This window comes from Pseudoalteromonas sp. 1CM17D (genome assembly GCF_023161805.1).
Taxonomy (GTDB): Bacteria; Pseudomonadota; Gammaproteobacteria; order Enterobacterales; family Alteromonadaceae; genus Pseudoalteromonas; species Pseudoalteromonas atlantica.
The window spans coordinates 57,672-115,342 of record NZ_JALNTP010000002.1 but is presented as its reverse complement, the minus strand read 5'-3'; the positions used below and the strand labels follow the sequence as shown (position 1 = coordinate 115,342).

Here is a 57,671-nt window from a genome sequence, read left to right as displayed (position 1 = left end):
GCCATAAAGGCCTTTTTAAACCAATTCACTTAATTAAGTGATCTATTTTGAGGCTGGAAAAATGTGTTGATAGCTAGGCAATAAATTCGCTATTTAGTTGTTCTCGGCAATTGCTCCTGCATTGCTCTACCTTTTGCATCCATGCAGTCGTAAATAAGCATTTTTTAACGCTTGTAGCAACACGTTTAGCCCCGCAAAATGATTAAGTATTATCGCGGATTGGTATTAAACAGGTACTCAGATTTTTAATTAACCTGCTTTGTTCGCCTCAAGCGCTGCACTTAATGCGGCGGCTGGCTGGTAGCCTGGGATCATTGTACCGTCTTCTAAAATAATGGCTGGCGTGCCGCTAATACCAAAGCTTTGGCCTAGCTGGTAATGCTCAGCTACTGGTGCGCTACAACCGGCAACTACTTTAGTGTCTTCGCCTGATTTAGCTTCTGTTAGTGCTTCTTGTTGGTCGCGTGCACACCATACATTCATTAAATCGGCGTAGCCCGAACCTTGCAGTCCACCACGCGGAAACGCTAAATAACGAACAGTAATGCCTGCATCAAGCAAGTCGTCTAGTTCGCGGTGTAATTTACGACAATAGCCACAGCTAATATCGGTAAATACCGTAATTTGGTGTTTTTCGTTAGGCGCTTTATAAACAATCATTGAATCTTGGTATTCTTTAATACCTTCAACACGTACACCATTTAACGCTTGCTCGGTTAAGTTGCTGCGGTTGTTTAAATCAATTAGCGTGCCTTGCATTAAAAACTGGCCGTCTGGGCTGGCGTAAAGTACACCTTTATTTGTAATAAGCTCTTTTAAACCGGCAACAGGGCTTGGGTTTATTTGCTTAACTGTTACACCTAACGTGGCAAATTTAGTAACAATAGGATCATTAGCATCTGGCGTTGTGGCTACGCCATTTGCAAATGCACTAATACTTGTGCACAACATTGCACCTGCTAACATTAATTTTTTCATAATTTTCTCTATCTAATAATACGTACTAAATTGACCGCTAAGCTGATATTAAATTTCATATTACGCGCGCGGATGATGCTCTGAGTGTACCGATTTTAATCGCTCATTGGCAACATGGGTATAAATTTGTGTAGTCGATAAGTCGCTGTGCCCTAACATCATCTGCACCACTCTTAAGTCGGCACCATGATTAAGTAAATGTGTTGCAAAGGCATGACGCAATGTATGCGGCGATAAATCTGACTCAATAGACGCCAAAATAGCATAGTGTTTAATACGATGCCAAAAGGTTTGTCGGGTCATACCTACACCACGTTTTGAAGGAAACACAAAATCGGTGGCGTGTTTTATCATTTGTGCACGCCCCCCTTTTAAAAACTGCTCAAGCCAGTACATGGCTTCTTCGCCTAAAGGTACTAAGCGCTCTTTGTTGCCTTTACCTTTTACAAACACAACCGACTGGCGCAAGTTAATTTGCTCCATACGCAGCCCTACAAGCTCAGTTACACGCAAGCCCGTAGCATAAAGTAGCTCTAGCATGGCTTTATCGCGCAGCCCCATTGGTTCTTCAATATTGGGCGCACTTAATAATGCCTCTACTTCGGCTTCTGAGAGCGTTTTAGGTAACGATTGGCCCGCTTTTGGTTGCGCAATGTTTTCAAGCGGTGAGCTTGCAATACGTTTTTCACGTACAAAATACTGATAAAACCGCTTTAACGCACTTATGCTGCGTGCCGTGCTACGTGGTTTTAACCCTAAATCTACGCGATACGCTAGGTAGCTTTCTATATCTAAGCTGGTTACCGTCATTAAGCTTTCGCCTTTTAAAAACTGACAAAACTTATCTAGGTCACTGCGATACGCGCTAAGGGTGTTTTCGCTTACACCTTGCTCTAAGTACAAGCTATCTAAAAAGGTTTCTAAAAAGTCGCTGTTGCTGTTTAGCTCGGTATTTGGTTCAGGTAAATCGTCAGGTAGCGTTGTCACGTTGTGATCTCATGTTGGTAATACCCACGGTAGAAGGTATCAATTAAAAATACCTTACGGTAAACTGCGCCCTATCATAACAGGCAATTACACAGTGATAAATACGATGCAGATTGGTTTATTTTTTGGCTCTACTACATGCTACACAGAGATGGCAGCAGAAAAAATTCGCGACCTTATTGGCGCCGATGTAGTGACCTTACACAATATTAAAGACGAACCACTTAAAAATGCAGAGCAGTACGACTTTATCATCTTTGGTATTTCAACATGGGATTTTGGAGAAATACAAGAAGACTGGGAGTCTAAGTGGGACGACATTAAAGATGTAAACCTAAATGGTAAAACCATTGCTTTATTTGGCATGGGCGACCAACAAGGTTACGGACAATGGTTTCAAGACGCCCTTGGTATGCTTCACGATGAAATAAATACCCAGTCGTTTACGCAACTTGGTTTTTGGCCAAACGATGAAAACTACGAGTTTGAAGCGTCAAAAGCACTTACCCCCGATGGCAAACACTTTGTGGGCCTAGCGCTTGATGAAGACAGCCAATACGAGCTAAGCGATGAGCGCATAGCCAGCTGGGTTGAACAAATAATGACAGAGTATAGCGAAACGCTATAACGAGTTTGGCCTAAACCATGTTTAGGCCAATACATTACAAATAACTAAGTTTTTTAGCGCACTTTTTTTCACATATTTTTGCTTGCCTTTGCAATAGCCAATTAGGCGCAAAGGTATTAATAATACATGCCAGTACAATAAGCGCTGAGCCTATTACTTGCGATAAACTTAATGTTGTATCGTAAAAAATTAGCTGAAATAACAACGCAAATAATAAGTTAGAATAAATAAGCGGCGCTAACTGCGAGTTAGAACTGGCTAATCGGTACGCCTTTCCTCTAAAAAACTGCGTTGCAGCAGTCGAAAAACCAATTAATGCCACCATCAGTAATAAACTGTAATTACTTATATCGATTGCAAAACCTTGGTAAAATAGCTCACCTTCGCTGGTAAACATTAATACTGGCACCATAAAAATGGCAGCCAGCGTAAAGCTCCAACCGTTAATAACCATCATCGGAAGCTTAATTTTACTGGCTCTAAATAAGGTGATTTGCGAGCAGGCATTAAAAATACCAGCCCCTAAACCAATTAATAAGCTCCAGCGCCATTGTATGCCGTCGCTATGAATATTTTGAATAATCACACCCACAAACATCAGCGCCATTGTAGGTAGCAATAACCAATTTAATTTAGTTTTAAAAAGCACCCGTTCTATTAGCGGTATAAATAACGGCCCAGTGCTAAATAAAATAACCGCCTCCACCAGCGTTAAAGTATTTAGCGCCACTAAAAAGCAGTTTTGGCACAGCACTATAAAAATTGCGCGAATAGCAAAGGTTCGCCATGCTGATTTATTAGGTAGCTGCCATTTAATACCTGCCGCCAATGCCAGCATAATAATCGCGGGTAAAAACACCCGTAAAAAAACCACTTCGCTGGTGCTAAAGTAATCGGTAAGTAACTTGGCTATAAAGCTATTTAACGCCAAGGTAAATGTAGAGAGCAGCATAAACACACTAGCACGAGAATTTAACGTCACCGCAGTTATCCTTTGAATAAAAAATGAATGTAAAAAGCAAAATTAAAGGCTTAATTTTTTTAATCTATTTATTATTTTTCAAAAAATTGGCATTGGCTTTTATGGCGCTAATTTTACGTGTACTTTATAAATTTAAAAGCGAATAATATTAAACTAACCTGTAAGTAAAACTTAACTGTTAATAAGTAACCTATGATTAAATCAGCGCCGTTAAAATCTCTCTATACGTTTATAGCTGTTGCCGAAACTGGCAGCATGGTGCTCGCGGCTGAGCAGCTAAGTATTAGTCACTCGGCGGTAAGTCAGTCTATTAAAGCTTTAGAGTTACAACTTAATACACCGCTTTTTAATCGCATTGGTCGCCGCGTTGAGCTCAACCCTGTGGGTGAGCGCTATTACAAACGCATAGCCCCAGCCATGGCTGAAATTTTAGCAGCCAGCCAAGAGGCAAGTAACACAGCGAATGAGCCAACTTATTTAACACTCAATATGGTTAACTCACTAGCTCTGCACTGGTGGATCCCTAGGGTGGCTGATTTTCAGCGCATTTCGCCAAATAGTGACATTCGTATTTCTAACTTGGTGGGAGAATTTGATTTAGAGCGCGAAGGGATTGATGCAGCGATTATTCATGGCCAGCCCGATAAGTGGCAAAAATATCACTGTGAAAAACTAGCCGACGATCAGTTAATTTTAGTCTGTAACCCACAGCTTTTAGTTGGCTTAAATAAAGATGAGTTAACCGCGCAAAATTTGCTGCAGCGTTTTAAAGCAATCTACGTTACCAACCCACGTAGGCAAAACGATTGGCAAACGTGGTGCGAGGCTAATAATTTAGCGCAGCCTAAGCAGCATAATAACTTAACCTTTAATATTTCAGTGCAAGCAACGCAAGCCGCGATGCGCCAGCTTGGCGTTTTGGTCACCCACAAACAGTTTGTACGCGACGATATAAAGCACGGCATGCTCACGCAAATTGGCCGAAGCATTGTAAATCCGCATCAGCAGTTTTATTTTGCAACGAGCCACGCCATGCTTAATCACCCACAGGTAAGCGCATTACGAGCGTGGCTAAAGCGCGAATTTTTAAAAACAGCAAACGAGTAGTGCTACTCCACACGTTGCCAATATTGGTTACGGTAAAAAAAGCCTATATAGCCACGTACTTCTAATGTTTTACCGTCGTTTTGTGGCGTTAGTTGCACGGTATAAGTTTTACCATTTGTAGGGTCAAGTATTTCACCATCGCCCCACACGCCATCATCTTCTGGTTTTACATCAGTGATTATGGTCATCCCTAAAATAGGCTGATTTTTTAATGCCCCATCACACTCTTTACAAATACCGGTTTGTTTAGCTGGGTCTAAAATAGCCTCAACTTTACCACTGAGCACCTTATCGTTTTGAGTAATGCGTACGTACGATTTAGCCTCGTTGGTGTCTTCATCTATGGTTTTCCAAAGCCCAACAGGAGTCATGTTTGCAAGCGCACCTTGGCTTATAAATAAAGCCGCAGCGAGTGTTGTTAGTAACGGTAATTTGTTTAACTTTTTCATTGTGTTGCCTAAATTAAAAATGGCGAATAAAACGATAATACCAGCTGATTTATAAACGCACTATGAAATTAAACTGCTATTTAGGTACTTATAAAAGTAAAAAACCAAGTACGCGTTAACCCACTTGGTTTTAAATTGGCTGATAGTTTTTTAACGTACGCGTTTTAAAGTACGTATTTAAAAGTTACGTACCTCTACATTTGAGCTGTTAAATTCAAACATATTAATTTTGCCACACTGTGCCATATGGTTAGTACTTGTATAGGGGGTATTTGCTTGGCTTATATCGCCTTCCCACTCTTGGCCATTTTTTATAAATGCTTTTAATTCAAACCATCCGTTAACAGCTTTACTGCAATCCATATCAACATCCAGCATCCAATAGTGTTCGCCCCATATATTAAGGGGTGTAACACCAAAGCCATCTACTGTTACCGATTTTTGGGCGCCATATTCACTTGGCCAAACATTTGTAGTCCAATCCATGGCAGTACCTTGCGCTTCACTGTTTTGGCCTTGTTCAATTCCATACCAATCTAGGTAGTTATCGTTTGCTTTCCAAGGTGTTGTGGTGTTGTTTTTTAGATTGTTATGGCGAATTGGCATAGCACATTCAACATTTGTTGTTTGGCAGTTTCTAGCAAGGTTTGTATTTGCATAGTTGTGATCTATACCACCGCGTACAAACATGTCTTGTCCGCTTTGTGTTTGAGCATTAATAAAAATAACGGTTCTTTTCCAGTCGCTATTATTAGGCACTGTTCCTTGAGTTAATTTAGCATTTTTATGAATTGCTATTGCATCCCATGGCGCTACATTTAAATTGATGGTGCCGTTGCTATTAACTGTTATTACTTCACCGCTACAACTAGTAGCATTACCCAAAAGCTCGCCTTTTAACACATTACAGTACTGTCCAGGCGCCATATCTGTTTGAATTGTTGTATTAAGCGTTGAGTCTTCTTTATTAATTGCCATATGACCAGAGCTACCACGTCCAAATGCAATCTGGTTATGGGTGTTATCCCACCAATTTGTTACTACCCAGTTGTCGGCTGTGTTATTTCTAAAATCGACACCACCCGCAATATAAGACCAGCGATGCTCGCACTTCCAGTTACTTGCAAAACATTCTAAATTGCCATTATTGTGCACCGGTACACTTGGCCCACCCGCATCTGTATCGCCGTGAAAATCATAACTCGACATTACTTTTGGATACCCATACGGGTATGCCAACATAAATACGTTGGCTAGGTCGTATAAACGGCCATCTTCAAAGGTAATTACATTACCCGCGCCACCATGGCCGCGTTGATTGTCGTGGTTATCTACAAATACCACAGCTGATGAACTTGGCATAAAGCCCCAGCCTTCACCAAAATTACTTAACCATGCAAGCGAGCCATTTCTAAAGGTATTACCAAGCTGCGTACTGTATTTAAACTCGGTAACTAGCCCTGTACTTAAATACTCTGAGGCTGCAACCGCTTCAGTACCTTGGTCTATCACCTCATGAAACACCACTGGCGAGCCATTTATTTTTGCCATTAAACTTTGAATATCACTTGCAGCAACATGCTTAGCAGCATCAAACCTAAAACCTTTAACACCCATAGCTTGAAGGTCATTAATATATGCCGCTAATGTATTTTGCACATAATTTGAAGAAGTGTTTAAATCGGCCAGCCCTACTAGCTCACAGTTTTGCACGCGATAACGGTTATTACCGTAATCTTCTGGGTTAATAGAGCAACTTTCGTGAAAATCTTGTGGGCTAAAAATAGGGTATTGTTTATTACCAAAAGTGTTACCAGCAGTGCCCGTACCACTGCCGGCTGCCATATGGTTTATTAATGTATCAACATATATATCGACGCCTGCGGTGTTACAGCGATTAACCATATCTATAAATTGCGAACGGTTACCGCCTCGGCTTTGTAGTTGGTAGCTCACAGGTTGATAGCGAGTCCACCATTGGCTACCTGTAATATGCTCGTTAGGCGGAGACACCTGTACCGCAGCATACCCTTTTGGTCCTAAAAACTGCTCACATTCTTGGGCTACATCTTGCCAATTCCATTCAAATAAATGCACAAATGTTGTAGGCGCAGCCGATACTAAACTTGGTAAGGTTAAACCTAAGCTAAAACCTACAGTGGTGATCATTTTATTCAGTTTCATAGTGTGTGTTTCCAGTGTTGGGCGAGTTAAACAACATACTCGACGTTATTTACAAGTGGTTAACACTAGTTTGAGAGTTGCTCAAATAAAAACTGAATACGTATGCATAATGGGTAAACTATCCTTTATTACTAGATAATTACCTGCCTTAAAACTTACATTTTCAAGTAAAACGCTTTACATAACGCAATATAATCATCGCTGTAGCGGTTGTTGTCATCTTTTATGCATAGGGAGGTAAGCTCTGGCAAAGTGTTTACTAAGCTAAAGCGCATCAAACTGCGGCTAAATGCTTTACTTGGTGTGGTTTTTACTTGGCAATGCGCGTTTAAATAAAGCCCGCTTTGTTTTGCCAATTCAACGAATAAGCCCACCTCTGTGGTGGGTAAAATTACGTTAAAGCACGAATGCTCATGACTTAAACGCATATAGGCATGTATTAGTTCGTCAAAACTTAAACCATCGGTATGGCGTGCGGTGTTACGGGCATCGCTTAGCCCTTTTAAACTACGGTTAAAATAAGGGGGGTTAGAAATCACAACATCAAATGGCGCCGCCTGTTTAAACGCTTGTATAGTGGTGTGCTTTACTGTGATATTTGGCCACGGGCTAGAGGCTATATTTTGCTGCGCTTGCTTGTAAGCAGCTTCATCAATTTCAACAGCGGTTATGCTAAGTGCTGGTTGGCGCTGTTTACACATAAGCGCAAGTAAACCGGTACCTGTGCCTATATCGAGTAATGTGTTGGCACCTTTTAAATACGCCCATGCGCCAAGTAAAATGCCATCGGTTGAAACCTTCATAGCACAGCTATCGTGCTCAACCTTAAATTGTTTAAACGTAAACCCTGACATTTTTTCACCTTTTCATTCACCAACTGGCGTATAGCGCGTATAATTGCAGGTAATTGTCCCTTATTTTAGACACTCTATGCAATTTTCTGAATTTGATCTTGATACTAAACTACTCAACGCCATTGATAAAATGGGCTACGAGACACCAACCAGCATTCAACAACAAGCTATTCCTGAAGCGCTGCAAGGTCGCGATATTTTAGCATCAGCACCTACTGGCACAGGTAAAACGGCGGCATTTTTAATTCCGGCTATTCAATACTTAATGGATTTTCCGCGTCGCGACCCAGGTTTTGCACGTGTGTTAATAATGACCCCAACCCGTGAACTGGCTTATCAAATTCATGAGCAGTGTGAACTGCTTGCTAAAGGCACTCACCTTAAAATTGGTGTAGTAACAGGTGGTATAAACTACGGCACCCACAAAGAAATTTTTGAAAACAATAACGATATTTTAATCGCCACACCAGGGCGTTTAATGGAATACCTTGAAACCGAAAATTTCCATGCTGAAAACGTAGAAATGCTTATTCTTGATGAAGCCGACCGCATGTTAGACATGGGCTTTAGAAAAGAAATGCTGCGCATATGTGACGAAGCTAAAAACCGTCGTCAGTGCTTTTTATTCTCTGCAACGTTAGAAGGCGATAGCGTTGAGTTATTTGCTGAGCGTATTTTAAACGACCCTGCTTTACTTGAAGCCGAATCGTCACGCAAAGAAAAAGCAAAAATTCATCAATGGGTTCACCTTGCTGATGACTACCACCACAAGCTTGAGCTGTTGGTTAATACCCTAAACGGCCCAGATGTAAGTAAAGCCATTGTGTTTGTAAAAACCCGTGAGCGCCTAGAAACGCTAATTGGTGAGCTAACTAACAATGGCGTAAAAGCCGCGTGGCTGCGTGGCGAAATGCCGCAAGATAAGCGCATGAAAGCGATGGAAAATTTCCACAGTGGCAAAACGCGCATATTAATAGCAACCGATGTTGCGGCTCGCGGTATTGATGTTTCTGACATTAGCCACGTAATTAACTTTGATATGCCGCGCACTGCCGATGTCTATGTACACCGTATAGGCCGTACTGGCCGTGCAGGTAAAAAAGGGATTGCTATATCATTAGTTGAAGCACACGACATTGGCATTTTATACAAGGTTGAGCGATACACAGAGCAAAAGCTTAAGCGCCGTATAATTAAAGGGCTTGAGCCACAGCATAAAGAAGCTAAGCCACCCGCTAAAAAGCGTAAAGACCCTGTAAAAATGAAAGCTAAGAAAAAAGCCAAAGCTAAAAATAAAAAGAAATAGCACACCATAAATAAACAAGCCGGCAGTTGCCGGCTTTTTTGTACCCGTTACAAATGTAACCCAAGCATGTAACTCATTCCCATTAAAATGTAATTATTGCCCACCTGAATTCCCACTTAATAAAATAACCTTATATTTCAACAAATTAAAACTGGCATCGAAATTGTAACTGAGAAAGTAACTCAGCTAAGAATAGCTGCACGATTAACCGTAATGTAAGGATGAAGTTATGAACCGCTTTAAGTTAACTATCGCTTTAGTATCATTTTGTTGTTTATTTTTATTAGCTTGCGCTACAAAAGTAAGTGCAGCAACTAACTTAGCCGTAGTAAGCAGTGTGGCTACTCAACCTAACTTACAACAAACAATCACCAATACGTTACGTACTAACCCAAACTTAGCATTAAGCGATATTCGCGTGCAGGTCGAAGACGGTGAAGTTGACCTATACGGTGAAGCGCAAACAGGTTTTCAGCGTGCACTTGCGCAAAAGTTTTTAGAAAATATGGATGGCGTTAAAATTATCCGTAATAAAATTAGTGTTATCTAATACCGCATTACAATTTTTGTTTATATAACTTATTCCTCTGCGTGGCTTGTTTCTCCAACACAAGCCGCGCTTTTTTATGCTTAACAGCACACTTTAGTATCTAAACTTCTAGCTTTAGCTCCCCTATTAAAAATAGAGCAAACACTTAGCCGCCCTTTCCCACTCTTTTAAATTAGTGACTTACTACAGCTTTGATAAAAGAATGCTATAACAAGGCTGTAAAGTTCATCTAATCAGCGCATTTTTAATACCGTTGGCAACCTACAAGTGTTTGCTAATCAACCTCACCATAAATAACAGATAATATATGACTTAATGCATGCAAATGCCCCATCACTTACACAAAGAAGCTAATACATGAAACGATTTATTTACTACTGCTAATCCCTCTTATTGGCCATGCAGAGGAAGCTATATTTGGCTTTGCTGCAGATGTGTCTGTATCCGGCTTTTTTTAGCCCAGAAATTAGTGAAATAGATATTATAAAAGTCTATGCAGATTCTGTTGCTGATCTGGCAGAATTAAAAGTAGGCGACAAGGTAATAGAGTTAGATAGCTGCGCTATTCCAGATTGCCCTGCTAAAGTTGCAAAAACTTGATGACAGGGAAAAACACATAAGTATTAACTTAAATTAAATTTATTAAAAGTATAGTTAAATTTAACCCGACTTAGCGCTTTGAAATTACTAGCAGCGCACTTTTTATGTAAAAATGCGCTGCTAGTGGGTAACTATTACTGGGCTAGTTTAAACCTGTATTAGTCGCTCATTCGCTTTGATTTGAACCCGTATTACTCCCACCTTGTTGTTTGGGTGACTGTTGGTTTATTTTATCGCTTATCATGGCATCGAGCTTTTCACCGCCTTTAATGCCAAAATCTAACGTACGTATTGGGAATGGAATACTTATATCTGCAGCATCAAGCGCTTGTTTAACAGCGACTACGCCTTTATGGCGTACTGTCATAAAGTCTGGCTCGCCTGGGTATTTTATCCAAAACCACACCAGTAAATTAATACTACTGTCGCCAAAACCTTCTGCGTACACAGCGGTTTCATCTTTACGTATTACAAAGTCAAACTCGTTAATTTTATCAACGATAACTTCTTTGGCTTTTTCAATGTCGTCGCCGTATGAAATACCCACAGGTACCTCTATGCGCCTAACGCCTAACGTGGTGTAGTTTTTTAACACATTTCTAAATAATACCTTGTTAGGTACCAGTATTAACTGCCCGTAAAAGCTCTCTATTAGCGTGTTACGCAGGTTTATAGAATGTACCGAGCCAAATACGTCGTCGGTTTCAATTACATCACCCGCTTTAAATGGCTTGCGTATTCCCATAGCAATACCGGCAATTAAGTTCTCGGTCATGTCTTGAAAAGCAAAGCCAATGGCTAAACCCACAATACCCGCACCCGCTAGTAACGATGTGACTGTGCCTTTTAACCCCATAAAATCTAAAGCGATAAATAGGCCCACACATAACACAATAACCTTAAAAATAGACGCCATTAAATCTGCAATTTGCTTAGAGTCGAGTGAGCGCCTTAATAGGTTTTTCATTAGCCGGCCGGCAAAGCGCGCTATTATTGAAAATACAATGGCTATTACCACTGCCACAATAAAGTTTGGGATGTGGCTTATTACTACATCAAACCACCCTCCGAGTTTTTCTTCGATGAGTTTTTCGGCTTCGGCTACTGAAGGTATGCTGATCATATTTTTACACCTATCTATTTTTTATCTCATTAATAGTAGGTGAAGTTAGCAAGTTTAGCGCCAGCATAAAAAAAAACCATGCAATGCATGGCTTTTTAACTCATTGTTTGCTGAGTATAAACGCTTAGTTTTGCTCGTCGCGCATAAATACAGGCTCAAGCTCTTTAGTGGTTGCTTCAGGGCTAAAGTAATAACCCGCCACAGTAAACTCTTTTAATTGGCTAAGCTGTGTTACCTGGTTTTCTATAATGTAACGGGCCATCATGCCGCGCGCTTTTTTAGCGTAAAAGCTAATTACCTTATATTGACCATTTTTGCAGTCTTTAAAATGCGGGGTAATAATTTGCGCATTGAGTGCTTTTTTATCTACTGCTTTAAAGTACTCGTTTGAAGCAAGATTAACGAGGTATTGTGCGTCTTGCGCTTTTAATTCCTCGTTTAATTTATTAGCAATAATGCTACCCCAAAATTCATACAAATTTTTCCCGCGAGGGTTATCAAGCTTAGTACCCATTTCTAGGCGGTAGGCTTGCATTAAATCAAGCGGCTTTAATAAGCCGTATAAACCCGAAAGTATACGTAAATGGTTTTGCGCATAATCGAGGTTAGCGGCAGTGAGTGTTGCGGCATCTAAACCACCGTACACATCGCCGTTAAAGGCTAGTACCGCTTGTTTGGCATTACTTTGTGTAAATGGTTGCGACCATTCGCTAAAGCGCGCAGCGTTAAGCCCTGCAAGCTTATCGCTAATTTTCATTAGGCTGCCAATTTGCGCTGGAGTTAGTTCACGGCATACTTTCATGAGCTCTTCGCTGTGCTCTAGTAATTCAGGTTGAGTGAACTTATCTGTTGCGGGTGGCGTTTCGTAATCAAGATTTTTTGCTGGTGAAATAACAGTGATCATAGTTAGCTATTGACTTGTAATTTATTTAATGTCAATTTCAACATTAAATGAGACGAAAAGCACGTTTTGTTTATAAAATACCATTGAAAATTAATCGCAATGGCCTAAATCCTACCTTAATAAATCATGCATCGTCGTTTTTCTATTGATAAGGACATAAGACCTATCAAGCATTGTCACACTGTTGCAGTATTGAATACTTATATTAAGGTAGTTTAGATTTTCTTTTAACTTGCTTGGAATGAGGAAGGCAAATGACTAGCGCTCTACAAAGGCTAAAACAACATTCATCTATCGTAGCCGACACTGGCGATATTGAAGCGATCAAAAAGCATCAACCAGAAGATGCAACCACAAACCCGTCGCTTTTATTAAAAGCGAGCGAGATTGAAGCTTACAAGCCTTATTTAGATAAAGCTTGGAGCTATGCAAAAGAAACAGAGCAAGACGCAGCTAAACAGCTTGAACTTGCATGTGACTACTTTGCCGTATTACTTGGTAAAGAAATTAGCGAAATTGTACCTGGTTATATTTCTACTGAAGTAGATGCTCGTTTATCATTCGACACCCAAGCAACTATTGATAAAGCACATACCCTGCTTAGCCTTTATGAAAAAGAAGGTGTAAGCAAAGACAAAATTTTAATTAAAGTTGCGTCTACATGGGAAGGCATTAAAGCGGCCGAACAGCTAGAAAAAGAAGGGACTAAATGTAACCTAACTTTATTATTTAGCGATGCTCAAGCACGTGCGTGTGCTGATGCAAATGTATTTTTAATCTCACCATTTGTTGGCCGTATTTTAGATTGGCACGTAGCAAATGGTATGGAAAAACCAACCGATCCGCTACAAGATCCAGGTGTTCAATCTGTACGTAGCATTTTTGAGTTTTATAAACGCCATGATTACAAAACCGTCGTTATGGGCGCAAGCTTCCGTAACACTGGCGAAATTATTGCGCTTACAGGTTGTGACAAGCTAACGATTAGCCCTAACCTACTAGAAGACTTAGGCAATTTAGAAGGCGCAGAAGAATACTTACTACAAAGTGATATTCCTAAAGAGCCAAAGCCTGCTCCACTTACTGAGTCGCAGTTCCGTTGGTTACATAACCAAGATGCAATGGCCACTGAAAAACTAGCTGAAGGTATCCGCTCATTCGCAGATGCACAAGAGCAGCTAGAAGCACGTTTTAAAGCAATGTAATACGCGCTAATTATGTATTAAACGCTGCACCTGCGGCGTTTTTTTATGCCCTTAATATAATCCGCACTGCTTTATACTAACCTGCCACAGCATGTACCATTGCCTACACAGCTAAATAGCTCACTTTTAGTGTTTTTTTATTTATTTTTTCTATCTAAAAATAGCGCGCTCAATAAAGCTAGTTAGTATTAAACTTCATCAACGCATCACATACCTGTAACAAATTCGTCACTTTTTTATTCTATTTTAGCTAGGCCTGTGGTATAGGTATTCTCGAGGTTCACTAAAATCAATAGGAGATAGTCATGGATAGCCTAAACGATATATTAGAGATATTAGAAGGTCCTGATACAACAAGAAAAACCTCTCAAAAGAATAAAAAAAGAAAGTGGCGCGAGATTGAGGCCATAAAAGACAAACAACGGTTACGTAAAGAACTACAGGAGTTAGACTTTTTTACAGACAGCATTGAAATTGATGAGCTAGATTTTTAATTTCAAACTCATTGCGCTCAATTAGGCAATTTATTTTGCGGCAGGAAAACCGTATCGATAGTAAAGCTAACGCCAGGTTTTACCCCTTCAAAGTAATTGATAATTATTGCGCATGGGCATTAATACACAATAACTAAGCAAAAGGCTTTCATGATACGAAAGCCTTTTTTAATATATCAATTAAACCTGCCAGTTAATGGGCGTATCGCCTTGGGTTTGTAACAATTCATTTGTGTGTGAAAAGTGCTTACAGCCAAAAAAACCACGATGCGCAGAAAGCGGCGACGGGTGAGGCCCTTTTAAAATATGATGGCGAGCGCTGTTAATATTTTTACCTTTTTTTTGCGCATGAGCGCCCCATAAAATAAACACCACTCCTTTGCAGTGTGCATTTATATGGGCTATCACGTTATCGGTAAATTGCTCCCACCCTAAATGCTTATGCGAGTGCGCTTGGCCTTGCTCAACCGTGAGTACCGTATTGAGTAAAAACACGCCCTGCTCTGCCCAGCTTTGTAAGTAGCCATGGTCTGGTATTTCAAAACCGGGAATATCCGTTGCCAATTCTTTGTACATATTTTTTAGCGACGGCGGTAACTTTTTAACCTCTGGCAACACAGAAAAACATAAGCCATGGGCTTGGCCTTCTCCGTGGTATGGGTCTTGGCCTAAAATAACCACGCGAATATTGTTAAGGGCTGTCGCTTCAAAGGCGCTAAATACTTGCTCTTTGGGTGGGTACACAGCAACACCTTCGACACGGCGTTTTGCCACATAATCTAATGTTTGCTGCATATAAGGTTGCTGTAATTCATATTCTAAAAAGGCTGGCCAATCGCTCATTGTATACTCTTAATTTGTTTGCGTGATGCGTCTATTTTATCACACATATTTGCCAGTCCATCTAGCATGCGCGGTGTAAAACGATGTAATAAATCGGCATTTACACGTATAAATTGGTTATGTTTTACAGCGGGGACTTCTGGCCATTTTTGCCAATTAATTTTAGGTTGTGGCTTATCGGCTTGTTCATCAGGAATAATAATAATCTGTGGTTTTTTAATCACCACGTTTTCAATACTTATTTGCGGGTAGTCGGTTGGGCTGTGTGCAAATACATTGCTTACATGACATGTTTCAATAAGCTGGTTTATCCATGTGTTTTCACTTACCGTCATCATTGGCTCTGGCCATAATTGATAAAAACCAGTTAATATTTTTTTGCTTTGCTGCTGCTTTTTAATTTTTTTGAGCTTAGTAATAAATGCGTTTGCTACTTGCTTGCTTTGCTCAATACGCCCTGTAAATTTTCCAAAAACAATCAGCTCGTTTGCAACTTCTTCTATTTTTTTTGGATCACTTAAATGTACTTTTATACCAAGGCGTTTAATTTGTTCTAAATCTTCACTTTGATTACCGCTTTTCCAACCAATCACTAAATCGGGTTTTAGCGCTAATAATTTTTCAAGGGAAATACCATAGTAACCACCAATGCGCTCAATACTTTTAGCTTCATTTGGGTAATCGGCGTAATCAACAGTGCCAACAATATTACTTCCCGCACCTATAGCAAATAAGTTTTCTACTATATGCGGTGCAAGTGCTACAACGCGCAGTTTATCTGGCGCAGCTGTATCACTGGCCACGGCACTGCCCCCTAAACATAATAACAGCAGTGCAGTAAAAAACGCTTTATACATTAGTAATCAAACCCTTCTAGTGCTTTTATACCCGAGTCGAAGGCGTGTTTAACATTGCGCACTTCGCTTACAGTATCGGCAAGGTCTGTTAACGTGCGGTGCGCTGCGCGACCTGTAATAATAACCGACTGCATGGGTGGGCGATTATTTAGCGCGTTTACTACCTCATCTAAATCAATATAACCGTAAGTCACCATGTAGGTAAGCTCATCTAGTAATACTAAATCAATACTGCTATCTGCAAGCATACGCTTTGACTCTTGCCACGTTGCTTGCGCGGCTGCGGTGTCGGCTTCTTTGTTTTGCGTATCCCATGTAAAACCGGTATTCATAACGGCAAATTCAACCCCTGCGCCTTGTAATAAGTTACGCTCTCCACACTCCCATGTGCCTTTAATGAACTGACAAACAGCGGCTTTTTTACCATGCCCTACGCAGCGAGCAACCACACCAAAGCCTGAGGTGGATTTACCTTTACCATTACCCGTAATTACCTGAAATATCCCTTTAACATCTTGCGCAGCAGCCACGCGTGCATCTACCTGCTCTTTTACTTTTTGTTGGCGCTGCTGGTGCTTATCGTTATTTGTATCCGTCATTATTATCTCCTTCATAAATCGATATAATCTGTTGCATGTTCAAATGCGCCTCGCACATAGTGGCCAAGCGCTCTAGTTGTTGCTCGCGGTGCGCTACAATACTCACAGGTTGTATGGTTGCATCGCTTTTGACCCACTTTAAAATTTGCAGTGTGGCAGCGGGTTCATCAAACAAGCCGTGTAAATAAGTACCAGCAATGGCATTGTCGTCACTAATAAAGCCATCGTTTTCAAACCCATGATGGTGCGCGTTAAAGATTAAAAATGGCTTATTAAGTGCTGCGCCTTCACTAATGCCTGCATGAATTTCGTAGCCGCTACACGGTGTTTGCAAATCATTTAACTGCATAGCCGCCGTTACTTTAGTGAGTACTTTTTGCGTGCTTAGAGTGGTTTCAAAATCGCATAGGGCAAGCCCCGTTACTTGCTTTAATGACGACTCGACTCCGTTGGGATCATTTATGGTATACCCCAACATTTGCATACCGCCACACACCCCCAATACTTTGCCACCATAGCGTAAGTGCCGCTTTATTTGCGTATCCCAGCCTTCATTTTTTACAAAACTTAAATCACCCAGCACGTTTTTACTGCCAGGAATAATAATCAGATCAACCGGTGGGATCGCGTGTGTGTGGCGTACATAATTTATATTAATATTTGGGTGCAGCCGCAATGCATCAAAATCGGTATGGTTACTAATATGCGGCAATAAAAGCACGGCTATATTAATGGTGGCAGTCGTCACCGTGTTATCTATTGCTACAGCATCTTCGGCATCAAGTGCTAAATCATGCAAATAAGGCAGCACTCCAAGCACTGGTTTTTTTGTGTAGCGCTCAAGCCAATCTAGCCCACTTTGTAGCAAGCTTATATCGCCTCTAAAGCGGTTTATAACAAAGCCTTTTACGCGCGCTTGCTCGGATTCGCTTAATAGCGCAAGTGTGCCCACTAAATGCGCAAACACACCGCCTTTGTCTATATCGGCAATAATAATGACGGGGCAATCTACCGCTTCTGCGTAACCCATATTGGCAATATCGTTCTCGCGTAGGTTTATTTCTGCGGGGCTGCCTGCGCCCTCAACCAATAATAAATCAAACTGCTTTGCTAGGCGTTTATGCGAGGCAAGCACTGCATCCATCGCAACTTGTTTATAGTTATGATACGCCCCTGCCTCCATATTACTAATGGCTTTTCCATGTATAATGACTTGTGCCCCCGTATCACTATTTGGTTTGAGCAATATGGGGTTAAAGTCGTTTTGAGGCTCTACTTTAGCGGCTATAGCTTGCAAAGCTTGCGCACGGCCTATTTCTCCACCCTCTTTTGTAACCGCGCTATTAAGCGCCATATTCTGCGGTTTAAAAGGCGCGACCTTTACACCTTGCTTTGCAAACACTCTACAAAGCGCAGCGACTAAGGTGCTTTTTCCGGCATCTGACGTAGTGCCTTGAATCATTAAGGTTTTCATCAGCACTATGCCTTTGTTTTTCTAAAAAAGAGTAAGCTTAAAAAAAATACGCTACCCATAGCTGCTGTAATCACCCCAACAGGGAGTTCTTGGTTTTTAAGTAATGAGCGCGAAAGCACGTCAACCCACACCATAAACGTGCCGCCCACTAAACTGGTAATTAGTAAGCCAGCAGTACTGCCCTGAGATATAAAAAAGCGCACTATGTGCGGCACCATTAAACCTACAAAACCAATACCGCCACATAAGGCCACCAGCACGGCCGTTATTAACGAGCTCAATACCAACATTAAAATTCTAAAACGGTGCACACGGACCCCAAGCGTTATCGCGCTTTCATCGCCAAGTAGCAGCGCATTTAACTGCCTTTTAAAGCTCAGCATAAAGCTAATACACACCACTATAACCACGCATGGCAACCATAACGTGGCCCATTGTGCGCGGGCAAAGCTGCCTAACGTCCAAAACAAAATACCAGCCACTGCTTGCGGGTCACTCCAATACAGCAATAAACTTGTAAATGCGCTAAATAAAAACGACAGTGCCACCCCCGCTAGCAACATAGACTCTACTTGCGACCTTTTTTGCCGCCCAGCAATAAGTATCAATAAGCCCATTGCTAAAAAGCTCCCTAATAAGGCAGCAGCTGATAACATAAACCCTGCACTAATACCCGCAACGGCCATAAGCAGTACTACCCCAAACGATGCGCCTGACGATATGCCAAATAAATACGGATCAGCAAGCGGGTTACGGGTAACCGTTTGTAAAATAAGCCCTGCAATAGCCAAACCTGCGCCCGCCATAAAGGCAAGTAAGGTACGAGGTAACCTAAGCTCATAAACAATACGCGCGTTAAACGAGCCCTCCCCTGCTGATAAAACCCCTGTGAGCACATCACTTAACGGCGTATCTGCGGCGCCAAAACTCAGTGCGCTAAAAAGGCTACCCAGTGCAATTAACACGGCTGCTATAAATATTGTCCACTGGTTTATTTTTGTTATATCCATTTAATTAATAGCCATAAAAGTAAGTAATATGAGGAATAGTTTGGCCATTTTCTGTGCGCTGAGGGTGGCTAGTTACGCGCGCACATACCCCAAAAACATCCGCTAGCATGTCCTCACTAAGTACCTGCGTAGGCGAACCTGTATGTGTTATTTTACCTTTATTAATAACCACCAGCTCATCGCACATAGCGGCTGCTAAATTTAAATCATGAAATGAGGCAAACACAGTGACCCCTAGCGATTTTGCCAGTTCCATCACTTGTATTTGGTATTTAACATCTAAATGGCTGGTTGGCTCATCCATGATGAGTAATTGCGGTTGCTGCACTATAGCGCGGGCAATCAATGCACGTTGCTTTTCGCCCCCCGAAAGCGATTCAAAATTTTGCTTACACTGTTGCTCAAGCCCTACGGTTTTTATTGCCTGTGTAATTTTTTGTTTGTCGCTGTGGGTGGTGGCGCTAAATAATGATTTATGAGGTGTAAGCCCAAGGGCAACCACATCAAATAATGTTAGGTTAAATTGCGCAGGCGTTTCTTGGAGAACTACAGCAACATATTTTGCATAGTCTTCACTTTTAAGCTGCCAAATATCCTGCTGATTAAAGGTAACGTTACCAGCGGTGGGTTTATTAAAGCGATACAAACAGCGCAATAAGCTCGACTTACCCGCCCCATTTGGGCCAATTAACCCAATAAACTTACCCTTAGCTATGTGTAAATTAATATTGTTTAAAATGGCATGATCATCAACGTCCCACGACACATTTTGAACGTTTAATAAGGGTGTATTTGGCGCTAATGTAGTTTGCAAAAGTGAGTCCTTGGAAAGCGTGCACTCACTAACACACAGCTAAAAGACTAGTGCATCAATAAAAATGAGTTTACCCGCTCGTTAAAAAAGTATACCAATCTAGAACTTCTCATGCTGATTGATATGTCTCATTTGTATCTGACTTAAAGCGTGGTGCTAATTACAGTTACGGGAATAGTTGAGGAATTTCACCCCATTCCAAATGAGGGTCTATTATGGGCGGGTAAGCAAATAATTTAAAGCAAAAAAAACCGCGCTCATTAGAGCGCGGTTAATAAAGGGAGTGTTTAAGCAGCGCTTAAAACTTGTATTCCATACCTAGGCCAACGTAGTCTTGGTCAACATTGTTGTCCATATCAAAGCTTGAGTAAAAACCAAATACTTTAATGTTTTTATTAAACTTATGATCAACACCTACAGAAACTGCCGTTTTGTCGTCGCTGTCATCAAAGTCCATTGCTTGGTATTGCACTTTAAACGTGTTTTTACCCATGCTGTAGGCTGCGTTTAATAAATAGCCGTCAGCTTCTGCGCTACCGTCTACTTTTTCTTGAGTTTGGTACATAGCGCCTAATTTAAAGCTCTCTACTTTACCTTGAATTGACGCACGCACTACATCGTAGCCATTTACTTCGCTATCGGCTGCAACCGAGGCGTAAACCGCACTCTTTTTAAGTGCAGAGTCACCGTAGGTAACCGCCATTGAATAACCGTTATCTGCATCTACGTCATCTTCGGCAATAAATGTAGCAAGTACTTTAAAGCCTTCGTAGCTTTTAGATGTATAAGTGATTGAATCACCTAAGCGGTTTTCGCCTTTAAAGACATTTTTAATATCGCCTTCAAGGTCATTAAATAAATCTAACTTACCTTGCGATTGTTTAAGCGCTGTATCGTTACGACCCACAACAACTTGACCATATGCACCTTTTAAACCTACATACTGGTTACGTGCAGAAATATTGTCGTCGTTATCACCTTTAGAGTCAGCATCAGATACATCAACTTGAAACTCAAACTTATAAACCGCTTCTAATCCATCAGTAATCTTTTCAGACCCTTTTAGTCCAAAGCGAGATGCATTACTTTTAATTTCAGTGAAAGACCCTTCGCCATCATCAGACGATTGCACAGTAACATTCGCTTTACCGTATACATCAACGTCTGCAAACGCGCTAAAAGATAAACCACTTACTAGTGCAACACATAAGCTCGATTTTACAAAATTCATGTTATTTCCTCGATAATCACAAGACTAATTTTTAAAACAGCTGCAGTTTGTCACCGTTAAATGACAGATATATTACAAAGGAAACATTTTTGTCTTTTTATTTTAATAAAAGTGTCTAAATTCTGAAAACAAACCGACATGAATATTTAATAAACAAAATTGTACCTATTCAACCTCATTAAAAATCATAGTCGGTATTTAGTGTTCATCAACAGGCTGATAAGCATTTATTTTAGGTAATAAGTTAATCAGGGTTTCTATTAACTCTTTTTGTTCGTTGTCTCTGTGGTAGGCCACAAAAATATCACGCGAAGTATGTTCTACGTCTTTTACATGAAACAGCTCACCCTTTTCTAGGTGAGATTCAACAAGTACCTCGGGGATAAACGCACTGCCGCCACACTGAAGAATTAAATCAAGGGCAATACGCCCCGTACTGGTTCTAAAATAAGGCGGCGTTTTACCGGTAAATTGGCGCGCATGCCATAGTGAAAACGTAGTACCCCAATCAACATATACATATTGGTTATCAAAAAAGTTCTCGTTAGTGGCCGTGTCATAGCCACTAACCGGAATAATTGGCAGCTCGCAAATTCGCTCAACCACAAGCTCGTCTACTTTAGGGGGGTCAAATAAAATGGCTAAATCAAGCGTACGCTCTAATAATAACCGCGTGCTTTCTTGTTGGGCTTTAACCTCTGCGACCAACGAGACCCCAGGCATAGCCGACACAATATTAGTAATGCCAAATTGTAAAAACGCATCCCATATATTAGGTGTACCCGCTAAACTTATTTGCTTGTGCATGTTATCGGCAAGTGCCACATCGACTTTGGCACGCTGCATGCCAGTGATGATCATTTTAGCGTGCGGAAGCAATCGCTCTCCTGGCGCCGTTAATTGAATATTGTTACGCTGGCGAATAAACAAGTTTACACCCAACCCCTGTTCTAATTGGCGAATTCGAAAGCTTACTGCCGATTGAGTGATATACAGGTTTTCAGCCGCTTTACCAAAGTGACGCGTGCGCACAACCTCTACAAATGTTTTTAATAAATCTATATCCAATTTTTTATCCTCACGATAAAAATAACTTGTTTAATAAATTGTCAAACTTGCATCATACTCCAGCAATAAACAGGGTATGAGGATACAGTTATGAGCAACGATATTTCACTACTTCGCCAAGCGTTTGTTAGCCAACGTCAATTTTATGATGATCAAAACTTTCCTCGCGGGTTTAGCCGCAGCGGAAACTTCACCTTATTAGAAGCCAGCATATTAGAACAACACGGCGTTGTACTAAAAGGGCTTTATAATAAAACTTTAGCACCCCAAAATACGATACAAGAGCAATTTGTTGACGTAGTTTGTGGCAGTAAAGAACCTACAAACCCAATCGAAAAAGCCTGGGTTAAATATTTAAAACTAACAACCTGTAAAACCAAGTTTCATACTCTTTTTGGCCGTTCAAAAATGTCAGGGCCGGTACCAATAAGCCAAGACGATTATAGCGAATCAGATAGCGTATAAGCCTCTAAGATATTTGCTTTTTTGCGTTTTAACAGTTACAACTTGTATAAGCAAATACTTTTGCAAAATATCAAACAAGGTTGTTACGTGACGCGAAAAATACTCATAGTTGAAGATACGCCTACTATAGCGCGTGTGCAAAAGCATATCGCGCTTAAAGCAGGTTACGAAGTAGATATAGCCGAGTCTTTAGCGGCAACAAAAGAGCTAATAAAACACAATAGCTACTTTTGCGCTGTTGTTGATTTTATCCTTCCCGATGCTCCTGCCGGTGAGGCGATTCCGTATACTATTAATGCCGACATTCCCACCATCGTAATGACAGGCAATATAGATAAACAAACTCGCGACACGGTAGAAAAATACCCAATAATTGATTACATAATCAAAGAAAACAAACAAGCTTACCAATACCTAGAAAAACAACTAAGCCGTTTACCACGTAACGAGAACGTAAAAGTGTTGGTCGTCGACGACTCAACCTCTACCCGTAGATACATTTGTAGTTTACTAAAGCGCCATAAGTATCAAATACTCGAAGCTAAGGACGGCAAAGACGCGCTAGAAGTACTTGAAAGCCAAAAAGACGTGTCTGTTATTATTACCGATAACGAAATGCCAAACATGAATGGTGATGAGCTATGCGCCGAAATTCGCCGGCTTTACAGTAATGATGAAAAAGCCATTATCGGTATTTCAGGTGCTGACTCGTCAGCATTATCGAGCCTATTTTTAAAAAATGGTGCCAACGACTACCTCCATAAACCCTTTAACAGCGAAGAGTTTTACTGCCGACTAAGTCAAAACGTCGACATGCTTGAGCAAATAGCAACAATTAAACGCCAAGCAAATACTGACTACTTAACAAACCTGCCTAATCGACGCTACTTTTTTGAAGAGTCGAGCAAGTCTCTAAAGTATTTAAAAAAATCGAATCAAGATGGCGCACTCGCCATGCTTGATATAGACCATTTTAAATCGATTAACGATACATACGGTCACGATTCAGGGGATGAGGTTCTCAAAGGGTTGGCGGTGTGTTTTAAAAAGTACTTTGAAAAGCAGCTAGTCGCTCGTTTAGGCGGTGAAGAATTTGCCGTTTACTTTACTGATGCAACCACAGCGCAAGCGCTAAAACGCCTTGAAGGATTTAGGCAATTTATAGAGCTTAATAGCCAAGAGTTTAGCCAAGAAAAAATTAAATTTACAATTTCTATTGGTTTTGCAAGCGGCCCTATTTATCAAATAGATGAGTTACTTAAACAGGCCGATTTAAAGCTGTATGATGCAAAAGAAACCGGCCGTAATAAAGTAATAAGCTAAACCTTAACGCTGCTTTATAGCAACTTGCTTAAACTATTATTGCGCATAGGTATTAAACTTCGGCGGCGGTTACAGCCGCTTTTTTACGCTTACGCGATTGATGATAAGAGTCCCAGGTAAATATAGCCAGCGCACTCCAAATACAGGCAAACGTAATCACCCGCTCTGCATCAAATACTTCATCGTAAAACACCACAGCAAGCATAAACATTAAACTTGGTCCTATGTACTGAAAAAAGCCCAATGTTGTGTACTGCAAACGCTTGGCCGCTCCGGTAAAGCAAAGCAGCGGCAACGTAGTAATAATACCGGCACTAATTAACAGCGCATTGGTATGCCAATCGTTTAGGGCTAAGTCGGAAGTAGGTGTTGGTGCCATTACCCACCAGTAAATTAATGCAACCGGCAGTAAAATTAGGGCCTCGAGTAAAATGCCTGGCAGCGCTTCAACAGGCAACTTTTTACGCAGTAAGCCATAAATAGCAAAAGACGTGGCAAGCGAAAACGCCACCACCGGAAACGAGCCAAAACTGACCAATTGCAATACTACGCCCGCAAAGGCTAAAAACACTGCAAACCCTTGTAACTTTCGCAGCCGCTCGCCTAAAAATAGCATACCCAACAGCACATTAAGTAATGGGTTTATGTAATACCCTAAACTGGCATCGAGCATATGGTTATTATTAACCGCCCAAATAAATAACCCCCAATTAAAGCCTAATATAGAAGAGGTAAGTACTAACATTAAAATAATTTTTGGCTGGGCAACTATGCGCTTAACCTTATCCCAGTATTTAAGCACACTGACCACAAGCACTAAAAAAACCACAGACCAGACAACACGGTGAGTTAAAATTTCAAAAGCAGAAACATGCTGTATTTGTTTGAAATAAATAGGCGCTAAGCCCCACATTAAAAAAGCTAAACAGGCAAAAATACCGCCTTTACGCTGCTCGTTTGCAATCGACATACATACTACTTATTCATACTAAAAGACCGACAGTTTATACCAATTCGCGCTATTAAGTGATTTATTTTGCGGTAACTAAAGCTCAGCGCAAGGCAAAGCTTTTTATTTTAGCCGTGCGTAATTAGCAGCTTTAACCTACTAAATACGTACCTGTACCAAAGGCGATTTGGATTGCCTTTTCATTGTGTAGATCCATTCTACATACACACACTTTATTACCAGAGCGGATCAAAGTAGCACTGGCTGTAAATGCTTCCCCTTTGCCAGGGCGCAAATAATCTGTGCGCAAATCAATAGTGCCTAAGGTAGCCAGCTTTTGCTGTACGCTAGGGATATCAAGGTCGGTTAATTTATCAATAACACTGGCTGCTGCAAGCATGCCGCCCACATTATCGAGCACCGCCGATATAATACCGCCATGAAGAATTTTTTGTGCAGGATTGCCTATAAATACATCCTGCCAGGGAAAGGTAATTTTACCTTGCTCAGGGCTGAGCGACTCTACCGAGATATTTAAAAACTGATTAAATGGCATGCCATTTACAAACAGTGCGCCAACTTGTTCAATTAACATTTCTTTATTCATTATTATTCTCTATGTTTAAATTAACACTGGTACGATGAGTTAAGCATACCTGAAGCAAAACCACGAGGCACTAATTAAATCATTTACCTCTAAGCTAAAGACATCCTATAAAAAAACCACTAAAATAGCCGCCGATGAATACTCTAACCCCTACACCTAGCACATTGGTCCGCAAGCCCGACACGGTTCTTAAACAAGTGTTTGGCTACAGCGAGTTTCGTGATGGCCAAAAAGCGGTGATCGACGCGGCCATTAATGGCCAAGACTCTTTGGTACTACTGCCTACAGGCGGCGGTAAATCAGTGTGTTACCAAGTACCAGCGTTAGTGCTTGAAGGGGTTACTGTGGTAATTTCACCGCTTATCTCGCTCATGCAAGACCAAGTAACGCAACTGCAAGCATTAGGTGTTAAAGCCGCTTACATTAATAATAGCCTGGCTCGCGAAGAGCAACAATTGGTGTACCAACAATTGCACCAAGGGCTAATAAAATTACTGTATGTTGCCCCTGAAAAAGTGCTTCAGCATGAATTTACCGAGCGACTCAGCCATTTAAATATTAGCTTATTTGCAATTGACGAAGCACATTGTGTATCGCATTGGGGGCATGACTTTAGACCTCATTACTTTAGATTAAATGAGCTTAAGCAGCGCTTTTCCCATGTACCTATGATGGCACTGACCGCCACGGCCGATAAAGCGACCCGTTTTGATATAGTTGAGCAATTAAAATTACAACAGCCCTATATACATACCGGCAGCTTCGACAGACCGAATATTCGTTACACCATCGAAGAAAAGTTCAAGCCAATGGCGCAACTACTGCGCTATTTAAAAGAGCAAAAAAATCAAAGTGGCATTATTTACTGCACTAGCCGTAAACGCGTTGATGACATTGCCGAAAAACTCGCGGATGCAGGTTTAAATGCCGCCGCGTACCATGCCGGCATGAGCAACGAGCAACGCCAATTTGTGCAAACCGGATTTGCCCGCGATGATATTCAAATAGTCGTTGCGACCGTTGCCTTTGGTATGGGCATAAATAAACCAAATGTGCGTTTTGTTCTGCATTACGATATTCCAAAAAGTATTGAAGCCTACTACCAAGAAACTGGCCGCGCTGGGCGTGATGGCTTAGCCGCAGAAGCCATTATGTATTTTGATCCCGCCGATATAGGCCGCGTTAGGCGCTTTTTTGAAGACATAGACGATGAACAACGCCGCCGCGTAGAAGAACAACGCTTTAATGCCATGGCCAGCTTTGCCGAGGCGCAAACATGCCGCCGGCAAATACTATTAAACTACTTTAGCGAGTATAAACGCGAGCAATGTGGCAACTGTGATATTTGCATTAACCCACCAAAAAGCTTTGATGGCACATTAGTAGCGCAACAAGCGCTTTCGTGTGTGTATCGAGCTGGGCAGCGGTTTGGCTTAGGCTATATTGTAGAATTATTACGCGGGGCTAATACCAGCCGCATACGCGACAACAACCACCACGAACTCAGCACCTATGGCATAGGCAAAGACAAAAGCAGTGAATTTTGGCTCAGTATATTACGCCAACTTATACACCAAGGCTTGTTAAGCCAAGATATTACCCAAGGCGCCTCGCTGCGCTTAACCGAAGCAGCACGCGCAGTGCTTAAAAGTGAATACGCTCTACAGCTTGCCGAGCCGCGCTTACAAGCTAAACACGTATACCAAGATAAACTGGCGCAGTTTAACTACGACAAAAAACTATTTGCCCGCTTACGGGCTCTGCGTAAAGAACTCGCTGATGCCGACGATGTACCGCCGTACGTTGTATTTAACGATAAAACCTTAGCCGAAATGGCGCAATTAATGCCCACCAACGACAGCGAATTTTTAAAGGTATCGGGCGTTGGCTTTACCAAACTCAATAAATATGGCGGCGAATTTTTAACGGCCATTCGTAATTACCTTGCTAGCAATTAAGTAAACTATGACCCAAATTGAATACAATCACGCCCATAAATGCATTGTTATAAGCCCGGTAGAAGCCCCACACGATGAAGACTTTGAGCTGTGGAGCACGCTGTTTTTACACGCAGATGAAATAACAATTATTGACTACGCAGGGGGTGCTGACCGTCATCAATTGCGCTTTAGCTATCAACAGCAAACCTTTAATTTAAATTTTGAACACTACAGCGAAAGTATTTGGATTAATGGCGAAGGCCAAGAAGCCGAGCATTTATTAGCAGCCCTTGCTTTTTACTTAAGCTAAAACGCCTCGCATAAGCACTAATTAACAAAGGTGCATAACGGTAACAATTAATTAGTTTCAAAATCCATACCTTTTACTTACATTGTAATAACAATGATGTAAGCTGATATTACGACTCATATTTGCAGTAGTATTGAAGAGGTTGAATGGTGAATAGAAAATGGATTGCACACTGTTGTATAAGCTTAGCCCTTGTAAGCTTTAGTGCGCCTAAGGCCTTTGCACAACAACCACCCAATAAAACTAACACCTGCTCCCCTGTGCAAACTCACTCAGACAAAAGCAATAATTTACGCCGTGAGGTTGAAGATAAAACCACACTGATTAATAGTCGCAGCGACGCCCAAATAACCTCAATTACCCTTAAACAACTTAACGTTTTTAATACCGAGTTGGAGGAGGAAAATAACGCGCTTTTTCGTTTTGCCAACCGCGCGCATATTCAAACCGAGCCAGACGTTATTAGTAATATTTTGTTATTTAAACAAGGTGATAATTACAATGCCAGAAAGCTCGCTGAGTCAGAGCGTTTATTACGCCAACAAAACTATTTATATGATGCGCAAATAAGCGCGGTTGAAAACTGCGACGGCAACGTAGATGTAACGGTGGTAACTCGCGATTTATGGACCTTACTACCCGAAATAAGCTTTAGTCGCAGCGGTGGCGAAAATAAATCGAGCATTGGTTTTCGTGAGTCCAATTTACTGGGTTGGGGTAAGCGTTTGTCGTTTTCACGCACCACCGACAGTGATCGTAATGGTTATTTATTTGTTTATGATGATCCTAATATATTATCTAGCCGGTATCGCGGGCGCTTAGAGTATGCCGACAACAGTGACGGAAAACGCCACTTATTAGAGCTAACCTATCCGTTTTACGCCATAGATACACCTTATAGCTATGGTATTAAAAGCTTTTCTGAACAGCGAGAAGAGTCGTTGTATCGCCGTGGTGATGAATACAGCGAGTTTGATCAAACAACCGATTTTTTTAGCGCTTTTTTAGGCCACTCTAAAGCATTATCTGATAGCTGGACACAGCGCTTAACGCTTGGCTATGTAAACCAAGAAGACAGCTTTGCAGAAATAGAAACAACCTTTGCTCCCTTGGCCAAAAACAGACAACTAAGTTACCCCTATGTGAGTGGTCATTGGTTTGAAGACAGTTATATAAAAGTGCGTAATTTTGACAGTATTTCGCGCACCGAAGATTTAAATTTAGGGTGGAATATTAAAGCCCTATTAGGCTACTCAGATGAGTCACTAAGTAATGATGACAGCAGAGCCGTGTATTCGTTAAAAGCTAAAAAAGCGCACTTTACTACTGACAGAACGCTGTGGCGTTTTAGTGCTCAAGTGGATGGTTATTGGAATAAAGAGCAAAAACAACTAGAAAACTTTTTAGCCACCAGCGAAGTGCAGTACTACTTAAATACCAGCGAAAACCAATCTTGGTTTGTTAAAGCCCGTGCCCAGTATGCTAAAAACCTAACCGCCGATAAGCAGCTAACACTTGGCGGCGAAACGGGCCTTCGTGGCTATCCTATGGATTACCAGCATGGCGACCGAAGCTTTTTAGTCAGCTTAGAAAAACGCTATTACTGGGAGTACGATTTACTGCAGCTATTTAAAGTCGGTGCAGCGGGCTTTGTTGATGTTGGCCGCGCTTGGTTTAACGATGAAGACAACGGCGAAAACGATCATGTTTTAAAAAATGTTGGGGTGGGTTTGCGTTTAGCACCTAGCAGAGCAAACTCCGGCACCATGATCCACCTTGATATTGCCGCCCCGCTTGATAGCTACGGCGATGTTGATTCGGTGCAGTGGCTCGTGAGTGTTAAAAACACCTTTTAAATAGCGAGCAATAAACGAAAGCGTTACACTAGCGCTTTAATTTTCCTAAAAAAAGTACGGGATCACACTTTGGAATTGTTTGCACTTTTAGAGCTAATGGGTACGCAATATAAATTGATTGTTACCCTTATCGCCATTTTACTTTTTCCTCTTTTATTAAAAATCACTAAAAAGTTGCTCGAAAAAGCCATAAAAGGAAAAGTAGATGTTCATCGTAAATTTAGAGCTGAGCTGTTATTAAAAATAATACTCGCGTTTGTCGTGCTGTGCTTAGTGCTTATATTTTGGGGTATAGAGCTGCGCGGGCTATTAGTTTTGGGCTCATCATTATTTGCTATGCTCGGGGTCGCTTTATTTGCCGCTTGGTCGCTGCTTAGTAACCTTACCGCTTTTTTACTCATGTTTATTCAAAATGGTTTTCATGTGGGAAATTGGGTGCGTATTGTTGATGGCGCAAACCATATAGAAGGGCGCATTGTCGAATTAGGTTTAATGAACGTGCTACTTGAGCATGTGGATGGGCACCGAGTTGTTTACCCAAATAACCTGTTTGTGACACGCCCGGTTATGGTATTAAATAAAGAACCTAAGCCTACAAAGGCACCGGCAATAAAACGGATTATTGGCCCTAAAAAGACATAGTTTTAAAAGTCATATCCGCAAAAAAGCCGCAGTAAGGCAAACCTCACTGCGGCTTTTTACTAGCTAACATAATGCTAATTATTTAGCTCAGCTGTTTTAAGCTCTTCATCTAAATCATTTATTTCGTCAATAAAATGCTCTAATTGCTGCTCTACTAAGCTGTTATCATTTGCAAAGTAAGCAAGGTGGAATACCGCATCCCCTTCGTTTACTAATGGCATAGTTTGCTGGCCTATCACAATACCGCCTTTAGGCGCTAAAAGCTCAAGTTCGGCATCACCTAATGGGCTACTTATGTACGCCAGCACTTGGCCTTTTTCTACGTGTTCACCTAGCGATACTTGTGCACGTACAATGCCATCTACCTCAGCGCGTATCCAACTTGTAGACCCTGCAATAATAGGATCGGGCAGCTTTTTAGGACGTTTGCCGCGGATCATTTTTAAATGCCGCATCACATAATCCACACCCTGCACACCTGCTGCAATGGCAATAGGGTCAAAGCGTAAGGCTTCACCGGCTTCGTAAGTAATAACCGGTATACCTAAATTAGCGGCTTCACTACGTAATGAGCCATTACGAAGGGATGCATTTATAACCGCTGGCGTACCGAATGCTTTGGCCATATCAGCGGTTGCTTCATCATCTAAGTTAGCACGTATTTGCGGTAAGTTAGTTCGGTGAATAGCCCCCGTATGTAAATCAATAATGTGGGTACAATGTACCGCCACCTGATTAAAAAACATATGTGCCATACGCCCCGCTAGCGATCCACGCTCAGAGCCTGGAAAGCTGCGGTTCATATCACGTCTATCGGGTAAATAACGTGATTTATGAATAAAGCCAAACACATTAACAATCGGCACAGCAATTATGGTTCCGCGCAGTTGGCTTGCATCTATTTTAGAGAGCAGCTGGCGAACAACTTCTACACCATTTAGCTCATCACCATGAATAGCGGCACACACCATCAGCACTGGGCCTTCCATTACACCATTAACCACTTCAATAGGAATATTGAGCGGTGAATGGGTGTAAAGTTTAGCAGCCTCTAAGGCAAGGGTTTTACGCTCGCCCACGCCTACACTTTCACCTAGTAAGGTAAAAGGACGATTAATTTTAACCTTTGCCACGGGTTGCGGTTCCTTTTATAGCAGCATTTTTTTCGATGAAATCAATCACCATACCGGCAATATCTTTACCTGTTGCCACTTCAATCCCTTCAAGGCCTGGAGAAGAGTTTACTTCCATTACCAACGGCCCACGAGATGAGCGAAGTAAATCAACGCCCGCTACATTTAAGCCCATTGCTTTTGCTGCAGCAACGGCGGTTTTACGCTCTTCTGGGGTTATGCGTACTAATGTAGCGCTACCACCACGGTGAAGGTTTGAGCGAAACTCACCTTCTTGCGCTTGGCGCTTCATGGCCGCTATTACTTTATCGCCTAATACAAAACAACGAATGTCGGCCCCGCCGGCTTCTTTAATGTATTCTTGAACCATAATATTGGCTTTTAAACCCATAAACGCTTCAATAACACTTTCAGCCGCTTTACGTGTTTCAGCAAGTACAACACCAATGCCTTGTGTGCCTTCAAGTAATTTAATAACAACCGGAGCACCGCCTACCATTTCTAGTAAGTCTTTAACGTCATCTGGTTTGCTGGCAAAACCGGTTACCGGCATGCCTACCCCTTTACGTGATAACAGCTGAAGTGAGCGTAATTTATCGCGCGAACGAGAAATAGCCACCGATTCGTTAACAGGATAAACCCCCATCATTTCGAACTGACGTAAAACAGAGCAACCATAAAACGTCACCGATGCACCAATACGCGGAACAATGGCGTCAAAATCTTTTAAATTTTCACCACGGTAGTGAATTTCTGGCTGTTCTGAGTTTATATTCATATAGCAACGAAGCGCATCAATCACCTTTACCTCGTGACCGCGTGCCTCTGCCGCTTCAATTAAGCGACGCGTTGAATATAAATTTCTGTTGCGAGATAAAATACCAATTTTCATAGTTAAAACCTTAACTATCTAATAAATGAGATAAAGCCGGATCAACGACTATACGATTTTCCATGGCTGTACGCCCTAGTAACATTCTAAACTTCATGGTTGCTCTACTCGTTAAAGTAACTTCTATTGGCCAGCTGTGCTGCCCTGCATGCAATGTTGTTTCTATAAAGTAGCGCAACTCTTTTTGCCCACTAGAGCTGGTTACGGCCTTAATTTTTTTAACCTTTGCTTTGCAAGTAATGCGTGTTTGCTCATCGTCTTGCAAAGGCTGGGCTATAAATTTCACCCACTTTTCACCGTCTTCTTCGTACTCTTCAATGTTAATTGCATGAATACATGAAGTGCGGGCGCCAGTATCAACTTTTGCTTTTATCTTTTCGATGCCAAGCTCGGGTAAACTTAACCACTCACGCCAACCAACAGTTAACTTTGCTGTCATAAATGTGCCTTTAATAAAAAAGTGACTTATACGCTACGGCGCAAAAAACACCAGCGAAATAAATTTATCTAGTCGATGAGTAAATTAAATTGATCTTTTATAGGAACTAATCACACAATGCGCGCCTTGCTGTTTAGTGCCTTATTTAGCAATTAAAGCCTGCATATAGGTTTTACCTTAACGCTAACTTATTAAAAGTTAAGGTAAGTTTGTAAAGCACTATGCAGATACACTATAGTTAACTGTATTAAAAATACACTATTATATGAGTTTAAAATATGATTAATGGTTTACTGCATGCACTGGTGCTTGATGAAAAAGGCGGCGCGCACGCCATAGAAAACACCCGCGATTTAAATAACTGGCACCCTAGCCAAGGTAAACTGTGGATACATATGGACTACAGCCAAAGCGAGGCAGTAACGTGGCTTAAAAGCCAGGCTCACCTTACCGACTTTGAGCTTGATTCGCTTATTGCTGATGAAACTCGCCCTCGCTTAACACCTAGTACCAATGGCCATATGCTGTTTTTGCGTGGTGTAAATTTAAACCCAGCGCAAAGCCCTGAGGACATGGTGTCAATTCGTTTATTTATTAGCGAATCTGTGGTTATCACAACGCGCAAACGTCGCTTACTTTCGATTCAAGATATATTAGCAGAGCTTAATGCTGGCCACGGCCCATGCTCAATATCAGAGTTGGTCGGCTCTATTACGCAAAAACTGACATCACGCATGCAAAGTGTCATTGATACGCTTGATGAAACCCTGGATGAATTTGAAGAAGAAATAGACGAGCCAAGTAAAAAGTTTGATAACCAAGGTTTATCTCAACTACGCCGTCAAACTATTGCCTTAAAGCGTTACTTAAAACCGCAAAAAGAAGCGTTGAGTTTAATGGTAAATAACCATTACCCCTGGCTTTTAGATGAAGATAAAGCAAAGCTAAACGAAACCACTAACTTACTTATTCGTTATTTAGAAGAGCTAGATAGCGCCATAGAGCGTGCGCAAATTATTCAGCAAACCATTACTAACCAAGTGTCTGAGCAATTAAATCAACGCATGTATGTAATGTCGGTTGTGGCTGCGCTTTTTTTACCACTGGGCTTTTTAACGGGCCTTTTAGGGGTAAATGTAGGTGGCATACCAGGTACCGAAAACCCTTATGCATTTAGTGCATTTGTGATTTTTTTAATTGTGCTTACTGGCGGTATTGGCGTGTACTTTAAAAATAAAAAATGGTTATAAAATAAAGTTTTTTTATTATGGCCACTCAATTGAGTGGCCATAATAAGTCACTAATTAATTAGTTTCGCGCGTATAACTCACATTGGTCATCGTCACTTTTGACTCTGTAATGCCTAAATCCTCAAAACAGTTTTTAAACGAGTTAGAGTTTCCGGCCTCACCACATTTGTCTAATGTGTATGGGTCTTGCGATTGCAGGTAGTTACCAAACTTAAAGTATGACTGCGAATCATCCTCTACTGGTATACCGAACGAGTTACCGAATGCCGTAACCTCTACATCGCCGTAGTTATTAACTACCCGCAAGTTAAATGTCTCACCGCTGGTCATTGTACCCAAAGCAAATTTTTCTTCATTACCGCTGGTATTACGTAAACGTACGTACACATCAAAAATTCCGTTGTTCGCTACGCTATCATTAAAGCCCGATTCATCAGTATCCGACACATACACTTTAGATATAGTGCCGGTATCGCTAGCATGGTGCTGCGATATAATTGTTTTTCCGCCATCAGACATCTCAACTTTTACCGTAGCTTCGAACACTTCATAGGTTTGAGTCATAGCAACGCGTAAACTTTCTTTAACCTTATACTCATGACGCCAGCCATTACCATTAGGCGTAATATGTTGTGCCTCTAACGGCACAAACACTAAGGTGCTATCGTCAACGAGAGGATTTGGGTTATCACCTTCTAAATCAAAAATGCTACCACTGGTTATGCTGCTAGGAATTGTTGAACCATTTGAGTTATCGCTGCCGCCATCTGAGCCACCATCATTACTGCCGCTGCCCTCAACCAAGGCAAAATTATCAAACCTTACATCGCTGGTGTTGTTGTAATGTTTAGCAAAAACCTGAAGTGAATTGGTGTTTGCTGAGGTAAATGTTTTTGTTACTTTAGTCCACGAAGAAACATTAAAGGTTTGGTTTTTAAATAAACCATTTAAATCGTTTACACCAATTTGCCCTTTACCCAGCACATAAGCACTTAGGGTGTATTCAGTGTTAGGCTGTATATCTACCACTTGATAAACCCGTGCTGGACTGCCCTGAATTTTTAACGATTTTGAGCCACTGTAAGCATCTGAAGAAATAGCGGCTGGGTCGGTTTCGTTCCAGTTACTAAAGCCACTTTCAAAGCCTGCATTATTAATTGTTGCAGCATGAGATAGCGCTGAACTTGTCGCAATTGCGCTGTAAAAAAACAGTTTTTTATGGTTAATCATTATCTTTATTCCTTTAAACCTGAATATAAAAATAACCTAACTACCTAGTTTTGTGTCAGTCACTAAAACTTAGATCACCCTGTGTAAACAGGTTTCTATTTTTGTGTATGAATAGATTTGGCAAGAACACTCGGGTTACAAAAATCAATCTAAAACCCTTAAATTGGCCTTACCAATATTAATGCCATATGGCGAGCTAAAGGCTATATTTTTTGTTACCAATATGTCAACAGAGGATGTAATAGCAAATAAGTATTAGTTTTATTAAATATTGCATTTACAACTTGTAAATAGTTATAACTATTCAACAGGTTATATATTAGGGACAGGTTAGCAATAAATAAAAATATTTTTTCAATTTAATGAATAAGTAGTACGTCGAAATAAGCCCTATTACCAATAGGAATATGAACAAGCTTAACTTTTAATGAATAAATTAAGGAGAATTAAGTTTTTTATATGAAAGATAATAATTGGTTATAACAAAAATAAAATTGGTAACACGAAAAGTATTAAATTTTTGCCGTTAAATAAGGCAAAATAAAGGGGGTATTAATGCGCCACTACACTAAAAATGAATTAATATCTGAAAATAGGCTGCGATTTAAAGAGTCATGTTTACTCTGTGCACAAAAAAAAGCGAGCATATATAAATGCTCGCCTTTATCAACTAGCTAACGCCTTACTCTTGAAAGTAAGTGCCCCAACCGTCGTATTCAACGTCACACTCAACAGCTAGCGCTGCAAGTTTATCAACGTCTTCCATTATAACTTCAACGTCTAGCTCAGCTTCGACTACAATATCAAAGCTCCAAATTTTGCTGCCATCTTCTAGCTCAAGCTCTGCCGGTTCTTCAACATCGTAGCCTAATTTAAAGGCAGCCAGTGCCGCTTGCTCTAATTTGCTAAAATCTTCGCATACAAAATGATGCTCAACTTCATAAAGTATTTCAGGATCAGAGCCATCTTCAAGTAGTGAACTTACGATGTCTTCACTTATTTCACGCCAGTTTTCCATTATTTATCTCTCGCTTGAGCATCTAATTCAGTTATTTTAGCAGCCATAATACTATGCACTTGGGTGGCCTGTTCACGGGCACTCACTTTTTTATCAAGTGATATAGGCGCTAACATTTCAATGTAAATTGTACCATTATCCCAGCGGTTTAGCTTAATAGTTTTATCAGTTGTGCTCATACATACCGGCACTATGGGTACATCTGCGCTTAAAGCAGTGTGAAATGCGCCGGTTTTAAATGGCAGTAAACCGCGGCCATAGCTTCTTGTACCTTCGGGAAATACCCAAATAGATAGGCCTTTTTGTTTAATTTTTTCAGCGGCTTTTGAAATTGTACCTGCCGCTTTTGAGCGATTAGCTCTATCAATCAATATGTTGCCCGACAACCAGTAAAGTTGTCCAAAAAATGGGATCCACTTTAAGCTTTTTTTGCCTAAGCTAACGCAGTTTTCAGGCACCATAGCCGATACAGTAAATAAATCGTAATTGTTTTGATGGTTTGATAGGTAAACCGCAGGGCCAATATTGAGCGCATCAGGGTGGCGTTTAAGGACAAGTTTAACCCCTAACATTTTAGCCATTGAGCCAAACCAGCCGGCTATCACATGCACATTATTAGGGTGAAACGGTCTCACAATCGACAGTAACAACCCAAACACGCAGCTGAAAAATATAAACAGCACCATAATTAAAACACGTATAACAGCTAACAAACTTCTCTCCAAAATGTGTGTGCAATGCGCTATAAGCCACGCATATTTCACTATTATAACGTGATTTTATGACGATCACGAGACAATAGCGAACAGCTGTAAGCTGAAAAATACAGCATAAACAAAAACGGCCTGCAAAAGCAGGCCGTTAGAGGTGTATATTTCGGGCTTATTCTTCGGCTAATGTGTCATCATTTTGCTCATCTGCCGGCGTAAACTCCACCACTGCTTCATCAACACGCTGTAAGCCTCGCGGTAACTTATTACCTCTACGCCCGCGCTCGCCATGATAATGCTCCAAGTCGCTCGGTTTAAGCGTTAGCTTTCGTTTACCAGCATGAAGGGTAACGCTACTGCCTTGTGGTACCACCGCCAGCACTTTGACAAACTCTTCACGTGCTTGCACTTTAGCCCCTGGAATAGAGATAATTTTATTGCCTTTACCTTTACCCAGTTTTGGTAAGTCGCGCAGTGGGAATAACAGCATGCGCCCTTCGTTCGAAATGGCCATGCAGTAATCGGTTGCTACATCATTTACTCTGATTGGTGAGAGTAAAATTCCGCCCTTAGGCACGCTCACCAAGGCTTTACCGTTTTTATTTTTACTTACTAGGTCTTTAAAGTCAGTAATAAAACCATAACCCGCGTCAGAGGCCATAAGTAGCACTTGATTGTCTTCACCCATTACCACGTGCTCAAAATTAGCTCCAGTGGTGAGGTTAAAGCGCCCAGTCATTGGTTCGCCCTGGCTACGTGCCGATGGCAAGCTGTGCGCATCGGTTGCAAATGCACGCCCTGCTGAGTCTAAAAATACCGCAGGCTGATTACTCTTACCCTTAGCGGAGGCTTTGTATTCATCGCCAGCACGGTAATTAAGCCCTTCTACATCAATGTCATGGCCTTTACCAACACGTGCCCAGCCTTTATCAGAAAGCACGACTGTTACCGACTCTGAAGGAATTAAATCTTTTTCACTCAGTGCTTTAGCTTCTACGCGCTCAATAACAGGTGAGCGGCGATCGTCGCCATACATGTCGGCCGCTTCTTGAATTTCTTTTTTAAGAAGCGTTGACATACGACGGTCTGAGCCAAGCGTTTGCTCTAACTTGTCACGTTCTTTGGCCAGCTCATCTTGCTCGCCACGTATTTTAAATTCTTCTAGTTTTGCTAAATGACGAAGTTTTAATTCTAAAATGGCTTCGGCTTGAGTATCGGTTAAATCAAAGCGCTCCATCAACACAGGTTTTGGTTTATCTTCTGTGCGAATAATTTCAATTACTTCATCAATATTTAAAAAGGCAGCAAGTAAACCTTCTAAAATATGCAATCGTGCCAGTACTTTATCTAAACGGTGCTGTAAGCGCCTACGTACTGTTTCGCGTCTAAACGTTAGCCACTCAGATAAAATACTGCGTAGGTCTTTTACTTGCGGGCGGCCATCAAGGCCTAGCATGTTTAAGTTTACACGGTAGTTTTTTTCAAGGTCGGTGGTGGCAAATAAGTGCGCCATTAACGGTTCAGCTTTAATGCGGTTTGAACGCGGTACAATCACAATACGGGTTGGATTTTCGTGATCAGACTCATCTCGTAAATCAGCGACCATTGGCAGCTTTTTAGCATTCATTTGCGCTGCGATTTGCTCAAGCACCTTAGCCCCTGAACACTGATGCGGTAGTGCAGTAATAACAATATCGCCATGCTCTTCAGTATACACCGCGCGCATTTTAATTGAGCCTCGGCCGGTTTTGTATATTTTATGAATATCGGCTTTTGGGGTAATTATTTCAGCGTCGGTTGGATAATCAGGTGCGTGCACAAGCTCAAGTAACTCATCAAGCTCGGTTTTAGGCTTATCAAGTAATAAACAACAGGCACTGGCTACTTCACGCACATTATGTGGTGGAATATCGGTTGCCATACCTACTGCAATACCCGTTACGCCATTTAACAAAATATGCGGTAAGCGCGCCGGTAATACTAATGGCTCGTCCATGGTGCCGTCAAAGTTTGGCGTCCAATCAACGGTGCCTTGGCCTAGCTCTTTAAGTAATACCTCAGAGAACTTTGATAAGCGTGCTTCGGTATAACGCATTGCTGCAAACGATTTAGGGTCATCTGCTGCCCCCCAGTTACCTTGCCCATCGACTAATGGGTAACGGTAAGAAAACGGCTGCGCCATTAATACCATAGCCTCGTAACAGGCACTGTCGCCATGTGGGTGGTATTTACCTAATACATCACCTACCGTACGAGCCGATTTTTTATATTTAGCAGCGGCCGATAAACCCAGCTCGCTCATAGCATAAATAATACGACGTTGAACCGGTTTTAAACCATCACCAACATGCGGTAATGCACGGTCCATAATTACGTACATAGAGTAATTTAAGTAGGCGTCTTCGGTAAAACGCCCCATTGTTTGTTGTTCAATTCCTTGCATTAGCAAGGTATCTGTATCACTCATTAAAGCTTACCTAGTTTTTCTTATAGCTTACGCGGTAGATCACGTTTGCGTAATCGTCGCTTATTAGCAGACTGCCGTCATTTAATTGTGCAAATGCAACTGGGCGTCCAAAGGTTGTTTCGTTATGCATAAAGCCGGTAATAAATGGCGTGTATTTAGTAATACGCCCTTGCTCTACATTGGCTACAGCCACTTTATAACCTGACTTTTTAGTACGATTCCACGAGCCATGTTCAGCAACAAATAGCTGCTCTTTGTAAGAGCCTGGGAACTGTTTACCGGTATAAAAATGAATGCCAAGTGGCGCAACGTGAGCACCTAGCGCAAGCGCTGGCGGGCTGTAGTCGCTAATGTTTTTACCTTTACCAAACTCAGGATCTGCAATGGCACCGGCGTGAACGTAAGGAAAACCAAAATGCTCGTTTTCTTTACTTACGCGGTTAATTTCATCAGGTGGAATATCATCACCCATCATGTCGCGGCCGTTATCACTAAACCATAATGCTTGCGTGCTTGGATGAAAGTCAAACCCCACTGAGTTGCGTACCCCTTGGACTATTGTTTTAATTTGTTTGGTTTCTACATCAAGTGCAAAAATACGCCCGTAACGCTCATCTTCGGCGCATATATTACACGGAACACCAACCGGAATAATAAGCTCTCCGGTGGGTGCAAAGCGTAAAAACTTCCACCCGTGGTGACGATCCGATGGCAACGCGTTGTAAACTACGTCAAATTTAGGGTCTTTTAACTGCGTGTCTACGTTTTTAAAGCGAATAATACGGTGTACTTCACCTACGTATAAATCGCCATCTTTAATTGCTAATCCCGAGGGCATATTTAGCCCCTCAGCAATCACCATTTTTTTATCTGCTACGCCATCACTGTTATGATCGATTAACGCATACACATTTCCTGCTTTGCGCGAACCTGCGTAAACAATGCCTTTTTTTGATACTGCTATTTGGCGTGCATTTTCCACATCATCAGCAAATAAGCTTACCTCAAACCCAGGTGCTACGGTGAGTTTGTCTAGTATGTCTTTTGCCATTGCTGGGGCTGTTGTTAAGCCAAGCAATAATAAACTTCCTAGTATTTTATTCATTTGCCTCTCCAAGTGTTAAACACAAGCTTATTATACCTGTGCTTTATTACCGTGATCTTCTAGCCACTGGCGTCTGTCTGACGAGCGCTTTTTAGCAAGTAGCATATCCATCATTTCTAATGTTTGCTCTTCTTCATCTAGCGTAAGTTGCACTAAGCGGCGAGTGTTTGGGTCCATTGTCGTTTCGCGCAGCTGCAGCGGGTTCATTTCGCCCAGCCCTTTAAATCGTTGCACGTTTACTTTACCGCGTTTTTTCTCTGCTTCTATGCGGGCCAAAATACCTGTTTTTTCATCTTCATCGAGGGCGTAATACACCTCTTTACCAATGTCGATTCTAAACAGTGGTGGCATAGCCACGTATACATGCCCTGTTTTAACCAGTTGCGGAAAATGACGCACAAACAAAGCACACAATAAGGTGGCAATGTGTAGTCCATCCGAGTCAGCATCGGCCAATATACAAATTTTATTATAACGCAGGCCGGTTAAATCAGTTGAGTCTGGGTCAATACCCAGCGCCACCGAAATATCATGCACCTCTTGCGAGGCTAATATTTGCCCTGATTCAACTTCCCACGTATTCAAAATTTTACCGCGCAGTGGCATTATTGCCTGAAACTCACGATCGCGCGCCTGCTTAGCCGAGCCACCTGCTGAGTCACCCTCTACCAAAAATAGTTCGGTACGGTCGTTATCGGCGGCACTACAGTCGGTTAGTTTACCGGGTAACGCAGGGCCTGAGGTAACGCGTTTACGCACTACTTTTTTCGCCGCTCGCAATCGGCGCTGTGCATTTGAAATACACAGTTCTGCAAGCAATTCTGCAGTGTCTGTGTGCTCGTTTAACCATAAGCTAAATGAGTCTTTAACCACACCCGATACAAACGCTGCACATGAGCGAGAAGAAAGCTTTTCTTTGGTTTGGCCGGCAAATTGTGGATCTTGCATTTTTACCGATAACACATAGCTACAGCGCTCCCAAATATCATCTGGGGTAAGCTTTACGCCACGCGGTAATAAGTTTCTAAATTCACAAAATTCGCGCATTGCTTCAAGTAAGCCTTGGCGCAAACCATTTACGTGTGTACCACCTTGTGCGGTAGGAATAAGGTTTACATAGCTCTCAGCAATCGACTCGCCGCCTTCAGGTTGCCATACAACAGCCCAATCAGCCCCTTCAATCGAGCTTGAAAACTCGCCTACAAATGGGTCTTTTGGAAGTACTTCAAAGCCTTTAACAGCTTCAATTAAGTAATCCTTTAAACCTGTTTCGTAAAACCATTCTTGCGTTTCTTTAGTTTGCTTATTAACAAACTTAATGCGCAAGCCTGGGCATAAAACCGCTTTAGCTTTTAATAGGTGGTTTAATTTAGTAATTGAAAAGTTAGCTGAGTCAAAGTAACTCGCATCGGGCCAAAATCGAACGGTTGTACCGGTGTTGCGCTTACCAACAGTACCAATGACATTTAAGTCTTCAACTTTATCGCCATTTTCAAAGGCCATTCTAAATTGTTGAGCGTCGCGCCTTACCGTTACTTCAACACGGTGCGATAACGCATTTACAACCGAAATACCTACCCCGTGTAAACCGCCCGAAAACTGATAGTTTTTGTTAGAGAATTTACCACCTGCATGCAGCTTGGTAAAAATCAGCTCCACCCCAGGAATACCTTCCTCAGGGTGAATATCTATAGGCATACCACGGCCATCGTCTATAACTTCAAGAGAGTTATCTTCGTGTAAGATCACATCAATTTTAGTGGCATGGCCCGCCATGGCTTCATCGACACTGTTATCGATAACCTCTTGGCCTAAATGATTTGGACGTACCGTGTCGGTATACATACCAGGGCGGCGTTTTACCGGCTCTAATCCATTGAGAACCTCAATGGCTTCGGCGTTATAATTTTGCTGACTCATAATTTTTATCTTTATATGCGCTTAGGCTAATTTGTTTTAGGTAATTTAAGAAACTCTACAATACTATCTAAGGTGCGTTCAAAACCAACAAAGCTGTGATCGCCACCAAACTCAACTAACTGTTTGCATTGTGAAAAGTAATTTACTGCGTGTTGATAATTTAACACTTCATCTCCCGTTTGCTGCAACAAATAGAGCAATTCGGGGGATGCTAATTTAGGCACATACAATGCTTTTAAAGCATCCATGTGGCTGGTATTTAACTCATAATGATAATCTTGATACGGATTATAATTGTGGCCAATAAGCGGCGCTAATAAGTTAAACGGTGCTACTGCTGGGTTTATTAATGCTGCTCGCAGGTTATAACGCTGCGACAAGTAGGTGGCATAAAACCCACCTAGTGAGCTCCCAAGTAACGCGGTATCTGGCGTTAATAAATGCTCAAGCTGTAAAATAGCTTGTAAGGGCTCGTGATTTAAACGCGGTACGCAATAGTCAACGTCATAGTTTGCCATAAGCTCGCCAAAGCGCACAGCTTTATATGATTTTTCAGAACTATTAAAGCCATGAATATAAATTACGCGTTTAACCATACAACATCCGTTTTAACTGTTAAAGCATTGTCCTGTGTAGTTAAATGCAACATTCGATAAGCGGGGCCGTGGTTTTCTTGCTGCCATTGCGGGCAATTTTTTGTAAATTGCACCGAACTGGCGGGCGTTGCATAAATACTCAGCTCTCTAAAAGTTTGCGTATAGTGATTATGCACATGACCGTGCAGCAACGCCGCTACATTAGCGCTATTAACTAACACGTTTAATAACTGCGGGCCGTTTTCAAGCATGTGTTTATCAAGATAGCCATTAATAGCAAGCGGGTTGTGATGACAAAACACCACATGCTGCGATTGCGAACTTGCTAAACAATCCGCGATTTCATTTAAGTGCTCGCTAGACACCCACCCTGCAGGTGTAGGGCCTTTTGAGTTTATAAGTAGCAGCTCAAATCCTTGTGCGATAATGCGTTTAGCCGACACTATTTGCCCACCACTGATACGATTAAGCATGGCAATCTCATCATGATTGCCTGGTACCCAAAATACTGGGCAGGTCAAATCAGCGTTATTAATAAGCTCGGCAAATAATAAATAAGAGTCAAAACTATGATCTTGTGTTAAATCACCACCAAATATAACCGCATCTAATGACTGCGTGGCCATGTGCGCTAATGCTTGTGCAAAATGCGCGGCGGTGTTTACGTTAAAGTACTCAGCGTTAGGGTCGGCAAATAAATGGCTATCGGTTATATGCGCAACACGCAGCGATGAGCGGTTAAAGTGATAATGTTCATCAAACCAAGCCATTGTTTATATCCCAGTTTAGTACTGCTCGGCCATGCTCTACACAGGCTACTAACCAGTCATATAAAAATGCATTAAGTTGATACTTTTCATCTTTTTGGTGCATTTTAGGATTTGGATAACCATAAGATGGCTTTATCCGTTGATGGTAATCGTGGTGAATAATTTCAGCCACTTTTGCATCTTGATAAAGCCTGACTGTTAAATACAAAGGAGAAACGCCTTTAACCATCCCTGTTAGCTGTTTGATAGAAATATCCAGTGTGTACTTAGCACTATCGTCAATGATAATGGCAAATTCACTATGACCTAATTTAACTTTACGCACACTATTAGCGCTGCGCTCTTTAGGTAATAGCTTTGAAAGACGTACGTAATTATGCTCGCAAAGCGTCATGTACTTTGGGAGGCTCTGAATATATCGTTGGGTTGCTAAAAGTGCTGTCAAAGTACCGCCGTATTAAAAAGTTAAAATTATGTCCACTTACTGCTTATTTTTTCACGATTTAACGCCAACCACTGTAAACAGATTACTGTTGCCGCGTTATCTATTTCACCGTTATTGAGGCGCGAAAGCGCATCATCAAGGCTTAATATATGGGTTTTAATGTCTTCACCTTCGCTTTCAAGGCCATATACACCACTTTGTACTTGGCTTAAATCTGCCCGCGCTAGGTATAAATGTAAGCGCTCAGTGGTACCGCCCGGACTTGAAAGGTATGAGAGCATAAATTCAAGATCAGTAAGCTCAAGCCCAGCCTCTTCATAGGCTTCTTTTTTTACCACCCCTTCGTAATCGGTACTGCCATCGGTCATACCGGCAATACATTCTAGCAGCCAGGGCGAGTGTTTGCTGTTAATAGCGCCAATACGTATTTGCTCTATTAAAAGTACACTTTGCGTAGTTACATCATAAGGTAGAACAGCAATGGCATCGCCCCGCTCTAGTATTTCGCGCTTTATAAGTTGCGATGTACCACCATTAAACAGGCTATGCTCAAACTCATACATATCCACCTTAAAAAAGCCATTATACAGACTTTTAACTGCTTTTAAGCTCACATCTTTATGTGTAAATTGAACCAAGCTTTTATCTGCCATATTATACATCCCGCTTATTTAAACGATTAAAGTTTGTTAATATATTCTGTTACATTTGAACATACAGTTTTACTAATTTCTTTTTTAGTTATTTAGCAAAACACGTTACCATGCTTTTAGTACAAAATTTGTCTAAGGACTGAACCTAACATGAAAAAGAACATCCTTGCAGCGCTCGTTAGTTTGTCGTGCGCATTAGGCACAACCACAGCAAGTGCTGAAGATTTAATGCAAGTTTTTGAAATTGCTACTGCTAACGATCCCACTGTTTTAAAAGCAAAAGCCCAAGCAGATGCGCAATCTTACGAGAGCGATTTAGCAATGAGTGCATTATTGCCGCAAATTGGCGTAAGCATGGGCTATGAAAAAAGCGATTCTACCTCTTTTCAGAGCGTTGGTGATTTAGCTGACCAAGTTAAAATAAACAGCGATACCGACCAATTCACGCGTGGTGTTAGTTTAAGCCAAACCTTATTCGACTTAGGCGCATGGAATACACTTGATATTGCCGAAAAACAAGCGCTGCAAGCCAATGCGCAATACGATAACGCAAAACAAAACTTAATTGTGCGCGTTGCTGAAGGCTATTTTAACGTATTAAGCGCCATTGATAACCTTGAATTTGTGCAAGCCGAAAAGCGTGCCATTGAACGCCAGTTAGAGCAAACAAAACAGCGCTACGCAGTTGGCCTTACAGCGATTACAGATGTTCACGAAGCGCAAGCACAATACGATAACTCAGTAGCACAAGAAATTATTGCCAGTAATGCCGTTGAAACCGCACGCGAGCAACTGCGTGAAATAACCGGTAAGTACCACGCAAAACTTGATTTTTTAAACACCGAAACATTTTCAACAGTAAAACCGGTTAAAAAATCAACTGACTTTGTAAAAGTAGCTGAGAACAATAATATCAGCTTACAAGTGGCTAAAGTCACGGTTGATATTGCTAAGGATCAGATCACGCTTGCTAAAGCTGGCCACTACCCAAAGCTAACACTTGATGCCAGCTACGGTGATTCTTTAACTGACCAAAATATAAATGGTTTAAGCTTTAACGACCAACCACGCGCCGACTCAACCTCGGTTGCCGTTAATTTAAGTGTTCCTCTGTACACAGGCGGCGCAACCGTAGCTGCAACTAAACAAGCCCGTGCGTTTTATGTTTCAGCCAGCCAAGATTACGAAACAAATTACCGCGCCGTAACGCGTACCGTTATTACCTCATACAACCAGGTTGTATCAGACATCGCGACTTACAAAGCTCTAGAGCAAGCTGTGGTATCAGCGCAAAGTGCGCTTAAAGCAACAGAAGCTGGTTTTGAAGTAGGCACGCGTACTATTGTTGATGTGCTTGTAAGCACGCAAAACCTGTACGATGCAAAACGTAACCTAGCTGATGTACGCTATCGTTACGTGTTATCTACGCTTCGCTTAAAGCAAGCTGCAGGTACACTAACAAGTGCCGATTTACTGGGTATTAACCAAGGCTTAAAAAAAGCCTAATAAGTTAAAAAGTAACGTTTAAAGCCAGCCATTGCTGGCTTTTTGTATTTTATAACACTAAGCGTTAAACTAGCGTTTTTATTTTAGAGAGTATTTTGTGGTCACCTCATCTCCTTTTAAAGCCTCGTTTTTAGGCCCTCGTTATTGGCTAACGTGGATTGGCGTTTTCTTTTTGTATTTGATTTCGTGGTTGCCACAAAAAATTCAGCTTAGCTTAGGTAAGTTATTGGGGCGCTTAGTACATAAATTTATGAAACGTCGTCGCCATATTGCCGAGGTTAATATAAAGCTGTGTTTTCCTGATATGAGCGAAGCCGAGCAACAACAGCTTGTGCTAAAAAACATGGAAAACACCGGAATTGCCATGGTTGAAACTGGCATGGCCTGGTGGTGGCCGCAGTGGCGCGTTAAAAAAGCGTATGGCTCTATTAAAGGATTAGAGCACTTTGAGCGCGTGCAGGCTCAAGGTAAAGGCGTATTGCTATTGGTGCCGCATATTTTACATTTAGAAATGGCGAGTCGTGTTATGGGCACTAAATGCCAAGGGCTGGGGTTTTACCGCCCACACAACAATGCACTCATGGAATACTTTACAACCAATGGCCGTCTTCGTTCTAACGAGTATTTAATTGGACGAAAAGACGTAAAAGGCTTGTTAAAGTCACTAAAAAATAAAAAGGTGTGTTATTACCTACCCGACCAAGACTACGGCCGTAACCGCTGTGAATTTGTGCCTTTTTACGCAGTACCAGATACAGCCACAACTACAGGCACATTACTTTTTGCAGCAAGTAAACACTGCGAAACCATGAGCCTAATTAGTCGTCGTGATGAGCACGGTAAATACCATTTAGAAATAGTACCTGAGCTTGAAAATTTCCCAAGCGGCGATGATAAAGCAGATGTAACACGTGTAAATCAGCGCGTTGAGCAATCAATTAACGCTGCGCCTGAGCAATACATGTGGCTGCACCGCCGTTTTAAAACACGCCCTGATAAAAATACCCCTTCTTTTTATAAAAAGTAATGGTATAAATAAATAATGATAATAAATGAGCATGAGTTATGTGGTTTTGGGTTAAGCATTTAATACTAGCAGTTGCATTAATCTTACTAGCTACCTATGTGTTAGTTGGTACGGGTCCATTGTTTGACATAAAAGAGAGTAAAAACGCAGCTGCCGAGGGGCTTTCTCGCTTTTATTCGTCTATCCGTAACCAAGTTAAATCCGATAGGGAGCGCGATAAGTTTGTACTACAACTTAAAAAGCCCGAGCAAACACTTGATCGTGTTTTAGCAGAGCGCGGCAGAGCCGTTGACCCGATGCCTGCTAGCTGGACAGGAACAAGTGCACCAAGACGCTTTGAAAACGGCTCAACGTTAAAAGACGTACTTAACCAATACGCTAAAAGCGAAGGTATTCAATTATATTGGTATTTGAGTAAAGACTACGTTGTAAAAGATCATTTTAGGGTTGATAGCAGTTTTACCTCAGCGCTTTATCAAGTTGGCCGCGCAATTAATGATGACTTTGAATACGAAGTGTATACCTACCTTTGCCACAAACAGCGCGCAGCGGTGATCACTGAGCTGCCCTCTGAATTTGTGCGCAGCAATTGTTTAAAGCTTAATACTTAGCAGCGTAAATAAACCAACCCCATACATAATAAAAACCCAAGCCTGTGCTTGGGTTTTTAGTGTTTATGTTTCTAGTTCAAATATTGTATTCCAGCATGTTGTTACACTTTCTATATCGGTTTGATACTCCTTACGCGACACCAAACGACCTTGCTGATTTAGGCTTAATACGTGATAACGTGAGCGATAATCAATATACGCCTGGATTAACTGCTGCTTTTGGGTTTTAGTGATACAACCAATCGCGGCAGCGTCTGTGAGTATTCTTACATTATCGGAAAACACCGTTAGCTGGCTAAACTGATTTGCGTTTTTGAGCACTAGGTATTGAGTTATAAATTCAATGTCGGTCATGGCGCCTACATCTTGTTTTAAATCAAATTGCTCAGAGTTTCCTTTAGCTAAGTGCGTGCGCATTTTTTCGCGCATTTTAAGCACATCCTGTTTGAGTGTATCTACATCCCGTGGGGCACATAATATCTCTTTACGAATTTGTGCAAAGCGCGCTCTTAGCTCATCTTGGCCTAATATAACGCGGGCGCGCACAAGCGCTTGGTGCTCCCAAGTCCATGCTTGCGTTTGCTGATAATGATTAAAGCTCTCTAAGTTAATAGCCAATAAACCAGAGGCGCCTTCAGGGCGCAGGCGTGTATCAAGCTCATACAATATGCCCGAGGCGGTACGGGTATTAAATAAATGCATTAAGCGCTGTGCAAGTTTTAAATAAAACTGTCGTGAGGTAATCGATTTATCGCCATTGGTACTGCTATTACCGTCGTGATTATGCACAAACACAAGGTCTAGGTCGGAGTCGTAGCCTACTTCAAAGCCGCCCGTTTTACCGTACGCAATAACGGCAAAGCCTTTGTGTTCATCATCAGTGTTTGGTGGCATGCCAAAGCGCTTAACCGTGTTATACCACGCTATATTAACTGCTTGGTCTACCACAGCCTCGGCAAGAGCAGTTAAGTGATCGCTTACTTTCATAACATCAATCACACCGGTTGCATCGGCAGCCGCGATACGTAATTGATGTGTTTGCTTAAATTGCCTAAGCGCTTCCATTTGTAGCTCTAGGTCGTCGTGTTCTATACGTAAAAAATATTGCCGTATTTCATCTTTATAGGCGCTCAACGGCGTAGGTTTGTAAAGGGCAGCAGGGTCTATTAGCTCATCAAGCAAAATAGGATAACGGGAAATATGCTCCCCTATCCATTTACTATGGCAACATAATAAAACAAGCTGCTTTAGCGCACCTTGGTTTTCGTAAAGCAATTCAAGGTAAGCAGTACGCGATACAATTTTATTTAAAATTTGGCATACCAAGGTAAATGTCTCACCACTGGCATTAAAGTCACTGAGCTGTTTGAGCAATAAAGGCATTAGTTTGTCGAGAATATCTCGCCCGCGATTACCTATATTTACCTTACTCAAACGTTGTTTAAAATCATGAAGTGGCACTTGCCATTGCTCTTTTATATCGTTTAAAAAGCTAACATCACCATGATCCCAAGCACTTATAAACGCACCTTCGCAGGTATCAAGGGGAACGGTTTCCTCCCCTATCACCAATAAAAATTCATCGTGAATTTTGGCCATAACCTGCTCAATCTCGCTCATGGTATGGTTAAAACTTTCAGACTCGAGTAAGTAATTTAAGCGCTCTTGATTGAGGTCATCATCGGGCAGGGTTTGTGTTTGTTGATCGTCAAACATTTGCAAGTATTGCTCTACTTTACGTAAGTGTAAGTAGTTGCGCTTTAGCTCATTCGCTTCTTGCTCATCCATCGCTTGGTTTAACGTTAACTGCTCTAAGGCGTACAGTAACGATTGGGTTTGTAAGTTAGCTTCTCGCCCACCACGGACCATTTGCAAAGCTTGTACAATAAATTCAACCTCGCGAATGCCACCAGCACCTAGTTTTATATTGTTGGTCAGGCGTTTTCGGCGGACCTCTTGGGCTATCATAAGCTTCATTTTTCTGAGCGATTCAATCACCGAAAAATCAATATATCGACGATAAACAAAGGGTTTTAAAAGCTGTATAAATTCATCCCAATATTGATTGGGTGTGCCAATTAGCCGCCCTTTTAACATGGCGTAACGTTCCCAATCGCGGCCTTGCTCTTGGTAGTAATCTTCTATGGCGTGAAAGCTCATCACTAAAGGCCCACTTTCACCAAATGGGCGCAAGCGCATATCAACCCTAAATACTTGGCCATCACCGGTTACTTGATTAAGTGCATTAATCAGTTTTTGCGCTACTTTAGTGTAAAACACTTGGGCTTCAATACGTTTGCGCCCACCTTGGGTCGGTACATTGCGCGGATAAGCAAAAATCAAATCTATATCTGATGAATAATTAAGCTCGTGGCCGCCCAATTTACCCATGCCTAAAACCATTAAAGGCAAAGAGTTACCTTGCTCATCTAATGGCTCCCCTGCTGTTTTTGCCGTTTGCGCATGGGCCCATCTATTTGCGCTATTAATTAGCATATCAGCTAATAGGCTTATGTATTTTATACTGTCACTGATTGGGTTATCGCAACACAAATCGAGGTACGCTACTTTTAACCAGTATTTTTCTCGGTACTGTCTTAAAATCTTATTGCACTGGTTTTCATCTACTTGCTGCAAGTCAAGGCCGTCGAATGGCGCGGGCACGTCTCGGCTAAATTGCTCATCTGGGTTTATTAACCAGTCTTTTAATTGAGGTTGCGACTCTAAACTGCGAAAAGCAAAGTCGCTCAAAGCACATAATTTTACAACTTCTTCTTGTATAGGTTGCTGCGGATACAGCTGTGCAAAGCGTGTTGAGCCAAGTTTTTGTAATTGAATAGGAAGTTGCATTTTGTTACTCATCAATCCTCTCTTTTATATATGCGCTAACCATACTAGAATAACTAAAACCAAGAAAGGTTATCTCTACTTAGGATCAGCATGTCATATTTATCATTATCTAACACTAGTTTAGTTGCGATTGCCATTAGTTTTGCGGTTATATGCATTACTATTTTTAGTCTTAGAATTGTCGCTCAAATAAAAGCAAAACAGGCACTTAAAGATGAACTAGCGCAGCATGATAATTTTGCAATGGGGATTAGTTTCGCCTCAGAAATTACCGTGGTTATTGCCACTATGGCGTTTTTATTTGATGAAATAAGTATGAGCACGGCACAACATAATCCATTAAAAGTGGTTATTTTAATTGTTCTATTATTTACATTTATAAAAGTCGGACATTTAATTCATAGAAAATGGATATTACACAGATTTAATGAAGAAGCTGCTATATTAAAGCAAAATGTATGCGCTGCATTGGTTGATTCAGGTATGTTATTAGCCAACTGTATTATTGCACTTGGCTTGTATACCTGGACTCATGCACAAGGGTTTAGTAACTTACTTATTGCTTTTGTTAGCTTTTTTACGCTACAAGGGATGTTTGCGCTAGATAGCAAAATCCGTGAATACCGCTTCGCTAAAGCAAACCAAGGTGCCTCACTGCAAAGTAACTTTAACCTAGAAAACACCTCTATTGGCATTAGATACGCAGGAAAATCAATAGGTTTAGCCCTAGCCGTGTATGCAGGATTATCTAGTGCGGCCTTTCAAAATGGAAAAATGGTCGAAAATATATTTACACTGGTAATGCATTGCGGTGTAATGTGGGTGTTATTATATTGTTTAAGTTTTGTAATAAAAGCAATTTCATTACCCAATATTGATGCCGCTTTAGAGGTCGACCATCAGGACAATATAGGCATAGCATGCATTGAGTTTGCTGTTTTTTGTGCTATAGGCTATTTACTTATTAGCATGTTTTCACTTTAACGCCACGCTATTAAATAAGTCGCCAAGCGCCCCGTATTTAGTTAACTGGCATAACACATTTGCATAAAGCAACGGGGCCCTATGTCATTTGAAGTAACTAACTATTTGTTAATTGATATAGATAACGAATTTAGTCGTACATTTGCCGAGTATTATTTTAAGCACGCGGCACCCAATACACCCAGCACCTTAATAGTTGCAGGCAGTAACACCCGTAAGCTGGTAAAAATGATGTTTGACGAACTCATTAAAGACTATTGCTATTGCGACCTAGAAAACGAAATTAGCGTATCTGAACTGGCCACTTACCTGCACGAGCACCACGATATTCAGGGCGTGTTATTTAATAACACCGACTATCTACTTGCCGACGACAAACAACGTTTTATATATAACTCCCTGCATGAAAAACGCTACGTAGTTAGCTTTGACGACAACGGCTATACATTTAATCGTATTACTGACGAAGGCTTTAAAAATCACTTATCGTGCGATACCGATATTGCCGAAACACCTAAAGATTTAATCGCACTTGCCAAGGCACTTAAACAAAAATAAATAATTGCGTACAACGCCCTGCTTACTTACCATAGCGCTATACACCTTTACGCTATAAAATAAGTGACCCCCATGCGAGTACCTCATATTTATCAGGCATCGAGTATTGCCTTAAACACCCCGGTTTCTTTAAACGACGATGCAGCGGGCCATATTGGCCGCGTATTGCGCATGAAAGTAGGCGAACATGTGTCTATTTTTAATGGCGAAGGCGGTGAATACTTCAGTGAAATTATTGAGGTAACTAAAAAATCAGTTGTTGTTATGCCACAACGTTTTGATGAGCATGATGTCGAATCGCCGCTTAAAATTCATTTAGGGCAATGCGTATCACGTGGCGACAAAATGGACTTTACCATCCAAAAATCTGTTGAACTTGGCATTAGCGAAATCACGCCTATTTTTAGTCAGCGCTGTGGCGTTAAACTCAGTGGCGACCGGTTAGAAAAAAAACACCAACAATGGCAAAAAATTGCAATTTCAGCCGCCGAACAATCGGGGCGTAACTTTGTGCCAGTTGTTCACACACCGGTTGATTTAAAGCAATGGCTTGAACAACAAACAGACGCCATTAAGCTCACTTTGCACCCTCGTGCCGAGCACAGCATTAAAACAATAACCGTTCCAAGCACCGGTGTACGCTTTTTAGTAGGCCCTGAAGGCGGCTTTACCGATGAAGAAATGCTGCAAACTAAAGATCAGCACTTTGTTGATATTCGCTTAGGGCCACGCGTTTTACGAACAGAAACGGCCGCTTTAACGGTCTTAAGTGCATTACAATTACAATTTGGCGATTTAGCTAATTGAAATAGCTCAATAGCACCCTCATATTAAAACTATTAACACTCTAGTAGTCATTATAATTAGATTAAGGCACAGCGCATGGCGATAAAGTTAGGTATTATTTCTGATCCTATTAGTGGATTTAACATCAAAAAAGACACCGGTTTTGCAATGATGATGCAAGCGCAAAAACGTGGCTACGAAATTTACTACATGGAGATGGATGACTTATCACTTCGCCAAGGTAAATCGTATGCAACCGCAGCAAAAGCGCAGGTATTTAACAACACCGAAAAGTGGTACGAACTTGAAGAAAAAACCACAATCGCGCTTGCCGACCTAGACGTTATTTTAATGCGAAAAGACCCACCGTTCGATACGGAGTACATCTACGCAACTTATATCTTAGAGCGTGCAGAGCAAGAAGGTACGTTAATTATTAATAAACCACAAAGCCTGCGCGATGCTAACGAAAAGCTATTTACAGCGTGGTTTAGCGAGCATACGCCAGATACGCTAGTAACACGCAGCCAAGCTCAAATACGCGCGTTTTTAGCTGAGCATAAAGACATTATTTTAAAACCACTCGATGGCATGGGCGGCGCATCTATTTTTCGTATTAAAGAAGATGATGCAAACATTGGCGTTATTTGCGAAACCTTAACTGAGCATGGTAGTCGCTTTGCCATGGTGCAAAATTACATTCCAGAGATCAAACAAGGCGATAAACGCGTATTGGTTGTTGATGGTGAAGTTATTCCGTATTGTTTAGCGCGTATTCCACAAAATGGTGAAACCCGCGGTAACTTAGCTGCGGGCGGCCGTGGTGAAGCCCGCCCCCTTAGCGAGTCAGACCTTAAAATAGCTCAAGCAGTTGCCCCTACGCTTAAAGAAAAAGGGTTAGTGTTTGTAGGGTTAGATATTATTGGCGACAAGCTCACCGAAATTAACGTAACAGCACCAACCTGCGTACGTGAAATTGAAGCCGCTTACGATATATCTATTACCGGTATTTTGTTTGACGCAATTGAGCGTAAGCTCGCTGAATAAACACCATTTAAAAGTCCATTAATTTAAGTATTTCATACAATTAATGGACTTTTTATACGCTACGTATATATCTATGCCATACTCAAAGTTCAATAAGTATTCATAAACTAAAAGGGTGAAATCTATGCAATCATTAGAAAATCATTTTTTAATCGCTATGCCGTCGATGCAAGACCCTTTTTTTAAACGTGCCGTTACCTATATTTGTGAGCACAATGAAGATGGGGCTATGGGATTGGTGATCAACCAGCCTATTGATGTGACCGTTGGTGAGCTTTTAGATAAAATAGAAATAGACAACGACAAAACCCAACAAGCCGCGCAAGTCTCTGTGTTTGCAGGTGGTCCGGTTAAAACCGACCGAGGTTTTGTACTTCATTCACCTCAGCCAGGCTACTCTGCAAGCCAAAAGCTTAGCAGTGATATAATGATCACCACATCAAAAGACGTACTTGCCAACCTGACCACCGCCCACGCACCTGAGCAATTTATTATTACGCTTGGTTATTCGGGCTGGGAGCAAGGACAACTTGAGAAAGAGCTTTTAGATAACAGTTGGTTGATCATTAAAGCCGATCCGAAGATCATTTTTGATACGCCGGTAGAAAAACGCTGGGAAAAAGCAGTTTCAATGCTAGGCTTTGATGTTAGCCAACTTTGCAGCGAAGCTGGACACGCTTAAAGAACGATAATGACGAAAAAAAACCTTAAGCCGCAAGGCCAGCGCACCGTAATGGGCTTTGACTTTGGCACCAAAAGCATTGGTATTGCCATAGGACAAGAGCTCACAGGCAGTGCGTCTAGCTTAAAAGCGGTAAAAGCCCAAGATGGTATTCCTAATTGGGATCATATTGCGGTTCAAGTTAAAGAGTGGCAACCCGACTTAATGGTCGTCGGGTTACCCCTTAATATGGATGGTACTTCGCAAGAGGTAACCTTTAAGGCTAAAAAGTTTGCTAACCGCTTGCACAATCATTACGGCATACCGGTGCAAACACAAGATGAGCGACTCACAACCGCCGATGCAAAAGCGCGTTTATTTGAGCACGGTGGCTATAAAAATTTAGGGAAAGGAAATGTCGATAATATGTCGGCAGTGATTATTTTAGAGAGTTTTTTTGAAGCCAGTTATGGTGAATAAGTAATACCGCCTCCTTTAATTACGTAATCTATTTTAAAGGTCGAAAAACACCGCAGTGGTATAAAACGTTATAAGTAATTTTATCCATAAAAAAAGCGCCCAGCGGCGCTTTTTTTATGGATAAAATACAGTGTTAATTGCTGTTTTTATCATCTAGTCCATCAATGGTTACACCTTGTAAAAATCCTGCACCTTGTTGCTCATTATTGCGCAGCTTTATCATTAAGCGTAAATCGTTTGGCGAGTCAGCATGATGTAGTGCATCGGCGTAATTAATACGCTGCTGTTTGTATAGCTCAAATAAGGCTTGGTCAAAGGTTTGCATACCCATTTCTTTAGACTTAGACATGGCCTCTTTTATGCCACCAATATCCCCATTTTTAATTAGCTCTGCCACCATGGGTGAGTTTAATAATATTTCAATCGCGGCTACACGCCCTTCCCCATCAGAAGTGGGAATAAGTTGCTGTGCAACAATGGCGCGTAAATTTAGCGCTAAGTCGTACTTAAGCTTGTCGTGTTTTTCTTTAGGCACTAAGTGCATAATACGGTCAATGGCTTGGTTGGCATTATTAGCATGCAATGTAGCCACACATAAGTGACCCGTTTCGGCAAAGCTCAGAGCGTATTCCATGGTTTCTTGCGAGCGTATTTCACCAATTAAAATAACATCGGGAGCTTGGCGTAAAGAGCTTTTAAGTGCCGACTCAAAGCTGTCGGTATCAAGCCCTACTTCGCGCTGAGTAATAATACTTTTACGGTGCTCGTGTACAAACTCAATCGGATCTTCAATGGTGAGTATATGGCCACGCTGATGACGATTTCTGTAGCCAATTAAGGCAGCCAGTGAAGTTGATTTACCCGTGCCAGTACCACCAACAAACAGCACTAGCCCGCGCTTTGACATAATCACATCAGTAAGTGTAGAGGGCAGCCCTAAATCACTTATATCAGGTATTTGCGTTACAATGCGGCGAATAACCATACCCGCTCTATCGCGCTGCCAAAAAGCCGATATACGAAAACGCCCTTCGTCTGTGGCTATCGCAAAGTTACACTCTTTAGTGGTATGAAATTCGTTTTTTTGTTTATCGCTCATCGCTGATTCTACAAGCGCAAGCGATTGCTCGTCACTTAACTTATCGTCGCTAAGAGCGATAAGCTCACCATTAATTTTTGCACTGACTGGTAATTGACTAGAGACAAATAAATCCGAGCCTTTTTTATCAATCATTATGTGTAAAAAGTGATTTAAAGATAAATTCATAATATGTCCTTAGCCACCAAACTGGGTTTTATCTTGGGCTTTTTCTTTTGCGGCTGCGGTTGTCACAATACCGTGATTAACTAAATTATTTAAACATTGATCCATGGTTTGCATACCGTGTGATGCACCCGTTTGAATAGACGAATACATTTGTGCAATTTTATCTTCACGAATTAAGTTACGAATAGCCGGTACACCAATCATAATTTCGTGCGCGGCCACGCGTCCACCGCCAATTTTTTTAAGTAGTGTTTGCGAAATAACGGCACGCAGTGACTCAGAAAGCATTGAGCGCACCATATCTTTTTCTTCACCTGGGAATACATCAATAATACGGTCAATCGTTTTTGGTGCTGAGGTGGTATGTAGCGTACCAAACACTAAGTGGCCAGTTTCAGCGGCGGTCATCGCAAGGCGAATAGTTTCTAAGTCACGTAGCTCACCAACAAGTATTACATCCGGGTCTTCACGCAGCGCGCTGCGCAGTGCATTAGAGAAGCTGTGCGTATCTCGGTGCACTTCACGTTGGTTAATAAGACTGAGTTTATTATCGTGTACAAATTCGATAGGATCTTCAATGGTGAGGATATGGTGATGTTTTGTTTGATTTATATAATCGACCATAGCCGCAAGCGTTGTTGATTTACCCGAACCAGTTGGGCCGGTAACCAATACTAAACCACGCGGGTTATCTGATATTGTTTTAAAAATATCTGGCGCACCTAAATCTTCAAGCGTCAGTACATCGCTAGGGATGGTACGAAACACCGCTGCAGGGCCGCGGTTTGAGTTAAATGCGTTAACACGAAACCGAGCAAGGTTAGGCACTTCAAACGAAAAATCCACTTCTAGATTTTGTTCGTAGTCCTTGCGCTGATTATCGTTCATAATGTCGTAAACAAGGCTGTTTACATCTTTGTCTGCAAG

At 41.5% G+C, this 57,671-nt stretch carries 57 protein-coding genes (1 of these 57 only partly in view); 23 read left to right on the top strand and 34 right to left on the bottom strand.

Annotated features, from left to right (window positions below; genetic code table 11):
* Window positions 1-249: 249 nt before the first annotated feature.
* Window positions 250-978 (bottom strand): bifunctional protein-disulfide isomerase/oxidoreductase DsbC, encoded by a 729-nt coding sequence (gene dsbC / locus MSC25_RS04205; RefSeq protein ID WP_004588004.1) that lies wholly within the window; start codon window positions 976-978, stop codon window positions 250-252.
* A 60-nt stretch (window positions 979-1,038) separates the two neighbouring features.
* Window positions 1,039-1,965, bottom strand: coding sequence for a site-specific tyrosine recombinase XerD (gene xerD / locus MSC25_RS04200; RefSeq protein WP_055254835.1), 927 nt, complete (start codon window positions 1,963-1,965; stop codon window positions 1,039-1,041).
* A gap of 106 nt (window positions 1,966-2,071) precedes the next feature.
* On the opposite strand from xerD, the gene fldB reads away from it, so the two are divergent.
* Window positions 2,072-2,593, top strand: a complete 522-nt coding sequence (fldB, locus tag MSC25_RS04195) for a flavodoxin FldB (protein WP_004588002.1) — start codon at window positions 2,072-2,074, stop codon at window positions 2,591-2,593.
* A 34-nt stretch (window positions 2,594-2,627) separates the two neighbouring features.
* Here the strand turns inward: fldB and MSC25_RS04190 are convergent, their stop codons facing one another.
* Window positions 2,628-3,575 (bottom strand): DMT family transporter, encoded by a 948-nt coding sequence (locus MSC25_RS04190; protein ID WP_248442720.1) that lies wholly within the window; start codon window positions 3,573-3,575, stop codon window positions 2,628-2,630.
* 192 nt (window positions 3,576-3,767) lie between these two features.
* Between MSC25_RS04190 and MSC25_RS04185 the strand changes: the two genes are divergently transcribed.
* Window positions 3,768-4,682, top strand: coding sequence for a LysR substrate-binding domain-containing protein (locus MSC25_RS04185; RefSeq protein WP_248442718.1), 915 nt, complete (start codon window positions 3,768-3,770; stop codon window positions 4,680-4,682).
* Between the two features lie 2 nt (window positions 4,683-4,684).
* Here the strand turns inward: MSC25_RS04185 and MSC25_RS04180 are convergent, their stop codons facing one another.
* The 3 genes from MSC25_RS04180 to MSC25_RS04170 all read right to left on the bottom strand — a co-directional run bounded on the left by MSC25_RS04180 (window position 4,685) and on the right by MSC25_RS04170 (window position 8,169).
* Entirely contained in the window at window positions 4,685-5,131 is a 447-nt protein-coding gene (locus MSC25_RS04180; protein WP_054983747.1) for a DUF2147 domain-containing protein, read from the bottom strand.
* A gap of 177 nt (window positions 5,132-5,308) precedes the next feature.
* Window positions 5,309-7,315, bottom strand: coding sequence for an alpha-amylase family protein (locus MSC25_RS04175; RefSeq protein ID WP_248442717.1), 2,007 nt, complete (start codon window positions 7,313-7,315; stop codon window positions 5,309-5,311).
* A gap of 155 nt (window positions 7,316-7,470) precedes the next feature.
* Complete coding sequence (locus MSC25_RS04170) at window positions 7,471-8,169, bottom strand: methyltransferase (RefSeq protein ID WP_248442715.1); 699 nt, start codon at window positions 8,167-8,169, stop codon at window positions 7,471-7,473.
* A 76-nt stretch (window positions 8,170-8,245) separates the two neighbouring features.
* Here MSC25_RS04170 and srmB point away from each other — a divergent pair, with 76 nt between their 5' ends.
* The 3 genes from srmB (at window position 8,246) to MSC25_RS04155 (ending at window position 10,625) form a co-directional block, all read left to right on the top strand.
* Window positions 8,246-9,475 (top strand): ATP-dependent RNA helicase SrmB, encoded by a 1,230-nt coding sequence (gene srmB / locus MSC25_RS04165; RefSeq protein WP_055016341.1) that lies wholly within the window; start codon window positions 8,246-8,248, stop codon window positions 9,473-9,475.
* Window positions 9,476-9,704: 229 nt separating this feature from the next.
* Entirely contained in the window at window positions 9,705-10,025 is a 321-nt protein-coding gene (locus MSC25_RS04160) for a BON domain-containing protein (RefSeq protein WP_004587996.1), read from the top strand.
* A 417-nt stretch (window positions 10,026-10,442) separates the two neighbouring features.
* Complete coding sequence (locus MSC25_RS04155) at window positions 10,443-10,625, top strand: hypothetical protein (protein WP_248442713.1); 183 nt, start codon at window positions 10,443-10,445, stop codon at window positions 10,623-10,625.
* Between the two features lie 166 nt (window positions 10,626-10,791).
* Here MSC25_RS04155 and MSC25_RS04150 read toward each other — a convergent pair whose 3' ends face one another.
* Together MSC25_RS04150 and yaaA are read right to left on the bottom strand one after the other, a co-directional pair.
* A complete protein-coding gene (locus MSC25_RS04150; protein WP_248442711.1) occupies window positions 10,792-11,748 on the bottom strand; it encodes a mechanosensitive ion channel family protein in 957 nt (318 codons plus the stop codon).
* 124 nt (window positions 11,749-11,872) lie between these two features.
* Window positions 11,873-12,652, bottom strand: a complete 780-nt coding sequence (gene yaaA / locus MSC25_RS04145) for a peroxide stress protein YaaA (protein ID WP_248442709.1) — start codon at window positions 12,650-12,652, stop codon at window positions 11,873-11,875.
* 254 nt (window positions 12,653-12,906) lie between these two features.
* Here yaaA and tal point away from each other — a divergent pair, with 254 nt between their 5' ends.
* Window positions 12,907-13,857 carry a transaldolase gene (gene tal, locus MSC25_RS04140; protein WP_004587993.1) on the top strand — a complete coding sequence of 317 codons (951 nt, stop codon included), beginning with the start codon at window positions 12,907-12,909 and terminating at the stop codon, window positions 13,855-13,857.
* 305 nt (window positions 13,858-14,162) lie between these two features.
* Window positions 14,163-14,351, top strand: a complete 189-nt coding sequence (locus MSC25_RS04135; protein WP_004587992.1) for a DUF3545 family protein — start codon at window positions 14,163-14,165, stop codon at window positions 14,349-14,351.
* Window positions 14,352-14,531: 180 nt separating this feature from the next.
* Here the strand turns inward: MSC25_RS04135 and ung are convergent, their stop codons facing one another.
* The 8 genes from ung to MSC25_RS04095 form a co-directional block, all read right to left on the bottom strand.
* Window positions 14,532-15,194 (bottom strand): uracil-DNA glycosylase, encoded by a 663-nt coding sequence (gene ung, locus MSC25_RS04130; protein WP_248442707.1) that lies wholly within the window; start codon window positions 15,192-15,194, stop codon window positions 14,532-14,534.
* On the bottom strand, window positions 15,191-16,051 hold the full coding sequence (locus MSC25_RS04125) for a cobalamin-binding protein (RefSeq protein WP_248442705.1): 861 nt from the start codon (window positions 16,049-16,051) through the stop codon (window positions 15,191-15,193). Before MSC25_RS04125 ends, ung begins: the two co-directional genes overlap by 4 nt.
* On the bottom strand, window positions 16,051-16,650 hold the full coding sequence (cobO, locus tag MSC25_RS04120; protein ID WP_004587989.1) for a cob(I)yrinic acid a,c-diamide adenosyltransferase: 600 nt from the start codon (window positions 16,648-16,650) through the stop codon (window positions 16,051-16,053). Before cobO ends, MSC25_RS04125 begins: the two co-directional genes overlap by 1 nt.
* On the bottom strand, window positions 16,634-18,124 hold the full coding sequence (locus tag MSC25_RS04115; RefSeq protein WP_248442703.1) for a cobyric acid synthase: 1,491 nt from the start codon (window positions 18,122-18,124) through the stop codon (window positions 16,634-16,636). Before MSC25_RS04115 ends, cobO begins: the two co-directional genes overlap by 17 nt.
* A 5-nt stretch (window positions 18,125-18,129) precedes the next feature.
* Window positions 18,130-19,134 carry an iron ABC transporter permease gene (locus MSC25_RS04110; protein WP_248442701.1) on the bottom strand — a complete coding sequence of 335 codons (1,005 nt, stop codon included), beginning with the start codon at window positions 19,132-19,134 and terminating at the stop codon, window positions 18,130-18,132.
* A gap of 4 nt (window positions 19,135-19,138) precedes the next feature.
* A complete protein-coding gene (locus MSC25_RS04105) occupies window positions 19,139-19,948 on the bottom strand; it encodes an ABC transporter ATP-binding protein (protein WP_248442699.1) in 810 nt (269 codons plus the stop codon).
* Between the two features lie 298 nt (window positions 19,949-20,246).
* Window positions 20,247-21,179 (bottom strand): porin, encoded by a 933-nt coding sequence (locus MSC25_RS04100; RefSeq protein WP_054983757.1) that lies wholly within the window; start codon window positions 21,177-21,179, stop codon window positions 20,247-20,249.
* Window positions 21,180-21,377: 198 nt separating this feature from the next.
* Window positions 21,378-22,247, bottom strand: coding sequence for a LysR family transcriptional regulator (locus MSC25_RS04095; RefSeq protein ID WP_004587984.1), 870 nt, complete (start codon window positions 22,245-22,247; stop codon window positions 21,378-21,380).
* A 90-nt stretch (window positions 22,248-22,337) separates the two neighbouring features.
* On the opposite strand from MSC25_RS04095, the gene MSC25_RS04090 reads away from it, so the two are divergent.
* Window positions 22,338-22,712, top strand: a complete 375-nt coding sequence (locus MSC25_RS04090; protein ID WP_064385691.1) for a DUF413 domain-containing protein — start codon at window positions 22,338-22,340, stop codon at window positions 22,710-22,712.
* Between the two features lie 87 nt (window positions 22,713-22,799).
* Window positions 22,800-24,035, top strand: a complete 1,236-nt coding sequence (locus tag MSC25_RS04085; RefSeq protein ID WP_039972264.1) for a response regulator — start codon at window positions 22,800-22,802, stop codon at window positions 24,033-24,035.
* Window positions 24,036-24,087: 52 nt separating this feature from the next.
* Here the strand turns inward: MSC25_RS04085 and rarD are convergent, their stop codons facing one another.
* Together rarD and MSC25_RS04075 are read right to left on the bottom strand one after the other, a co-directional pair.
* The gene (gene rarD, locus MSC25_RS04080; RefSeq protein WP_004587981.1) at window positions 24,088-25,005 is read right to left on the bottom strand and encodes an EamA family transporter RarD; all 918 of its coding nucleotides are present in this window, start codon (window positions 25,003-25,005) and stop codon (window positions 24,088-24,090) included.
* A gap of 130 nt (window positions 25,006-25,135) precedes the next feature.
* Window positions 25,136-25,591, bottom strand: a complete 456-nt coding sequence (locus MSC25_RS04075; RefSeq protein ID WP_248442697.1) for a thioesterase family protein — start codon at window positions 25,589-25,591, stop codon at window positions 25,136-25,138.
* A gap of 134 nt (window positions 25,592-25,725) precedes the next feature.
* Between MSC25_RS04075 and recQ the strand changes: the two genes are divergently transcribed.
* The 4 genes from recQ (at window position 25,726) to MSC25_RS04055 (ending at window position 30,339) form a co-directional block, all read left to right on the top strand.
* A complete protein-coding gene (recQ, locus tag MSC25_RS04070; RefSeq protein ID WP_054983758.1) occupies window positions 25,726-27,549 on the top strand; it encodes a DNA helicase RecQ in 1,824 nt (607 codons plus the stop codon).
* A gap of 7 nt (window positions 27,550-27,556) precedes the next feature.
* Entirely contained in the window at window positions 27,557-27,841 is a 285-nt protein-coding gene (locus tag MSC25_RS04065; protein WP_029772370.1) for a DUF3630 family protein, read from the top strand.
* A gap of 146 nt (window positions 27,842-27,987) precedes the next feature.
* Complete coding sequence (locus tag MSC25_RS04060) at window positions 27,988-29,697, top strand: POTRA domain-containing protein (protein ID WP_248442695.1); 1,710 nt, start codon at window positions 27,988-27,990, stop codon at window positions 29,695-29,697.
* Between the two features lie 69 nt (window positions 29,698-29,766).
* Complete coding sequence (locus MSC25_RS04055; RefSeq protein WP_248442694.1) at window positions 29,767-30,339, top strand: mechanosensitive ion channel domain-containing protein; 573 nt, start codon at window positions 29,767-29,769, stop codon at window positions 30,337-30,339.
* A 74-nt stretch (window positions 30,340-30,413) separates the two neighbouring features.
* Here the strand turns inward: MSC25_RS04055 and MSC25_RS04050 are convergent, their stop codons facing one another.
* From MSC25_RS04050 to MSC25_RS04040, 3 genes are read right to left on the bottom strand one after another with little or no spacing between them, the layout of a single operon-like run.
* A complete protein-coding gene (locus tag MSC25_RS04050) occupies window positions 30,414-31,472 on the bottom strand; it encodes a succinylglutamate desuccinylase/aspartoacylase family protein (RefSeq protein WP_024031557.1) in 1,059 nt (352 codons plus the stop codon).
* Entirely contained in the window at window positions 31,459-32,364 is a 906-nt protein-coding gene (gene rimK, locus MSC25_RS04045) for a 30S ribosomal protein S6--L-glutamate ligase (protein ID WP_004587974.1), read from the bottom strand. The genes MSC25_RS04050 and rimK overlap by 14 nt, the downstream gene beginning before the upstream one ends.
* Before the next feature lie 10 nt (window positions 32,365-32,374).
* Complete coding sequence (locus tag MSC25_RS04040) at window positions 32,375-32,803, bottom strand: ATP-dependent zinc protease (RefSeq protein ID WP_248442692.1); 429 nt, start codon at window positions 32,801-32,803, stop codon at window positions 32,375-32,377.
* 278 nt (window positions 32,804-33,081) lie between these two features.
* Here MSC25_RS04040 and MSC25_RS04035 point away from each other — a divergent pair, with 278 nt between their 5' ends.
* Window positions 33,082-34,053 (top strand): zinc transporter ZntB, encoded by a 972-nt coding sequence (locus MSC25_RS04035; RefSeq protein ID WP_029772374.1) that lies wholly within the window; start codon window positions 33,082-33,084, stop codon window positions 34,051-34,053.
* Between the two features lie 54 nt (window positions 34,054-34,107).
* On the opposite strand, the gene MSC25_RS04030 is transcribed toward MSC25_RS04035, so the two are convergent.
* The 10 genes from MSC25_RS04030 to MSC25_RS03985 all read right to left on the bottom strand — a co-directional run bounded on the left by MSC25_RS04030 (window position 34,108) and on the right by MSC25_RS03985 (window position 44,967).
* Entirely contained in the window at window positions 34,108-35,283 is a 1,176-nt protein-coding gene (locus tag MSC25_RS04030; protein ID WP_004587971.1) for a polysaccharide lyase family 7 protein, read from the bottom strand.
* A gap of 682 nt (window positions 35,284-35,965) precedes the next feature.
* Window positions 35,966-36,301: a ribonuclease E inhibitor RraB gene (gene rraB, locus MSC25_RS04025; protein WP_004587970.1), complete on the bottom strand. Its 336-nt coding sequence runs from the start codon at window positions 36,299-36,301 to the stop codon at window positions 35,966-35,968.
* Entirely contained in the window at window positions 36,301-37,014 is a 714-nt protein-coding gene (locus MSC25_RS04020; protein WP_029772377.1) for a 1-acylglycerol-3-phosphate O-acyltransferase, read from the bottom strand. The genes rraB and MSC25_RS04020 overlap by 1 nt, the downstream gene beginning before the upstream one ends.
* A 169-nt stretch (window positions 37,015-37,183) precedes the next feature.
* Window positions 37,184-39,478: a DNA topoisomerase IV subunit A gene (gene parC, locus MSC25_RS04015; RefSeq protein WP_248442690.1), complete on the bottom strand. Its 2,295-nt coding sequence runs from the start codon at window positions 39,476-39,478 to the stop codon at window positions 37,184-37,186.
* Between the two features lie 10 nt (window positions 39,479-39,488).
* Window positions 39,489-40,583, bottom strand: coding sequence for a PQQ-dependent sugar dehydrogenase (locus tag MSC25_RS04010; RefSeq protein ID WP_248442687.1), 1,095 nt, complete (start codon window positions 40,581-40,583; stop codon window positions 39,489-39,491).
* A 30-nt stretch (window positions 40,584-40,613) separates the two neighbouring features.
* The gene (parE, locus tag MSC25_RS04005; RefSeq protein WP_055254871.1) at window positions 40,614-42,503 is read right to left on the bottom strand and encodes a DNA topoisomerase IV subunit B; all 1,890 of its coding nucleotides are present in this window, start codon (window positions 42,501-42,503) and stop codon (window positions 40,614-40,616) included.
* Between the two features lie 26 nt (window positions 42,504-42,529).
* A complete protein-coding gene (locus tag MSC25_RS04000) occupies window positions 42,530-43,099 on the bottom strand; it encodes a YqiA/YcfP family alpha/beta fold hydrolase (RefSeq protein WP_248442686.1) in 570 nt (189 codons plus the stop codon).
* Window positions 43,084-43,869: a metallophosphoesterase gene (locus MSC25_RS03995; protein ID WP_024031551.1), complete on the bottom strand. Its 786-nt coding sequence runs from the start codon at window positions 43,867-43,869 to the stop codon at window positions 43,084-43,086. Before MSC25_RS03995 ends, MSC25_RS04000 begins: the two co-directional genes overlap by 16 nt.
* Window positions 43,856-44,314: a DUF1249 domain-containing protein gene (locus tag MSC25_RS03990; RefSeq protein WP_024031550.1), complete on the bottom strand. Its 459-nt coding sequence runs from the start codon at window positions 44,312-44,314 to the stop codon at window positions 43,856-43,858. The genes MSC25_RS03995 and MSC25_RS03990 overlap by 14 nt, the downstream gene beginning before the upstream one ends.
* Before the next feature lie 26 nt (window positions 44,315-44,340).
* Window positions 44,341-44,967, bottom strand: coding sequence for an NUDIX domain-containing protein (locus MSC25_RS03985; RefSeq protein ID WP_004587962.1), 627 nt, complete (start codon window positions 44,965-44,967; stop codon window positions 44,341-44,343).
* 150 nt (window positions 44,968-45,117) lie between these two features.
* Between MSC25_RS03985 and tolC the strand changes: the two genes are divergently transcribed.
* From tolC to MSC25_RS03970, 3 genes are all read left to right on the top strand, one after another.
* The gene (gene tolC, locus MSC25_RS03980) at window positions 45,118-46,473 is read left to right on the top strand and encodes an outer membrane channel protein TolC (RefSeq protein ID WP_029772380.1); all 1,356 of its coding nucleotides are present in this window, start codon (window positions 45,118-45,120) and stop codon (window positions 46,471-46,473) included.
* Between the two features lie 97 nt (window positions 46,474-46,570).
* On the top strand, window positions 46,571-47,500 hold the full coding sequence (gene lpxL / locus MSC25_RS03975; protein ID WP_054983765.1) for an LpxL/LpxP family Kdo(2)-lipid IV(A) lauroyl/palmitoleoyl acyltransferase: 930 nt from the start codon (window positions 46,571-46,573) through the stop codon (window positions 47,498-47,500).
* A 38-nt stretch (window positions 47,501-47,538) separates the two neighbouring features.
* The gene (locus MSC25_RS03970) at window positions 47,539-48,111 is read left to right on the top strand and encodes a toxin co-regulated pilus biosynthesis Q family protein (protein WP_024031547.1); all 573 of its coding nucleotides are present in this window, start codon (window positions 47,539-47,541) and stop codon (window positions 48,109-48,111) included.
* A 63-nt stretch (window positions 48,112-48,174) separates the two neighbouring features.
* Here MSC25_RS03970 and glnE read toward each other — a convergent pair whose 3' ends face one another.
* Complete coding sequence (gene glnE, locus MSC25_RS03965; RefSeq protein ID WP_248442682.1) at window positions 48,175-50,973, bottom strand: bifunctional [glutamate--ammonia ligase]-adenylyl-L-tyrosine phosphorylase/[glutamate--ammonia-ligase] adenylyltransferase; 2,799 nt, start codon at window positions 50,971-50,973, stop codon at window positions 48,175-48,177.
* Between the two features lie 78 nt (window positions 50,974-51,051).
* Between glnE and MSC25_RS03960 the strand changes: the two genes are divergently transcribed.
* The 6 genes from MSC25_RS03960 to ruvX all read left to right on the top strand — a co-directional run bounded on the left by MSC25_RS03960 (window position 51,052) and on the right by ruvX (window position 55,477).
* Window positions 51,052-51,945, top strand: a complete 894-nt coding sequence (locus tag MSC25_RS03960; protein ID WP_004586847.1) for a hypothetical protein — start codon at window positions 51,052-51,054, stop codon at window positions 51,943-51,945.
* Between the two features lie 81 nt (window positions 51,946-52,026).
* Window positions 52,027-52,503, top strand: a complete 477-nt coding sequence (locus MSC25_RS03955) for a hypothetical protein (RefSeq protein WP_024031544.1) — start codon at window positions 52,027-52,029, stop codon at window positions 52,501-52,503.
* A gap of 72 nt (window positions 52,504-52,575) precedes the next feature.
* Complete coding sequence (gene rsmE / locus MSC25_RS03950; RefSeq protein ID WP_096041192.1) at window positions 52,576-53,310, top strand: 16S rRNA (uracil(1498)-N(3))-methyltransferase; 735 nt, start codon at window positions 52,576-52,578, stop codon at window positions 53,308-53,310.
* Window positions 53,311-53,385: 75 nt separating this feature from the next.
* Complete coding sequence (gshB, locus tag MSC25_RS03945) at window positions 53,386-54,336, top strand: glutathione synthase (protein ID WP_096041191.1); 951 nt, start codon at window positions 53,386-53,388, stop codon at window positions 54,334-54,336.
* A 124-nt stretch (window positions 54,337-54,460) separates the two neighbouring features.
* Entirely contained in the window at window positions 54,461-55,018 is a 558-nt protein-coding gene (locus tag MSC25_RS03940) for a YqgE/AlgH family protein (protein WP_004586843.1), read from the top strand.
* A gap of 9 nt (window positions 55,019-55,027) precedes the next feature.
* The gene (gene ruvX, locus MSC25_RS03935) at window positions 55,028-55,477 is read left to right on the top strand and encodes a Holliday junction resolvase RuvX (protein ID WP_004586842.1); all 450 of its coding nucleotides are present in this window, start codon (window positions 55,028-55,030) and stop codon (window positions 55,475-55,477) included.
* 133 nt (window positions 55,478-55,610) lie between these two features.
* Here the strand turns inward: ruvX and MSC25_RS03930 are convergent, their stop codons facing one another.
* Both MSC25_RS03930 and MSC25_RS03925 read right to left on the bottom strand, forming a co-directional pair.
* A complete protein-coding gene (locus tag MSC25_RS03930) occupies window positions 55,611-56,744 on the bottom strand; it encodes a PilT/PilU family type 4a pilus ATPase (protein ID WP_029772387.1) in 1,134 nt (377 codons plus the stop codon).
* 9 nt (window positions 56,745-56,753) lie between these two features.
* Window positions 56,754-57,671, bottom strand: partial view of a type IV pilus twitching motility protein PilT gene (locus tag MSC25_RS03925; RefSeq protein WP_004586840.1) — the 3' portion only. Its footprint extends 123 nt past the window's final position; the window shows 918 of its 1,041 coding nt (coding positions 124-1,041); its start codon lies beyond the right edge, outside the window; it ends in the stop codon at window positions 56,754-56,756.

Excerpts from the sequence above, each read along its gene's own strand:
- dsbC (WP_004588004.1), bottom strand. The coding sequence starts at position 978 with ATGAAAAAATTAATGTTAGCAGGTGCAATGTTGTGCACAAGTATTAGT.
- fldB (WP_004588002.1), top strand. The coding sequence starts at position 2,072 with ATGCAGATTGGTTTATTTTTTGGCTCTACTACATGCTACACAGAGATG.
- MSC25_RS04185 (WP_248442718.1), top strand. The coding sequence starts at position 3,768 with ATGATTAAATCAGCGCCGTTAAAATCTCTCTATACGTTTATAGCTGTT.
- MSC25_RS04180 (WP_054983747.1), bottom strand. The coding sequence starts at position 5,131 with ATGAAAAAGTTAAACAAATTACCGTTACTAACAACACTCGCTGCGGCT.
- MSC25_RS04175 (WP_248442717.1), bottom strand. The coding sequence starts at position 7,315 with ATGAAACTGAATAAAATGATCACCACTGTAGGTTTTAGCTTAGGTTTA.
- MSC25_RS04170 (WP_248442715.1), bottom strand. The coding sequence starts at position 8,169 with ATGTCAGGGTTTACGTTTAAACAATTTAAGGTTGAGCACGATAGCTGT.
- srmB (WP_055016341.1), top strand. The coding sequence starts at position 8,246 with ATGCAATTTTCTGAATTTGATCTTGATACTAAACTACTCAACGCCATT.
- MSC25_RS04160 (WP_004587996.1), top strand. The coding sequence starts at position 9,705 with ATGAACCGCTTTAAGTTAACTATCGCTTTAGTATCATTTTGTTGTTTA.
- MSC25_RS04150 (WP_248442711.1), bottom strand. The coding sequence starts at position 11,748 with ATGATCAGCATACCTTCAGTAGCCGAAGCCGAAAAACTCATCGAAGAA.
- yaaA (WP_248442709.1), bottom strand. The coding sequence starts at position 12,652 with ATGATCACTGTTATTTCACCAGCAAAAAATCTTGATTACGAAACGCCA.
- tal (WP_004587993.1), top strand. The coding sequence starts at position 12,907 with ATGACTAGCGCTCTACAAAGGCTAAAACAACATTCATCTATCGTAGCC.
- MSC25_RS04135 (WP_004587992.1), top strand. The coding sequence starts at position 14,163 with ATGGATAGCCTAAACGATATATTAGAGATATTAGAAGGTCCTGATACA.
- ung (WP_248442707.1), bottom strand. The coding sequence starts at position 15,194 with ATGAGCGATTGGCCAGCCTTTTTAGAATATGAATTACAGCAACCTTAT.
- MSC25_RS04125 (WP_248442705.1), bottom strand. The coding sequence starts at position 16,051 with ATGTATAAAGCGTTTTTTACTGCACTGCTGTTATTATGTTTAGGGGGC.
- cobO (WP_004587989.1), bottom strand. The coding sequence starts at position 16,650 with ATGACGGATACAAATAACGATAAGCACCAGCAGCGCCAACAAAAAGTA.
- MSC25_RS04115 (WP_248442703.1), bottom strand. The coding sequence starts at position 18,124 with ATGAAAACCTTAATGATTCAAGGCACTACGTCAGATGCCGGAAAAAGC.
- MSC25_RS04110 (WP_248442701.1), bottom strand. The coding sequence starts at position 19,134 with ATGGATATAACAAAAATAAACCAGTGGACAATATTTATAGCAGCCGTG.
- MSC25_RS04100 (WP_054983757.1), bottom strand. The coding sequence starts at position 21,179 with ATGAATTTTGTAAAATCGAGCTTATGTGTTGCACTAGTAAGTGGTTTA.
- MSC25_RS04090 (WP_064385691.1), top strand. The coding sequence starts at position 22,338 with ATGAGCAACGATATTTCACTACTTCGCCAAGCGTTTGTTAGCCAACGT.
- rarD (WP_004587981.1), bottom strand. The coding sequence starts at position 25,005 with ATGTCGATTGCAAACGAGCAGCGTAAAGGCGGTATTTTTGCCTGTTTA.
- MSC25_RS04075 (WP_248442697.1), bottom strand. The coding sequence starts at position 25,591 with ATGAATAAAGAAATGTTAATTGAACAAGTTGGCGCACTGTTTGTAAAT.
- recQ (WP_054983758.1), top strand. The coding sequence starts at position 25,726 with ATGAATACTCTAACCCCTACACCTAGCACATTGGTCCGCAAGCCCGAC.
- MSC25_RS04065 (WP_029772370.1), top strand. The coding sequence starts at position 27,557 with ATGACCCAAATTGAATACAATCACGCCCATAAATGCATTGTTATAAGC.
- MSC25_RS04060 (WP_248442695.1), top strand. The coding sequence starts at position 27,988 with ATGGTGAATAGAAAATGGATTGCACACTGTTGTATAAGCTTAGCCCTT.
- rimK (WP_004587974.1), bottom strand. The coding sequence starts at position 32,364 with ATGAAAATTGGTATTTTATCTCGCAACAGAAATTTATATTCAACGCGT.
- MSC25_RS04040 (WP_248442692.1), bottom strand. The coding sequence starts at position 32,803 with ATGACAGCAAAGTTAACTGTTGGTTGGCGTGAGTGGTTAAGTTTACCC.
- MSC25_RS04035 (WP_029772374.1), top strand. The coding sequence starts at position 33,082 with ATGATTAATGGTTTACTGCATGCACTGGTGCTTGATGAAAAAGGCGGC.
- MSC25_RS04030 (WP_004587971.1), bottom strand. The coding sequence starts at position 35,283 with ATGATTAACCATAAAAAACTGTTTTTTTACAGCGCAATTGCGACAAGT.
- rraB (WP_004587970.1), bottom strand. The coding sequence starts at position 36,301 with ATGGAAAACTGGCGTGAAATAAGTGAAGACATCGTAAGTTCACTACTT.
- parC (WP_248442690.1), bottom strand. The coding sequence starts at position 39,478 with ATGAGTGATACAGATACCTTGCTAATGCAAGGAATTGAACAACAAACA.
- MSC25_RS04010 (WP_248442687.1), bottom strand. The coding sequence starts at position 40,583 with ATGAATAAAATACTAGGAAGTTTATTATTGCTTGGCTTAACAACAGCC.
- parE (WP_055254871.1), bottom strand. The coding sequence starts at position 42,503 with ATGAGTCAGCAAAATTATAACGCCGAAGCCATTGAGGTTCTCAATGGA.
- MSC25_RS04000 (WP_248442686.1), bottom strand. The coding sequence starts at position 43,099 with ATGGTTAAACGCGTAATTTATATTCATGGCTTTAATAGTTCTGAAAAA.
- MSC25_RS03995 (WP_024031551.1), bottom strand. The coding sequence starts at position 43,869 with ATGGCTTGGTTTGATGAACATTATCACTTTAACCGCTCATCGCTGCGT.
- MSC25_RS03985 (WP_004587962.1), bottom strand. The coding sequence starts at position 44,967 with ATGGCAGATAAAAGCTTGGTTCAATTTACACATAAAGATGTGAGCTTA.
- tolC (WP_029772380.1), top strand. The coding sequence starts at position 45,118 with ATGAAAAAGAACATCCTTGCAGCGCTCGTTAGTTTGTCGTGCGCATTA.
- MSC25_RS03970 (WP_024031547.1), top strand. The coding sequence starts at position 47,539 with ATGTGGTTTTGGGTTAAGCATTTAATACTAGCAGTTGCATTAATCTTA.
- glnE (WP_248442682.1), bottom strand. The coding sequence starts at position 50,973 with ATGAGTAACAAAATGCAACTTCCTATTCAATTACAAAAACTTGGCTCA.
- MSC25_RS03960 (WP_004586847.1), top strand. The coding sequence starts at position 51,052 with ATGTCATATTTATCATTATCTAACACTAGTTTAGTTGCGATTGCCATT.
- MSC25_RS03955 (WP_024031544.1), top strand. The coding sequence starts at position 52,027 with ATGTCATTTGAAGTAACTAACTATTTGTTAATTGATATAGATAACGAA.
- rsmE (WP_096041192.1), top strand. The coding sequence starts at position 52,576 with ATGCGAGTACCTCATATTTATCAGGCATCGAGTATTGCCTTAAACACC.
- gshB (WP_096041191.1), top strand. The coding sequence starts at position 53,386 with ATGGCGATAAAGTTAGGTATTATTTCTGATCCTATTAGTGGATTTAAC.
- MSC25_RS03940 (WP_004586843.1), top strand. The coding sequence starts at position 54,461 with ATGCAATCATTAGAAAATCATTTTTTAATCGCTATGCCGTCGATGCAA.
- ruvX (WP_004586842.1), top strand. The coding sequence starts at position 55,028 with ATGACGAAAAAAAACCTTAAGCCGCAAGGCCAGCGCACCGTAATGGGC.
- MSC25_RS03930 (WP_029772387.1), bottom strand. The coding sequence starts at position 56,744 with ATGAATTTATCTTTAAATCACTTTTTACACATAATGATTGATAAAAAA.